Below are 56689 nucleotides of genomic sequence, written 5' to 3'. Positions count from 1 at the left end.
GGCGGGCAGAGCATTCGCGACTGGCTGGTCGCGCTGAAGGAAGCCGGACTGGACACGATTCCCGGTACGGCCGCGGAAATCCTCGACGACGAGGTGCGCTGGGTGCTCACCAAGGGCAAGCTGCCGACCTCCGCATGGGTCGAGGTGATCACTACCGCGCATCAGGTCGGCGTGCGTTCGAGTTCCACGATGATGTACGGCCACGTGGACAATCCGAAGCACTGGGTCGGACACCTGCGGGTGCTGCGCGGAATCCAGGACGAGACAGGCGGTTTCACCGAATTCGTCCTGCTGCCGTTCGTGCACCAGAGCGCGCCGCTGTACCTGGCCGGCGCGGCGCGACCGGGCCCGACCATTCGGGACAACCGCGCGGCGCATGCTCTCGCGCGGATCATGTTGCACGGCCGCATCGATAACATCCAGACCAGTTGGGTGAAACTCGGCACGGCGGGCACCCGCATAATGCTCAACGGCGGTGCCAACGACCTGGGCGGTACCTTGATGGAGGAGACCATCTCCCGCATGGCCGGATCGCAACACGGCTCCGCCAAGACCGTCGCGGAACTCGCCGAGATCGCCGAGGGCATCGGCCGTCCGGTGCGCGAACGCACTACCACTTATGGGGTTCCACCACGGAAGATCTCCGCGGCGCTGCCACTGACAGTGGGCTAGCGGCACCGGGCCGGTACCAGATTTCCGGTCGGTGCGCCCGGCGGATTCGCAAAGGCGCGGATGCCAGGGGTGTTTCGAATACAGCGAGTGGCACGCAAGACGAAGTTGGTTAGGGCAGGCTGACCCGGAGTAACCTGGGCTGCCGGGATAGTGTGACGCTGGGCGGACTATCCCCGTGAGGACAGACTAGGAGAGCGGCAGTGCCGTACATCATCGCTGAACCGTGCGTTGACGTGAAGGACAAGGCATGCATCGAGGAATGCCCCGTGGATTGCATCTACGAGGGTGGTCGCATGCTGTACATCCATCCCGACGAGTGCGTGGACTGTGGTGCATGTGAGCCGGTGTGCCCGGTGGAGGCGATCTTCTACGAAGACGACACCCCGGACCAGTGGAGCGGATACGTGAACGCCAATGTCGACTTCTTCGACGAGCTGGGCTCGCCCGGCGGTGCGACGAAGGTCGGCAAGGTGGATTACGACCCGCCGTTCATCAAAGAGCTTCCGCCGATGGCGACCGAATGAGCAGTTCGCCGTTGGCGACCGAATGAGTAATGGGTACTGAGTGAGTTCTGTGTCACCGCGTCGCCGGGTCAGCGCTCTGCTGCCGGATTTCCCCTGGGACACCATCGCGGCGGCGAAGGCGAAGGCCGCCGCGCATCCGGACGGGATCGTCGACCTCTCGGTCGGCACCCCGGTCGATCCGGTGGACCCGCTGATCCGCGCGGCACTGAGTTCGGTCGCGCAGGTGCCCGGCTATCCGACCACGCACGGCACGCCCGAACTGCGGGCCGCGGCGGTCGACGCACTGAAGCGGCGCTACGGGATCACCGGACTCGACCCGGCCGCGGTGCTGCCGGTGATCGGCACCAAGGAACTGATCGCCGGACTGCCGCGGCTGCTCGGCCTCGGCGCGGACGATCTGGTCGTCATCCCGGAAGTCGCGTATCCGACCTATGAGGTGGGTGCGCTTCTGGCCGGTACCGAGGTGGTGCGGGCGGATGGCCTGACCCAGTTGGGTCCGGCCTCGCCTGCCCTTATCTACGTGAACTCCCCGTCGAACCCGACCGGGAAGGTGCTCGGTGTCGAGCATCTGCGCAAGGTGGTGCAGTTCGCGCGTGAGCGCGGCGCGATCGTGGCGTCCGACGAGTGCTACCTGGGCTTGTCCTGGGACGGTCGCGCCGTTTCTATCCTCGACCCCGAGGTATGCGGCGGCGACCACACCGGGCTGCTCGCGGTGCACTCGCTGTCGAAGACCTCCAACCTGGCCAGCTACCGGGCCGGATTCGTGGCGGGGGATGCGGAGCTGGTCGCCGAATTGCTCGAGGTGCGCAAGCACTCCGGCATGATGGTGCCGTTCCCGATCCAGGCGGCCATGACGGCCGCACTCGGTGACGACGCCCACGAGGCAGGGCAGCGTGAGCGCTACCGTGCGCGGCGTGAGGTGCTGCGAAAGGCTTTGCAGGACGCCGGTTTCCGCATCGATCACTCCGAAGCGGGCCTGTACCTGTGGTCCACCAGGGGCGAACCGTGCCGCACGACCCTGGACTGGCTGGCCGAGCGCGGCATCCTCGCCGCACCCGGTGACTTCTACGGGCCGGGCGCGGGCGAGTATGTGCGCATCGCGCTGACCGCCTCCGACGAACGCATAGCGGCCGCAGCGCAACGCCTGACCTGAGCCGCGCCGACACGTCCCGCGGTCACGCCCGACGACCAGGCAACGGCGTTAGCCTGGGGTATGGACGCTGTCACGGTAGTCCCTGTCCCGAGCAACGAGCCGGTGCATTCCTACGCGCCGGGCAGCCCTGAGCGGGAATTGCTGATCACCAAGCTCACCGAGATCGCCGGTGAATCCATCGATGTTCCGCTGGTCATCGGGGGCAAACACCGGCCGGGCATCGGGGCGCGGCACCTTATCGTCGCCCCGCACCGACATCGGCATGTGCTCGGTACCTACACCGACACCACACATTCGGAAGCCCACGGCGCCATCGAGGCCGCGGCCGCGGCGGCGCCCGGCTGGCGCGCCACGGCCTTCGACGACCGGGCGGCCATCTTCCTCCGGGCGGCGGATCTGTTGGCCGGCCCGTGGCGGGAGACGGTCGCCGCCGCCACCATGCTCGGTCAATCCAAGACGGTGCAGCAGGCCGAAATAGATGCGCCGTGCGAATTGGTCGACTTCTGGCGCTTCAATGTGGCCTTCGCGCGCCAGATTCTGCAGCAGCAGCCGCAGTCGAGCGCCGGGGTGTGGAACCAGATGGACTACCGCCCGCTGGAGGGGTTCGTCTACGCGATCACGCCTTTCAACTTCACCGCCATCGCGGGCAATCTGCCGACCGCGCCCGCATTGATGGGCAATACCGTGGTGTGGAAGCCCTCGCCGACGCAGACGCTCGCCGCCTTCTACACGATGCGGCTGCTGGAGGCGGCCGGACTGCCGCCGGGGGTCATCAACATGGTGACCGGCGACGGTATCGAATTGTCGGAGGTCGCGCTCGTCGATCCGCGACTGGCCGGTATCCACTTCACCGGTTCCACCAAGACATTTCAGTTCCTGTGGTCCCAGGTCGGCGCGAATATCGGCCGCTACCGTTCATATCCACGGTTGGTGGGTGAGACCGGCGGCAAGGATTTCATTGTCGCGCACCCATCGGCCGATCCGGATGCCTTGCGTACCGCGCTGATTCGCGGTGCCTATGAATATCAGGGCCAGAAATGTTCGGCGGCGTCCCGTGCCTATATCGCACGCTCGGTATGGCGCACGATCGGTGACGATTTCCTCCAACTGACCCGCGAACTCAGCTATGGCGATGTCGCCGATCTGACGAATTTCGGTGGGGCACTGATCGATCGCCGCGCCTACGACAAGAATGTGGCCGCCATCCAACGCGCCAAGTCGGCGGGTGTCGCCATTCCGGCGGGCGGCGAATACGACGACAGCGAGGGCTGGTTCGTCCGGCCGACGGTGCTGGTGGCGGACGATCCGCACGACGATGCCTTCGCCACCGAATATTTCGGTCCCATTCTCGCCGTGCACGTCTACGACGATGCCGAACCCGGCTCCTACGCGGCGGTATTGGCCGAGGTGGAGTCGGCGGCACCCTACGCATTGACCGGCGCGATCTTCGCTCAGGACCGCAAGGCCATCGACCAGGCCTCGGCTGCATTGCGATTCGCCGCGGGCAACTTCTATATCAATGACAAGCCGACCGGCGCGGTCGTCGGTCAGCAGCCCTTCGGCGGCGCGCGCGCGTCGGGCACCGACGATAAGGCGGGTTCGCCGCTGAACCTGCTGCGCTGGGTCGCGCCACGCACGATCAAGGAGACCTTCGTGCCGCCGGGTGATCACCGGTATCCGCACATGGGGTCGAAATGAATCCATTGCGGCCGGTCATACTCGCGGCCTCCGCTTCGCCACGGATGAAGCGCATCCTGACCGCGACGCCGGTGACCGCGGAGATCGTCCGGCGCTTCGTGGCGGGCGAGGGCCGTGCCGAATTGCTTCCGGTAGTGCGGGAATTGCTGGCGAGCCGTCGGCTGATCAGCGTCGACTTCCTCGGGGAGAACACCACCGATCGTGCGCAGGCCGATGCCACGGTGGCCGAATACCATTCGCTGATCAACGATCTGGCGGCATGGAACGGCTTCGGAGAAGCCGCGGCCCGCACCGAGGTATCGGTGAAACTGTCCGCGCTCGGGCAGGCACTGCCCGCGGATGGCCCGGCCATTGCCACCGAGAACCTGCGCATGCTGTGCACCAAGGCGGCCCAGGCCGGGGTGTGGGTCACCGTCGACGCGGAGGACCACACCACCACGGAGTCCACGCTTGCCGCGGTTCGTCAGCTGCGCACCGAATTCCCTTGGCTCGGTGCGGTATTGCAGGCCTATCTGCATCGCACCGAGTCCGACTGCCGCGAACTGTCCGGTCCGGGATCCCGAATTCGCCTGTGCAAGGGCGCTTATCGGGAACCGCATACAATCGCGTATCAGCGCTCCACCGAGGTGACCGATTCCTACCTGCGCTGTCTGGAGATCCTGATGGGCGGTGATGGTTACCCGATGGTGGCCACTCACGATCCGTTGCTCGTCCTCGCCGCCGAACAGCTGGCCGCCGAAACCGGCCGTGGCCCGGACCGATTCGAATACCAGATGCTCTACGGCATTCGCGATCCCGAGCAGTTGCGTTTGGCCGCCACGGGCAATGCCGTGCGGGTATATGTGCCATATGGCAGCCAGTGGTACGGCTACCTGACCCGCCGCCTCGCCGAACGTCCGGCCAACCTGACATTCTTTCTGCGCGCGTTGGTCAGCAAGTCCTAGCGGATGGCAGCCGGCGGGGTGGGTGAACTCGGGGGGATGGTGGCCGGCGGAGCCGGCGGGGCGGGTGAACTCGGGGGATGGTGGCCGGTGGAGCCGGCGGGGTGGGTGAACTCGGGGGATGGTGGCCGGCGGAGCCGGCGGGTCGGGTGAACTCGGGGGGATGGTGGCCGGCGGAGCCGGCGGGGCGGGTGAACTCAGACGAGCGGCTTGCCGAGACGATGCCGCCTGCGCATATCCCACAGACAGAGGTTCATCGGATAGAGCCGGACGGGCTTCGGTAGTAGGCGGTGCACGGCACCGATCGCACGCAGCAGTTTGTTCGCGAAGCGCTCCTGGCGGTCGCTCCACTCCATGCGCATCTCGGCGCGCAGGTGTGGTGGCAGCAGACTGGTCACCAAGAACCGCTGCAGCCGGGCGAGTAAAACGCGCAGCGGCCAGGCGACCATTTTCAGATCGATGAGGTCGTTGAAGTATGCGCGGGTCCTGGCATCGACGGTCTTGGTCGCGAGATTGGCATTCCAGTACTCCTGGAAGGCTTTTCGGTCGCGCGGCCACATTTCCGGCCGCATCTGCAGGGTGGTGCCGAGCCGAGCGGCGTACTGGTAGAGCACATCCGCGGTGTCCTCATCCATCGGTCCGTGCAGCCGCTCCTCCAGATCGACCAAGCCCCAGTACAAACAGGCGGCCACCCACAGTTGCAGCTTCGGATCGAAGGCGTTGTATTTGATCGCGGCGCCGGGCTCGGAATGCACTGCGCGATGTGAACCGTTGACAGCCTCGCGGTAATTCGCACGGTCTTCCTCGGTGCCGAGCAGCGCCACCGCCAGGTAGGTCAGCGTGGTGCGCGTCCGCTTCCATGGGTGCACATCGATCCGGCCGGATTCGACCGAGCTCTCCATGACACCGTAGGCGACCGGCCGCAGGCTCAACTGCATGACGACATTCGCCGTTCCGCCGAGGAAGGCCGCGACGCCGCTCCAGAATTCGTCCATCGCGAAGTTGTCGACGGTGCCGTAGCGGCAGGTGGGTACCGGATCGGGTGGCTCCGCGGGTAGCGGCAAGGTCATCGTTGGCCTCGTCTTTCGGGGGGTTGAGCAGCGACAATCGAAAGGTGATGAGAAGAATTGTTATTAACCTTCTCATCACCTCGATGGGCTGTCAAACGATCCCGTTATACGAGCGGTTTACCCAATCGGATGCGGCGGCGAACGTCGAACATGTATGCGTTCAACGGAAACATCCGCAATCGCTTCGGCAGTCGGGTGTGCACCGCCGAAATCGCTCGGAGCAGCCGATCGAAGCGCCGCTGATCGCGCTGGGTCCAGGTCATCCGCATCTCGTTGCGCAAATGCGGTGGCAGCAGGCCGGTTACGACGAACCGCTGGAGCTTGGCGAAGACGAATCGAACCGGACGCGGCAACATCTCCAGATCGATGAGGTCGTCGAAGTAGTCGCGCAGGGCGGGTTCGATACCGCGCTTCGGCAGATTCTCGTCCCAATACCGTTGGAACTCGGCGCGATCGGCGGGCCACATCTCCGGTTGCATTTGCAAGGTGGTGCCGAGCCTGGCGCAGTACCGGTAAAACTCCTCGGCCACATCGGGATTCATCGGCCCGTGCATGCGGGTGTAGAGATCGTCGATGCCCCAGTAGAGGCAGGCGGCCACCCAGAGTTGCAATCCGGGATCGAAGGCGTTGTATTTCACCGGACTCGCCGAGGTCGAGCGGACCGGCCGATGCGATTCGTCGACCGCGTCCCGGTACAGCTCGCGCTCCGCATCGGAGCCCATCAGCGCGACCGCGAGATAGCTCAGCGTGGTGCGCAGCCGTTTGATCGGATGCAGCGTGACCTTGCCGCTGTCGACAGTGCTCTCCAGCACGCCGCGTCCGACGGGGCGCAGGCTCAACTGCATGATCACATTGGCTGCGCCGCCCAGGAAGGCCGCGACTCCGTCGATGTACTCCTCGACGGTCTCCGGGGTGACGGGCTCGGCCGCGGTGGGATCCACTCGGTCGGGAATCGGCAGGTAATCGGCACTGCGGAGGGGGTCGGTCATCATTGACCTCGCCTTTCTGTAGCCATCCGCAACGCGCGCGAATGGTGAGAAGGTTCTTCGATAACCTTCTCATTGCCTCGCGATAGTGTCAATCACGCTTTCGGGGCGTTCGTGGGTGGCGGCGGTTGATGGCATGCGATGCTAGCGGTGTCATCGTGTCATCGGAGCGGAATAGGGGTGGAAGTTATGGCGACGCTGACCAGGCTGCTGGCGTTGGTACGTAGCACCGGTCCGGAGGACCGCAATCAGACGCGGGTGCTGGATGCCGCATTGCTGGCGTTTCTGGACTTCGGTATCAAACGGACCAGCATGGTGGAGGTCGCGCGGCGGTGCGGACTTTCGCTGGCCACGCTCTATCGGCGGTTCGCGAGCAAATCCGATCTCATCCAGGCCGTCGGGATGCGGCAGGCGCGCCAATTCGTCGCGGAGGTGGATGCGGCACAGCAGCGGCAGGTCGATCGCGATGCGGGCGCCGAGGATCAGATCGTCGAGTTGTTCGTGGCCTTCCTGAACGGGCTGCGCGGCAATAAGCTGCTCGACCGGTTATTGAAGACCGAGCCGGAGATCGTGCTGCCGTATCTCACGGTCAAGGGCGCGCCGGTGCTCGAACTCGGTCGTGACTATCTGGCCGAATTCATCACCCGGCTGCAGGCCGAGCGCAAGTTGCCCGAATACGATCCGGAGCCACTCGCCGAGATGATCGCTCGGACGGCGCTGTCCTTGGCGCTGACTCCGCAAACGGTCCTTCCGCTCGATGACGATGCCGCGATCCGCAAGTTCGCGCGCGACCATGTGGTCGTCTCGTTCCGGCTGTAGCTCGCCACCCTGCCGACTGCCCGTGGTCACACCAGGCGCAGGCCGAGCCGCCGGCGAATGCGCATATCCCACAGGTAGGCATTGATCGGAAACATCCTGGCCTGCTTGGGTATTCGAGCGGTGATCGAGCCGAGGGTGCGCAGGATTCCGGCGAGCTTGCGATCATCGTCCGCGTTCCAGGTCATGCCCATCTGGTCGCGCAGATGTTCGGGCAGCAGTCCGGTGACCACGAAGCGGTGGAGCCGGGCGAACGGTATGCGGGCGGGGCGCGGGAACATCTTCAGGTCGATCAGCTCGTTGAAGTAGTCGCGGATCGGGGGATCGATGGTGGTCTTCGCGAGATGTTCGGTCCAGTACTCGTCGAAGGCGGTGCGGTCGGTGGGCCACAATTCCGGACGCATTTGCAGGGTGGTGCCCAGACGAGACGCGTAGCGGTAGAAGGCGTCCGCGTCGGCGTCGTGCATCGGGCCGTGCATCCGCTCGTAGAGATCGCAGGCTCCCCAGTAGAGGCAGGCGGCCACCCAGAGCTGCAGTGCGGGATCGAAGGCGTTGTACTGCACCGGACTTGCGGCTGTCGACTTGACCGAGCGATGCGACAGGTTCACCGCGTCGCGATAGGCGTCGCGTTCGTCATCGGTGCCGAGCATGGCGACCGAGAGATAGGTGAGGGTGGTGCGCAGCCGCTTGATCGGATGCAGCATGACCTTGCCGCTGTCGACGGTGCTCTCCAGCACGCCGTAGCCGACCGGCAGCGCGCTCAGCTGCATGATGACATTCGCCGTACCGCCGAAGAATGCGGCGGAACCGTCGAGGTACCGCTCGATATCGAAGGAGCCCTCGGCGGGTGTGGACGCGGGTTTGCGAAACGGGCTGGTCACTGGCGACCCCGTGCTCATCGTTGAGAAGGAATTGCTTAAACATTCTCACCGTCTCACGAGTGTGTCAACCGTCACGTTGTGGTCGAGGCGGCTCGGCGGGGGAGCGTGGTGACGCGGTGCGGTGCCGAAGTAGCGTGAGCGAATGTCATTCGGTCCGCCGCAGCTACTTCGTTCGCTCAATCCGCTCGCTGTCGCCGGGGGAGCGGATATTCCGGATGCCGTCACCATCGACGGGGTGACATTGTCGCGCAGTGATCTGCTCGGCGCGGCAACGTCGGTGGCCGAGCGCATCGCGCGCGCCGATAGGGTGGCGGTACTGGCGGGACCGACCGTGACGACGGTGCTCGCGGTGGTCGGCTGTCTCATCGCCGGGGTGACAGTGGTGCCGGTGCCACCTGATTCCGGAGCCGCCGAGCTGGCGCATATCCTCACCGATTCCGGCGCCCAGGCGTGGTTGGGTGACGCACCGGAGGGGACAAATCTGCCGGTTGTTCCGGTGCGCGTGCACGCGCGCTCCTGGCACACCTACCCAGAACCCGACGCTGCCACAGCGGCATTCGTGCTGTACACATCGGGGACCACCGGTCTGCCCAAGGGAGTCGTGCTGAATCGCGGTGCCATTGCCGCCGGGCTCGACGCGCTCGCCGACGCGTGGGCGTGGACGCCGAACGACGTGCTGGTGCACGGTCTTCCGCTGTTCCACGTGCACGGGCTGATCCTCGGTCTGCTCGGGCCGCTGCGGGTGGGCAGTCCGCTGATCCACAGCGGTAAGCCGACCCCACAGGCATATGCCAACGCGCGCGGCACCCTGTATTTCGGGGTGCCGACCGTGTGGTCGCGCATTGTCGAAGACCCTGATGCCGCACGGAAATTGGCGGATGCGCGGCTACTCGTCTCGGGTAGTGCGCCGCTGCCCGTGCCGGTGTTCGAACGGCTGCGCGAACTCACCGGGCACGCGCCGATCGAACGGTACGGCATGAGTGAAACAATGATCACGCTGTCCACTCGGTTCGACGGGGAACGCCGTCCCGGATGGGTCGGCACGCCCGTCGCGGGTGTCGAGACCCGGTTGCGGGACGAGGCCGGGGCGGATATCCCGCACGACGGTGCGAGCATCGGTGGCCTGCAGGTGCGCGGTCCGATGCTGTTCGACGGCTACTACAACCGGGCCGAGGCGACCGCCGAATGCCGGACCGCGGACGGCTGGTTCAAAACCGGTGATGTGGCGGCGATCGATGCCGATGGTTTCCACCGCATCGTCGGCCGGGAATCGGTCGATCTCATCAAGTCCGGTGGATATCGCATCGGTGCCGGTGAAGTCGAGACAGTGCTGCTCGGACATCCGGATGTGGCCGAGGTCGCGGTGGTGGGCGTTCCCGACGCCGATCTCGGGCAGCGGATCGTCGCGTACGTCGTACTGCGCGGTGGCGCAGCGGATTCCATCGAGAAGACCCTCATCGAGCATGTGGCCGAACAGCTTTCGGTGCACAAGCGCCCGCGCGAGGTCCGCGTGGTGGATGCGCTGCCGCGCAATGCGATGGGGAAGGTGCAGAAGAAGCTGCTCGGCTGAACGGCTTGACCTCTACTTCAGTTCAGGTTTTACGGTCGCTGGTATGAGCGCAGCACTGACACCCGAACAAATCGACTACCTGGCCACCCAACGGCTGGGCCGACTGGCGACCGTACGCCCCGACGGCTCACCCCAGAACAGCCCGGTCGGCTTCCGCTACAACGCCGACCTCGGCACCATCGATATCGCGGGCTGGAATATGGGCAAGTCCTGGAAATTCCGCAATATCGCAACCAACAACCGCATCGCCTTCGTCGTCGACGACGTCGCCTCGGTCCAGCCGTGGCGCGTCCGCTGCCTGGAAATCCGCGGCACCGCGGAACAATTGACCGATGTGGAGCCCTACATCTCCGGCGTCTCCCGAGAAATGATCCGCATCCACCCCACCCGAGTGATCGCCTTCGGTTTGGAAACCGGCGTCACCCACGCATAGCGGTCCGCCTCGCAGCATTCGCCCCCACCGCCGAGGTAGTAGATCCGCATTGCAGCGCACCGAGACAACTCATTTCGCATGTACATCGGTAACTCGTCGGGGACGGGCCAACTTGCCGGTCGCCCTACCGCCGCCCGCCGATGTCACAGTTGCCGCGCTCGCGTCTGGCGCTTGAAGACTCGGGGAGGCGGGGGAGCTCAATCATTGGCGTGCAGGTCGGCGTTGAGTTCGATGCCGGTGCCCTTGCGCGGGACGACCTCGACGGCACCGGTGGTGGAATTGCGGCGGAACAGGAGGTTGTTCTGTCCGCTGAGCTCTGCGGCCTTGACCACCGTGCCGTCGGGAGTGGTGACCTTGGTGCCCGCGGTCAGGTAGAGACCGGCCTCGAGGACGCAGTCGTCACCGAACGGGATGCCGAGGCCGGAGTTGGCGCCGAGCAGGGAACGCTCACCGATGGAGATGATGGTGGTGCCACCACCGGACAGCGTGCCCATGGTGGACGCGCCGCCGCCGATATCGGAGCCGTCGCCGACCACGACGCCCGCGGAAATGCGGCCCTCGACCATGGAGGCGCCGAGGGTGCCCGCGTTGAAGTTCACGAAGCCCTCGTGCATGACCGTGGTGCCGGAGGCCAGATGCGCACCGAGGCGGACCCGGTCGGCGTCACCGATGCGCACACCCGAGGGCACGACGTAGTCGACCATCCGCGGGAACTTGTCGATGCTGTACACGGTGACCGGGCCGCGCGCACGCAGCTTGGCGCGTGTCGCCTCGAACCCCTCCACCGCGGCCGGACCGTGGTTGGTCCACACCACATTGCTGAGCAGCCCGAACTGTCCGTCCAGGCTCACCTCATGCGGTTTGACCAGCCGATGCGAGAGCAGATGCAGCCGCAGGTACACATCGTGCGCATCCACCGGGGCGGCCGACAGATCGGCGATCGTGGTCCGCACCGCGATCACATCGACCCCGCGCGCCTCGTCGAATCCGAGCAGGGCCGCGTATTCCGTAGGTGCCTCATCCAGGCGCTTGGTCCCGGTGTCACCGAACGCGCCCAACTCCGGATTCGGGTACCACGTATCCAATACGGTCCCGTCCGCGGTCACATTGGCGATACCGACTGCTGCTGCTCCCTGAATGCTCACGTCATCAGAGGTTACCCACCTGCCGCGGCCCATCGTGAGCCACGTCGACCGCTACCCACCATCCGGCCCGTCACAATTCCGCGAGGCTGATCGTCGACCGCCCGAAAGCCTCGGTCAGCACCGCGCGTTGGTGCGTAGTGAGCTGGTTGACGACCACTACCGCATCTGCGGCGAGTTCGGCACAGGCCGCCGCGATCTCGCCGACCTTTCCGGCGCTGAATAGCGTCCGAGGCGAAAACGGCCGTGCCATCAGGCGGACGCCGCCAGCCGAGACGCCACGTCGCTGGGTGAAGGTCGCGACGACCCGACCGCCGAGGATGGCGACCGCGTTCGCGGCCTCGTCCATGCGTGCTGCGTAGTCCGGTTCCTTGGCGGAGAAGAAGCCGACTACGACGATGTCGGCCCCGGCGACCGAAACCGTTACCGCATCGTGTGGCCGTCGCCGATAGCGGCGCGGTAACCGATTGCGCCGATGGGCCGGGTGCATATCGGACACCGTATCGCCGCCGCGATGGCGACGGGTGCGATCCGAGAACCGTAGGCTGGGGCGCGTGACCATCGACTTGCGCGCCGACCCCATCACACTGACCGCGGCTCTCGTCGACATCCCCAGCGTCTCGCGGGACGAGGCAGCCATTGCCGACACTGTCGAGCGGGCGCTGCGTGAGCAGACCACGGGGTTCGAGGTGCTGCGGCACGGGAATGTGGTGCTCGCGCGCACCGACCTGGGGCGGCCGACTCGGGTCATCCTGGCCGGTCACTTGGATACCGTGCCGATCGCCGACAATGTGCCGAGCACCTTCGTGGACGAGGCGGGCGAGCGCCAGCTCTACGGCTGCGGCACCGTCGATATGAAATCCGGTGACGCGGTCTTCCTGCATCTGGCTGCGACCGTCGCCGAACCGGTGCACGATCTGACGCTGATCTTCTACGACTGCGAGGAGATCGCCGCCAAGCACAACGGCCTCAACCATATCGAACGTGACCTCCCGGATTGGCTCGCCGGCGACCTGGCCATTCTCGGCGAACCCTCCGGCGGTGTCATCGAGGCAGGCTGTCAGGGCACCCTTCGTGCCCGGCTCACGACCAAGGGCGTGCGGGCACACTCGGCGCGATCCTGGAAGGGCGACAATGCGATTCACCGCATGGCCCCAGTACTCGAGCGCCTTGCCGACTACAAAGCCCGCGAGGTCGATATCGACGGCTGCGTCTATCGCGAGGGCCTGTCCGCGGTTCGCATCGGAGGTGGTGTGGCGGGCAATGTGATTCCGGACGAGGCCGAGGTCGAGGTCAACTTCCGCTTCGCCCCCGACCGCACCGTCGCGCAGGCCACCGAGCATGTGCGCGAGGTATTCGACGGACTCGAGTTCGATTTCGAGCTCACCGACGCCGCCGCGGGCGCACTGCCCGGCCTGTCCGCCCCCGCCGCCAAGGATTTGGTCACCGTGGTGGGCGCCGACAGCGTGCGAGCCAAGTACGGGTGGACCGATGTCGCGCGCTTTGCCGCCCGCGGCATCCCGGCGGTGAACTTCGGACCCGGCGACCCCAACCTCGCCCACAAGCGCGACGAACACGTCCCGGTCGCCCAGATCAGCTCGGTCGCGGCCACCCTACGCAGCTACCTGACCGACTGAGTCGGCTCCTCCGCCGACCTGTCCCGCTGATTTCGTAAGTACGCCGACCTTGTCCAGCTGATTTCGTAAGTACGCCGACCTTGTCCAGCTGATTTCGTAAGTACATGGGTAACTCGTCGGGGACCGGCTAACTTGCCCCACAGCCCTACCGCCGCCCGCCGACGTCACGAGTGTCGCGGCTGAGTCTGGCGCCTAAAGGTTCGGGGAGGCGGGGGAGCCGGGGAGGCGGGGGAGCGGCGGACCAGCGCCCGGTAGCGTGGGCGCCATGTCCACCGAAGCCGCCGATAACGAGATCGCGAGCCCGCCGAAGGCGACCCCCAAATTCCGCGGACCGATCATGTTCCGTCGCGATCGCAAACCGGGCGGCACCGCTGACCAGAACCTATTGGACCAGCACGGACCCAGCGATTGGGTGCACACCGATCCGTGGCGCGTACTGCGCATCCAGGCCGAATTCGTCGAGGGCTTCGGTGCGCTGGCCGAACTGCCGCGCGCGGTCACCGTCTTCGGTTCGGCCCGTACACCGGCGGGTCATCCGGAGTATCACGCCGCCATGGCCATCGGCGGCGCGTTGGCGCGGGCCGGATTCGCGGTGATCACCGGCGGCGGCCCCGGCGTGATGGAGGCCGCGAACCGTGGCGCGTCGGAGGCGGGTGGGTACTCGATCGGACTCGGCATCGAATTGCCGTTCGAGCAGAGCCTCAACGAATGGGTCGACCTCGGCATAAACTTCCGCTACTTCTTCGCGCGCAAGACCATGTTCGTGAAGTACTCGCAGGCATTCATCTGCCTGCCGGGTGGATTCGGCACCCTGGACGAGCTGTTCGAGGCGCTCACCCTGGTACAGACCCACAAGATCACCCGCTTCCCGATCATCCTGTTCGGCAGCAAATACTGGGCCGGACTCGTCGACTGGATGCGTGATTCCCTCGGCGGCTCCGGCAAGATCTCCCCCGGCGACCTCGACCTGCTGCGTGTGACCGATAGCGTCGAGGAGGTCGTGCAGATCATCCTGGCCACCGCGGACGGTGCGACCGATACCGACGCGCTCGGAACGGAGGACCAGTGGTGAGCGAGCGCAGCGAGCGAATAATGGACACAGCCGGGTATGCGGTCTGTGTCTACTGTTCGGCCAGCACGGTCGATCCGGCAATGCTCGCCCTCGCCGCCCGGGTCGGCACCGAGATCGCAAGGCGCGGTTGGCAATTGGTCTCCGGCGGCGGTCATGTCTCGATGATGGGCGCCGTTGCCACCGGTGCCCGCGCGGGCGGTGCGCACACCGTCGGGGTGATCCCGAAACATTTGGTGCACCAGGAAGTAGCCGATGTCGATGCCGACGAGTTGATCGTCACCGACACCATGCGTCAGCGCAAACAGGTCATGGAGGACCGCGCCGACGCCTTCCTCGCCCTGCCCGGCGGCATCGGCACGCTGGAGGAATTCTTCGAAACCTGGACCGGCGGGTATCTGGGCCAACACGATAAGCCGGTGGTTGTGCTCGATCCCGACGGCTTCTATCGGGGTCTGTTCGATTGGGTGGACCAACTCTACGATCGGAAGTTCGTGTCCAAGTCGGCCATGGCTCGGATCACCGTGGTCGACAATCTGCCCGCGGCCTTCGCGGCGCTGAAACCGGTGCGGGCAGCCGAGGTGACACCGGAGCCCGGCACCACTCTCGACGAGGAGATCTGACGCTGTGAGCACCGCCGCCCGATCGAAGGTCAGCCTATTCGATATCGCGAGGCAGTTGCCGTCCATGGCATTCGACGCACCGTCCATGGTGCGCGGTGCGCTCGGCATGCTGGTGCGGCCGGATGACAAGGCCTCGGTCGGGCTGTACTTCCAACGCAACGCACACCGGCATCCAGACCGGCCGTTCCTGAAGTACGAGGGCGAAACCTTCAGCTACGGCGCGGCCAACGCACAGGTGAACCGGTACGCGCGGGTGCTGGCCGACCGTGGTGTGCGGCGCGGTGACGTGGTCGGCGTGCTGATGACCAACCGTCCGGAAACTCTGTTCGTGGTGCTGGCCACCGTGAAACTCGGTGCGACGGTCGGCCTGCTGAACCACCACCAGCGCGACCAGGTCCTCGCCCACAGCTTCGGACTGCTCGAGAGCGTGCTCAATGTGGTCGGCGAGGAATGCCAGGCGGCACTGGATTCACTCGCCGAACCGCTTGCCGATGTGCTTTTTTCGCAGGACCTGCACAAGACGGCAGAGGACGCCGATCCGTCCGATCCGCCGAGTTGCGCGCAGATCACCGCGAAGGAACGCGCTTTCCTGATTTTCACCTCCGGCACCACCGGGTTGCCCAAGGCCAGTGTCATGACACATCTGCGCTGGACCAAGAGCATGGCCGGACTCGGCGGACTCGGAATTCGCTTGCACGGCAACGACACGCTGTACTGCTGCCTGCCGCTCTATCACAACAACGCACTGACCGTCGCGTTGTCGTCGGTGCTCGCCGCGGGCGGCACCTTCGCGCTCGGTAGACAGTTCTCCGCCTCCCGGTTCTGGGACGAGATCATCCGGGAGCGGGCAACCGCCTTCATCTACATCGGTGAACTCTGTCGCTACTTGCTCAATCAGCCGGTCAAGCCGACCGATCGGCAGCACCGGGTCCGGCTCGCCGTCGGCAATGGTCTGCGGCCCGAGCTGTGGGACGAGTTCAAGAGCCGTTTCGGCATCGGCCGGATCGTCGAGTTCTACGGTGCCAGCGAGGTCAACATCGCCTTTGTCAACGCCTTCGGCGTGGATCGCACCGCGGGTTTCGGGCCATTGCCCTATGCCATTGTCGAATACGACGATGTGACCGGAAAGGCCAAGCGCGACAAGGACGGTCGGCTGCGCCGGGTGCCGGGCGGCGGGGTCGGCCTGCTGCTGGCCAAGGTCACCGACCGCTCGCCCGCCGATGGCTATACCGATAGGGCCGCCTCGGAGGCGAAGCTGGTCCGCGACGGCTTCACCGACGGCGACATCTGGTTCGACACCGGCGATCTGGTCCGCGATCAGGGCTGGAATCACATCGCCTTCGTCGATCGGCTCGGTGATACCTTCCGCTGGAAGGGGGAGAATGTCGCCACGACCGAGGTCGAGGGGGTACTCGCCGAATCCGAGGCGATCTCGCAGGCGGTCGTCTTCGGCGTGGATATCCCTGGCACCGATGGCAAAGCGGGTATGGCAGCGGTGACGTTGTACCCGGATGCCGAATTCGACGGTCGTGCGCTCGCCGAACTTGCCTACTCCCGGTTGCCCGGCTACGCGGTTCCACTGTTCATTCGGGTCGTTGCCGAGCTCGAGCAGACCTCCACCTTCAAGAGCCGCAAGGTCGAACTCCGCAAGCAGGGCTATGCGCCCGACGCCGAGAGTCGGTTGTACGTGCTCGCTGGTCGGACCGACGGCTACCTCCCGGCCTACGCCGAGTACGCCGCGGACGTCGCGGCGGCCCGCGCGCCCAAGAACTGACATCGAGATCGCTCGAGCACATCGGGTCCGCCCGGACCGGAACGCGCGCCGAGTGGCATTTATTTGTATGCCCTAAGTAACCGGGGCGACGGGGCAGCTACAGTCGGTTTCATGTTCAGCCCCGCCGCAGCACCGCTTCCCACCTTGTGCGGCAAGCCGGTGGCGACGGATCGGGCGCTGGTCATGGCCATCGTCAACCGCACCCCCGACTCCTTCTACGACCAGGGCGCTACCTTCACCGACGCGGCCGCCATGGATGCGGTCGCGCGCGCCGTCGACGAGGGCACCGATCTGGTCGATATCGGCGGAGTGAAGGCCGGTCCGGGCACCGTGGTCGACGCGGCGGAAGAGGCCTTCCGGGTGGTCCCGTTCGTCGCGGCGATCCGGGAGAAGTATCCGGAGCTATTGATCAGCATCGATACCTGGCGCGCCGAGGTCGCCGAGGCCGCCGTCACCGCGGGCGCGGACTTGATCAATGACACCTGGGCGGGTGCCGATCCAGATCTGGTGCATGTGGCCGCCGATCGCGGAGTCGGCATCGTGTGCAGCCACACCGGCGGGGCGATCCCGCGCACCCGTCCGCATCGGGTGCGCTATGCCGACGTGGTGGCAGAAGTAACGCAAACCGTGCGGCGCGCCGCAGAAGATGCGGCCGCGGCCGGGGTTCGGAAGGATTCGATTCTGATCGATCCGACCCATGATTTCGGCAAGAACACTTATCACGGGCTCGAGTTGTTGCGGGGAATCGACGTTCTTGTAAAAACCGGATGGCCAGTCTTGATGGCGCTGAGCAACAAGGATTTTATCGGGGAGACTTTAGGTGTCGGTCTATCCGAACGGTTGGAGGGCACATTGGCAGCAACAGCATGGTCGGCGGCCGCCGGCGCCCGAGTCTTCCGAGTACACGAGGTTGCCGAAACCCGGCGCGTCGTGGACATGATCGCCGCGATACAGGGCATCCGGCCCCCCGCACGAACCCTGCGAGGTCTGGTATGAATTTCCACCACTACGACAGCCCCGTCTGGTCGACGACGAATACCTGGGACACCCCGGACTGGGCGGTTGACGAATTGATCGCCGCCAAGCGCGGACGCACCGTTTCGGTGGTGCTGCCCGCACTGAATGAAGAGAACACCGTCGCCGATGTGGTGGCCAGCATTCGTCCGCTGCTCGGCACCCTGGTCGACGAACTGATCGTGCTCGATTCCGGTTCGACCGATGCCACCGCCGAACGCGCGCTGTCCGCGGGCGCCGAGGTGATCAGTCGGGAGCAAGCCGTTCCGGAACTCGATCCGCTGCCGGGCAAGGGCGAGGTGTTGTGGCGGTCGCTGGCGGTGACCAGCGGCGATGTCATCGCCTTCGTCGACTCCGATCTGATCGACCCGGATCCGGCCTTCGTGCCCAAGCTGCTCGGCCCGCTGCTGCTCGTCGACGATATGCATCTGGTGAAGGCCTACTACCGCAGGCCGCTGCGGCAGGCCGGTGCCGTGGACGCGCACGGTGGCGGCCGCGTCACCGAACTCGTGGCCCGTCCGCTGCTCGCCGCATTGCGTCCGGAACTGTCGCAGGTGCTGCAACCGCTCGGCGGCGAATACGCGGGCACCCGCGAACTGCTCACCTCGGTCCCCTTCGCCCCCGGCTACGGCGTGGAGATCGGCCTGCTCCTCGACACCTACGACCGCCTCGGCCTGTCCGCTATCGGTCAGGTGAACCTGGGCGTACGCACCCACCGCAATCGCCCCCTCGCCGATCTCGGCGTAATGAGCCGCCAAATCCTCGGCACCGTACTCGGCCGCAGCGGCATCCAAGATTCCGGCGCGGCCCTGACCCAGTTCCCCCTGATCGACGACGCCTTCACCGCCCACAACACCGAGGTCTCCCTGGCCGACCGCCCCCCGATGAACACCCTCCGCCCAGCCTGCGCCGCAGCCTGACCCTCACCACCACGAACCCAGGTGCTCCCAGCCCCCGGGTTTCGCCCATCCAAAACGACGGGTCATCCTATCCGCCGCACCCGAATCCGGGCACCCCGTCTCATTACCGGGCACCCTGTCTCGCCACTGGGCACCCCATATGCGGGGTGCCCGGTGTCGAGACGGGGTGCCCGGATTCGGGTGGGCCGTCGGGAGTTTCTCATCGGCGGCTCTGGTCAGCGACCGCGGATAACGCCTCGGGACCGATCAGTGCGCACGGGGTCGTGGTGGATCGGTCCGTCCGTTCGCATGAGCGGCCGGGCCGATCCACCGCCGCGTTCCGCGAGGATCTGGGCGGCGATCGAGATGGCGGTTTCGTCGGGTGTGTGGGCGTTGAGGTCCAGGCCCAGTGGACTTTTCAGGCGGGCCAACTGGCTGTCGGTGATACCGGCGGCGCGAAGGCGTTCGGTGCGTTCGGTGTGGGTGCGTCGTGAGCCCAACGCGCCGACGAAACCGATTGTCTCGATGCGCAACGCCGCCACCAGCATTGGCACATCGAATTTGGTGTCGTGGGTGAGGACACAGACCACCGTGCGCTCGTCGATGCGTCCGGCGGCGTGTTCGGCGGTCAGATAGCGGTGGGGCCAGTCGACGACCACCTCATGTGCCGAAGGGAATCGGGCTGGCGTGGCGAAGGTTTCGCGGGCGTCGACGACGGTGACACGGTAGCCGAGTTGGCGGCCGGTGCGGGCGAGGGCGCGCACGAAGTCGTTGGCACCCGCCAGGATCATGCGAGCCGGGGCTGCGAAGGTCTGGACGAAGACGCGAGGGCGCGGGGCCGGGACCGTCTCGCATCCATCCGAGCCGACCAGACCGCTGCGTCCGGCGGTGAGCAGTGCCCGCGCGTCACGGTCGACACCGCGCCACGGCTCGGAATCGCCGGGACACAAGAGTTTCCAGTCCGGGGCGGCGTTCAAGGTTGTGACCAGCGAAACCGGCTCACCCACCGCGATCGTCGCGCACAATGCCGACAGCACGGGCAGCCGCGCCGCATCGATGCGTTCGACGAAAACCTCGATCTCACCCCCGCAGGTCAGCCCGATCGCGAAACCATCGGCCTCGGCATATCCGAACCGATCCGATATCGCTGGCCCACCGGCTAGCACGTCCCGCGCCGACTCGACCACCGCGGCCTCGACACAGCCGCCCGATAACGAGCCGAGCACCGCACCGTCGGCGGTAACCACCATCGCCGCGCCCAATTCGCGCGGTCCGGGTCCGGTCGCATCCACGATGCGGGCCAATGCCACCGGCTCCCGAGCGGCCAGCCGCACCAACTGTTCGAGCATTGTGCGCACGGCCACCGATCCTTCCCGGGCGGAGCCTTTTCGTTGTCGGTGCCATCAACCCTAGCTACCGACCAGTTCTTATGCGCTGCGCCCGAGTTCGCGCGATGCGGCGCGCTCGACACCTACCGAACCGTCCGGATGCAATCGCTCGGCCTCCTCGGCCAAACGCGCCTGCAGATCCGCAACGGTCAGATGAGTGCTATCGGCGCGCCGCCGCCTGCGGGTGACCACTGCGGCGATCACGGCGACGACAAGCACGACGCTCACGATCACGATGACATTCATGCTCGTTCGCTCCAGACATCGGGTGTGCGCATCAATCGAGAACCTCACGAAGTTGGAATCCCGCCGGGATATCGCCGGTGTGGAAGTAGGTCGCGAATACCTCGGCCGCATGTTCGGCGTCGAAGATCTCGTCCGGATACACGCGCAGCAGCTCGGTGCCGTTCGGCACATCGACGCCCGGGTAGCCGATCCGATCGCCGGGCAGGCCGAGCAGGTACCGGCGCGGCGTCCCGTCGTCCTCGGTGCGCAACTCGATGGCCAGCACTTCGGCCGAGCCGATGCACTCCACGCAGTTCCCACCCGGTGCGGCGCTGAGCGTCGCGGTGATCTCGGACACGGGCATCGGATATGGCAGCCGGGTGAGATTCACCGAGTAGGAATCGAATCCGTCCAGCCTGCGCAACGGGCGCAGGAAGTTGATCACGGAGTCATCCGGACCGATGAAGACCTCGAGTCGATTGCTGTAGGTGAGCCGATGGGTCGTGGTCACCGGTTCTGTTGTCGGACTGCCCGCTTCGAGCTCCGACCCCGATCCGAGTTCGGGCGGCGCGCTCGGGGACGCGGTACGAGTCCGCATCGGATGTGGAACATTCATTTTGAAACCCACCTACCACCATAGTTATCGGCTAGCTAACTCAGCATTGCGGTTGTCGAGCCGAGATGGAAGGTTTAGGTGATGTGGGACACGTCACGGTTTCATTGCGAACTGCTGTGAATTGCCTGGGTTCTTCGGACGCGAGTGCATCTCGGCGACTCCGCCGAACCTCGGTGTCGCGCGATGGTCGCGATCGCTACTCGATTGCCAAAAGGTTTCCGGCAGTCGAACAACTCAGCGTCTGAGGCCGGAGATCGATCTGGGTTCGGCGTCGTGCCGGTACACCGGTGTGAGCAGATCGGCATCGACCGGTTCGCCGGTGGCGCGGTCGTAGCGGACGGCGACCAGCACCGAAAACAGATGTGTAGCAGCGCGTTCGTGCAGCGTGGCCAATCTGGTTGCGAGCAAACGGATTGCGCCGAGCGAGCCCGGCGGATGCAGACCGTCGATGATCAGGGCGGTGCCGCGGCCGTCGGGACGCGGGAGACGCGCGACATAGGCGATATCATGTGGTTCCGGACCTCCCGGTCGGTATACCCGCCGGGCCGCCCGATCCTCGATGCCGCGCCGGACATCTCCGGCGCGCGCCACCGCGCGCCGCAGTCGCGGATCGGCCGCGATGAGCTGACGAATGCTCGGAGAGAGTTCCGGCCCGCCGAGCACGATCAGTCCATCGCGGTTGAGGTCCACGGGTCGGCCCGGCAGGAAGTGTTCGACCGCTGCCGTGAAGCCGAGTTCGCGCAGTAGCTCCACCAGTCGTTGTGCCGCACTCGGATCCGGTGCGCCGAGCACTCGGCCACCGCGAACCTCCGGAGCGACTACCGTGAGCGATCCGTGCCCGAAGAACAGACCTTCCGGTGCGGGACCCTGGGTACTCACCTGATGGATCCGCGCGCGGGAAAGTCCTGCCGCCGCACCGATTCTGGCGAAGGTCCAGCCTTCGGCATGTAGTTCCCTGATCACCGCCCTGCGGATGCGGGTCAGTTCGTTGATGGTCTGTTGGGCCGCTGCCACCCCATCGGTGGCCGCCTTGAGTCGCTCGACTTTATCTTCGATCGCGAAAACGCGCGCCACGTCATCGGCCGACATGTGCGAAGTCTAGACATCTCGACAGCATGATGCGTCTAGTCTTCTTTACGCACAAGAACATTTCCTGTTTCGGTGACTACCCACGCGGCGAGTCTCGACGGCCCGAACGTGGGGCTCAGCCACCACCCAGGCCCCGAATGCGCGGCCGATATTTATGTCGCGTCGGTGTCGATCGGCGGACGTTCGTTGTGCTCCAACGGCTTTTCCGGCTTCGGCATCGGGTAGTCCGGCATGCCGCTCCCGGTGCCGAGCAGATCCTGCCGATCCGGGATCGCCTTCTCGAAATCGCGGAAAACCGAATCGTCGCCATTCAGAAGATGTTTGGTGACCATCTGGCGCGGCGACATCTGGCGCAGTTCGTTCAGATCGGCCAGCGGCTTACGCAGGTCCTCGAATTCGGGCCCGAGTTCCTGCTGCAGTTGCTGGGTCGCACCGCTGGCGTAGTCGCGCACCTTGCGCAGGCTTTGCGTGGTCCAGCGAATCGCCCCGGGCAGTCGCTCCGGGCCGAGGATCACGAGGGCGGCGACGAGGAGGATGACCATCTCGCCCCAGCTGATGTTGCTGAACACGAGTCCAGGCTACCTGGGCCGACGTTGCCGAGCCGCTCGGGATTCCATCCGCGGCTCAGTCCGATTCCAGCGTGACCGGAACGTCCACCTGCCTGCCATCGCGGATCAACTGCACGTTCACCGTCTCGCCGATCCGGCGCTGCTGCACGGCGACCACCAGCTCATCCGGGCCGGTGACTTCGCGATCGCCGATCTTCACGATGACATCGTTCTCGACGATGCCCGCCTTGGCCGCCGGTCCGCCGGCTTCCACGTCGGCGACGGCCGCACCGCTCATCACATCATTGGCGACCTGTTTGCTGCGGGCGCTGAGACCGATCTTCGGGTGGTGCACCTGGCCGTCGCGGATCAGGGTCTGCGCGATATTGGTCACCATATCCACCGGAATCGCGAAGCCGAGGCCGACCGAACCGCCGGTCTCACTGCGGATCGCGGTATTGATGCCGATGACCCGGCCCTCCATGTCGACCAGTGCGCCACCGGAGTTACCCGGATTGATCGAGGCGTCGGTCTGCACCGCGTCGATGACGGCCTTGGTATCGCTGCCCTCGCCGGAGAGCGCGACGGGACGGTGCAGCGCACTGACAATGCCGGAGGTGACGGTCTTGCTCAGACCGAGCGGCGAACCGATCGCCAGCACGTCGTCGCCGACCTGGACGTCCTTGGACTTGCCCAGATTGGCGACGGTGAGATTCTTCACATCGACCTTCAGCACCGCCAGATCGGTCTTCGGATCGCGTCCGACGATATTCGCGGGCACCCGGCTGCCGTCGGAGAAGGTCACCTGAATCGCGGCCCGATTCGACTTGTCCTGTGCCGCCATCGAAATCACGTGATTGTTGGTCGCGATGTAGCCCGCACCGTCGATCACGACACCGGAACCGGTGGCGCCATTGTCACCGACCGTGACGCGGATCGAGACCACCGAGGGCAGCACCGCATTGGCCACCTTGGCGATCAGGCCGTGCGGGCGCTCGATCTCACCGGACTGCTCGAGGCTCACCTTGCGCGAGGTCAACGGTGACGTCGCCTCCGCGGTCAACCGGCCGACCAGACCGCCGAGCACACCGACGGCCAGCGCGACGGCGGCGAGCAGGGCCAGTGCCTTGGGTGCCACCTGGGAGCCGAAGAGCACTTGCCGCGCCGAGAGCTTCCGCGCCTGCGGCAGCGGTGCGGGGCGCGGGGTGGCGACGGCGGGCGCGCCGAGGCGGGCAGCGGCGTCGGGATCTCGCCACGGATCGGCCGGACCGGCCACCGGCGCGCCGGTATCCGCGGCGTCGGGATCACGCTGCAGAAGTTCGGTGGAGCCTTCCGGGCGTCCGAATGCCTCGGCGAGTACGGCGTCGGGCGGGCTGTTGTGCAGTTCCGGTCCGACCTGCGGGCCACCCGAACCGGTCGACTTGGGCTGCTCGCCGAATGAACCGGCCTGGCCGGCGGGGCGGCGGAACGCGTGCGCCGTGTGACTGTCCACATGGGGGCGATAGACCGGGCGCGGTCCGAGGATCGGCGCGTCCGACGGCCTCAGGGTCCCCCGGGTCGCCGAATCGGTGGTGTCGCCTGCGGAGGGCCGCGATTCCGACGGCCCGGAATTCGTCGATTCGGTGGTCACTCGCCAAACTCTACTTGCGCCACCAGGTTGTCCACCGGGTCGCGGTGAACGAATCGGTCAGAAATCCGAAAACCGCCTCGTTGCGGGGGCTTCCGGCGGGCGACTGGTTGGCCGAGCTGGTCGCACCACCGGGGAGTTCGGCGAGCGGAATCCGGGTGAGGCTGTCGTGCAGACCGGTCGGAATCGACACCTGACCGGCCCGGCGCAGCGCGATCCGCGCCTGCTGCTGTGCGTCGACCTCAGCCGCACATTCGGGGCAGACGGAAAGATGTTGGGCGGCACGCAGATAGGCATTCATCCGCAGTTCGCCGTCCACATAGGCCGCGATCGCCTCGCTGGCCAGATGCTCGGTGGGACGGAAACGCGGACGACCTGACGTGCTGGCGTCGCCACTCATTCGGTGCTCACCCTTCCAACCGACATCATCCACTCCTGCGCTCGACCGAACGGATATCCGGCCGTCGGGTGCGGTTCGGCTCCCGCCGGATCACCCCAGGTTCGCATCAGCGGCGAACCGCTGCTCACTTCCATTATGCGCAAGGTAGTCGCGCAGTGCCTGACGGCCGCGGTGGATGCGGCTGCGCACGGTGCCGAGCTTGACACCGAGGGTCGCACCGATTTCTTCGTAGGACAGGCCCTCGATATCACAGAGCACGACCGCCGCGCGGAACTCCGGAGCCAGCGAATCCAGGGCGGACTGCAGGTCAGGATCCAGACGGGCGTCGTGATAGGCCTGCTCCGGGCTCGGGCCATCGGCGGGCACCCGGTCGTAATCCTCGGGCAGCGCCTCCATCCGGATCCGATTGCGCCTGCGCACCATGTCCAGGAATAGGTTCGTGGTGATGCGGTGCAGCCAGCCCTCGAAGGTGCCCGGCTGATAATTCGACAGCGAACGGAATACCCGGATGAAGGTTTCCTGGGTCAGATCGTCGGCGTCCTGAGCGTCGCCGGAAAGCCGGTAGGCCAGCCGGTACACCCGGTCGGCGTGTTCGCGGACCAACTCGTCCCAGGACGGCATGGCCGAGCGGTCGCCCGTCGCGTCGAAGGCCGCGGTGCCCGTCAGCTCGACTTCGGTGCCGTCGTCGTCGTGCATGTCGGCCTCCATCGGGAGAACTTGCGCCGCCTCCGTCGGGAGAATGCGCGCTGGCAGGGTGGCGAACTCGCGCGCCGCCCCTGCGGATGTGGCGGGCCCGGAGGCGGTATCTGCGGAGGGCACCGGGAGCGCCGAAAAAGACCCTCTGTCCATGTGGATGGTGATACCTCCTACTTGGGACCGTGGCTGCGGGCCTGATTGCGATCCGGGTCTCGGATCGTCACGTACGGTTACAACAGACGAGCGGTATGTCGTTGTTCCCGCATCCCCGTGGCGTGTGGTCGGCTGGTCTTGCTTGCCCATACTCTTTCTTGCCTCGATATGCCGGGGGTGAGGAGATCCTGAGGGACACCTGAGAATCCACCCCATGCCCCCGACAGACAATTAATCGCTCGACCACGGGATAACGCTTCACCGATGAGCCAAACTTGCGACTTAGTGGCCTAGATTCATAGGCGTGGCATCGAATCTGGAGCGAAATCTCTCCTACGTGGAGGAATCCGTCGTGGAAGACGAGGTCCTCGTCAGCGCGCGTGAGCGGGCCACTGAACTCGGCGCGTTACCCGTACCACCCTCGGTCGGCGCCCTGCTGAGCATGTATGCCCAGCTGCTCGGCGCGCGTGCGGTGGTCGAGGTCGGGACGGGCGCGGGGATCAGCGGGCTGTGGCTACTGGATGGCATGCGCGAGGACGGGACGCTGACCACCATCGATTCCGAACCCGAGCATCAGCGTGCGGCCAAGGAGGCATTCCGCACCGCGGAGATCCCGACCGCGCGTACCCGGTTGATCAACGGCCGAGCCCTCGATGTGCTGCCCCGACTCGCCGACGGTGCTTATGACCTGGTGTTCATCGATGCGGCCCCGCTCGAACATCCGCAATATGTCGCCCAGGCCGTGCGGTTGCTGCGGGCCGGTGGTGCGATCCTGCTGCACAACGCGCTGCTCGGCGGCCGGGTTCCCGACCAGACCCAGCGCGATCCGGCGACCCAGGCGGTGCGCGCAGCGACCAGGGCGATCGCCGAGGATCCCGAACTCACCAGTGTGCTGATTCCGGTCGGCGACGGTCTGCTCTGCGCATCGCGCGGCTAGTAAACGTCCCGCTATTCACAAACGTTGGGAGTGTGCGGATTTCGTCGGCCATGGGCTGATTTCACTGCCGCCGGACGGGTATTCGAGCTGATGCCAGGTTCGACGACGGCAAGGTGCGCCCATGGTGTGGGAACGCGGATCTCAGATCCTAGAAATCGGCCATATCGGCCACACGATCAAAGAGGGACGAGCGCGCGGCGGTTGTCTGGTGCCCGCACTCGGCTTTCTGACTTTCATCATGGTGCTGGCCGTGGTGGTGCTGCTGTGGGTCAGTAATACCGATTTCGGCACCGAGCGAACAAAAGCCCCGCCGACTCCCGGTCCCTGCGAACCGTTCTGCACAATCACCGCGCCATCGGAACCGGGCCCGCGATAACCGTCGAAGATATTTCGCGCGAAACGCCACCGACTGGGTATCAAGGAGTAGAGGATGTCCCGGGGTGACCATCGGGGAGAGGTTTGCGCGTGTTTCGCGACGATGATCGAGATCGCCCGATCAACTGGGGCCGGTCCGCGATTCTGCTCGTGCTGGTGCTCGGTGTCGCCGTAGTCCTGATGCTATTGGTCGTCACCGCCGATTTCGGCGATAAGTCGCCGACCACGACGGTGCCGAAAACACCCGGTGCCTGTGCGCCGTTCTGTCCGACGAATGCGCCGTAGCGATTTTCGGCTAGACCCATACGCCCTTGCCGACCGTCACCACGCCGCCGTTGCTGACCGCGAAGCGATCCCGATCCCGGTCCAGATCCACCCCGATGATCTCGCCCTCACCGACGACCACGTTCTTGTCCAGAATCGCGCGCCGCACCACCGCACCGCGGCCGATCCGGACGCCGGGCATGAGCACACTGCCCTCCACTGTCGCGCCGTCGTCGACCATGACATTGGAGCTGAGCACCGAATTGCGCACGGTCGCGGCCGAGAGGATGCAACCGGCTCCGACGACGCACTCCTGCGCGAGCCCGCCCTGCGCGAATTTGGCGGGCGGCAGATTCTCCGCCGCACCGCGAATGGGCCAGTGCTTGTTGTAGAGATTGAAGACCGGATGGACCGATACGAGATCCATGTGGGCCTCGTAGAAGGCGTCGATGGTGCCGACATCGCGCCAGTAGCCGCGGTCGCGTTCGGTGGCGCCGGGAACCTCGTTGTCGGCGAAGTCGTAGACCGAGGCCTCGCCCGCGGCGACCAGTACCGGGATGATGTCGCCGCCCATATCGTGATCGGAATCGGAGTTGTCGGAGTCGGCGCGGATCGAATCGACCAGCACCTTGGTGGTGAAGACATAGTTGCCCATCGATGCGAACGTGACGTTCGGATCGTCCGGTGTGCCCGGCGGATGCGCGGGCTTCTCCAGGAATTGGGTGATGCGGCCGGACTCGTCGGAATCGATGCACCCGAACGCGCTGGCCTGGCTGCGCGGCACTCGAATGCCCGCGACCGTGACGCCCGCGCCGGAATCGATGTGGTGTTGGACCATCTGCTCGGGATCCATCCGATACACGTGATCCGCACCGAAGACCACGATGTAGTCCGGATCCTCGTCGTAGATCAGGTTGAGCGACTGCATGATCGCATCGGCGCTGCCGGTGTACCAGCGCGGACCGAGGCGCTGCTGCGCGGGCACCGGCGTGATGTATTCACCGGCGAAACCGGAAAGCCGCCAGGTCTGCGAGATGTGCCGGTCCAGTGAATGCGATTTGTATTGGGTGAGCACACACAGACGCAGATAGCCCGCGTTGACGAGATTGCTGAGTACGAAGTCGATCAGGCGATACGCACCGCCGAAGGGGACAGCTGGTTTGGCCCGATCCGCGGTGAGGGGGAACAGGCGCTTACCCTCGCCACCGGCGAGCACGATTCCGAGTACGTGCGGCTGGCTCCTCACACCTGCCAAACTACCGCGCGACGCGGGTAGAGGTGGCCCATGCCAAAGTGAACGTCTAGTTTGAAGCCGTGAGTTTCGGCACTGGCGGTGGGGGTGCGGGGGCGGGAGCCGGCGAGCACGACCGGCTTCGTGTCGCGATGTTGACGCGCGAATATCCCCCCGAGGTGTACGGCGGGGCAGGTGTCCACGTCACCCAGTTGGCTGCGCAGTTGCGGCAGTTGTGCGAGGTGACGGTCCATTGCATGGGTGTCCAGCGCACGGATGCCATAGTGCACCAACCGGATCCGATGCTCTACGCCGCGAATGCCGCGATGCAGATGCTGTCGGCCCAGCTGCGGATGGCCGATGCCGCCGGTGAGGTGGATGTGGTGCATTCGCATACCTGGTACACCGGGCTCGCCGGACATCTCGCCGCAACCCTCTACGGGATACCGCATGTGTTGACCGCGCATTCGCTGGAGCCGCGGCGGCCGTGGAAGGCCGAACAGCTCGGCGGCGGCTACCGGCTGTCGTCCTGGTCGGAGCGCAATGCGGTCGAACACGCCGACGCGATCATCGCGGTGAGCGAGGGTATGCGCCACGATGTGCTCGATGCCTATCCGACGATCGATCCGGATCGTGTCCACGTGGTGCACAACGGCATCGACGCGGCGGTCTGGCATCCGGGTGCGCCGGTCGGGGGATCCGGCACGATCCTGGACGAATTGGGCGTGCGCACCGACCGTCCGATGGTGGCCTTCGTCGGTCGCATCACCCGGCAGAAGGGGGTCGGGCATCTGCTCGCTGCCGCCCGCGAATTCGATCCCGAGATCCAGTTGGTGCTGTGCGCGGGCGCACCGGACACCCGCGAGCTGGAAACCGAGGTGGCAGCGGCCGTCACCGAACTGACCAGGGCACGCGGCAACGTGTTCTGGGTGCGTGAAATGCTGCCGACCGAGCAGATCCGCCAGATTCTGGCCGCGGCCACGATGTTCGTCTGTCCCTCGGTTTACGAACCGCTCGGGATCGTGAATCTCGAGGCCATGGCGTGCGCGACCGCGGTGGTCGCCTCCGATGTCGGCGGTATTCCCGAGGTGGTCGTGGACGGACAGACCGGCCGCTTGGTGCACTACGACGCGCACGCACCGGGACAGTACGAACACGATCTGGCCGAGGCGGTCAACGAGGTCGCCGGTGATCCGGTGCTCGCCGCGGAATTCGGCGCCGCCGGACGCCACCGCGCCATCGCCGAATTCGACTGGCTCCAGATCGCCGCGCAAACCGTCGCGATCTACGACCAGGTCCGCAAATTCTGATCCGGCGGCCGATGGATCAGGGGTGTGGGCGGTAGGTCGAGATCTGGACGGAGGCGGTTACCTCCAGAGTGTCCGGTAGGGCGTCCAGCTGCGGGTTCGCATGGTGGGCGGACGGGCCCATTGCCACGACATTCCGGATATCGGTGCGCGTGAGTTTCATCGGGTACTCGACGACCGTGCGGTCCGCGGCGTCGAAGTGGCCGGACATCGCGTCGGTGAGTCGGCGGTCCTTGTCCGGATCGACCGTCACCATGCCCAGTGGGCCGACAAGTTCGGCCAAGTGGCGCGGGGTTGGGGCGGCGACGACGAAGCAGCCCTCGGCGGTGAGGACCCTGGCGACCTCGCTCGGATTACGTGGTGCGAATACCGAGAGCACTCGGTGCAGTGCACCGTCGCGGACCGGCAGTCCGCGCCAGGCGTCGGCGAGGACCGAGGCGACACGCGGATGGGCGCGGGCACAGCGACGGGCCGCGGGTTTGGCCACATCCAATGCGATCCCGATGGCCGGGATGGCGTCGAGTACGGCGGCCAGGTAATAGCCGGTTCCGGCACCGACCTCGAGTACGGTGGCACCGTCGAGCGCCGGATCGTCGGCCGCGACGGCCGCGACCACCGCATCGGCGATCGGCGCGAAATGCCCCCCGACCTGGAACGCGGCACGCGCGTCCAGCATCGCCGAGGTATCGCCGGTCATTTTCGTCGACGCACCGGTCAACAGACTGACGTAACCCTGTTTGGCGATGTCGAAACTGTGCCCGTGTCCGCAACGCAGCGCCCGGTCCCGTGACTGCATTCCGCGGCCACATTCCGGACAGGCCAGCAGATCGGCCACATCAGCGAGTGTGGGATTAGCTGGTGACACTCTTCAGTTCGTCACCGAGCGCTGCCGCTTCATCCGGCGTGAGCTCAACGACCAAACGCCCGCCACCCTCGAGTGGAACCCGCATCACGATTCCACGCCCTTCCTTGGTTGCCTCGAGGGGACCGTCCCCGGTGCGGGGCTTCATGGCCGCCATCCTCTGCTCCCTCCAGATCTGCGCGATATGCTGCGCACTTTCTTGGAACTCCAGTTGTCACCAACCAGTGAGCTCGCCGGCATTTGGCGAGCTACACCCGTCCCATTCTTCCCTATCGCCGGAGTGGACGGATACCTGAGTTCGAAATGTGACCGCTCGGCCTGTGTTGGACCGCCCTCGGCCGATCCATTCGAGCGACCCGCATGCAGTCGCTACGGTACCCAACAATCGGCCAGGTGATCGTCGACCATTCCGGTCGCCTGCATCAGCGCGTAGGCGGTCGTCGGACCGACGAAGCGGAACCCGCGACGCTTCAATTCCTTTGCCAGAGCTATGGATTCGGGAGTGGTCGCGGGCACCTCGGCAACCGTGCGCGGGCGTGGCCGGACGGGCGGCGCAAAGGACCAGATCAACTCGTCGAGTCCGATATCCAGGTCGGCGGCGACCCGGGCATTGGCGATCGACGCATCGATTTTGGCCCGGTTGCGGACGATGCCCGGATCGGCCAGCAGCCGCGCCACATCGTGAGCACCGAAGGCGGCCACCCGCTCGATAGCGAACCCGGCAAATGCGGTGCGGAAGGCCGGACGCTTGCGCAGAATGGTGATCCACGCCAGACCCGATTGGAACGCCTCGAGGCACATGCGTTCGAACATGGCGTCGTCGCCATGCAGCGGTCTGCCCCACTCGTTGTCGTGATAATCCCGATAAAGCTGCGAACCTTCCGACCACGGACAGCGGATCTTGTCGTCGGATTCGGTGGTATCCGGCGCGGACGCGGTGATTTCGGCGGTCATTTCCGGTCCAGTCCGAATGGTGCGTGCTGCTGCACGCTCGGCATCGGCTGCGCGGTCGGCGGTTGACTGTTCGTGTTCGGCGGGATTGGTGTGGCCTGCCGGGCAGCCGGTGTCTGCGGTTGTGCGACCGATGGCTGCGCGATCGGCGCCTGGGCTGCCATGCCGTTCTGCGGGGCGGTCGGTGGTTGCGACGGGGGTGTCGGTGGCTGGACCGGCGGCGTTTGCGGCGCGGTCGTGCTGTTCGGCGGCACGGTCGGTGGCTGGACGGTCGGGGTCTGCGGGGCGATCGTGTTCGGCGGGACCGGGGGCGCTGGTTGCTGGCCGGTCGGGGCCGGCGGTTGGGCGATCGTGCCGTTCGGTTGTCCCGTCGCTGCCTGGGCCTGTTGGTGTGGCGCGCTCGACTGGGGCTGCTGGTTCGGAAGCTGGACGCTCGGGGGCTGGGCGCTCACGGTATGGGTGCCGCGCGCCTCGGCCAATTGGAACTGCAGTTCGTCGATTCGGGCCGCGAGCCGGGTCAACGCCCAGTCCACTTCACCGGCTTTATAACCGCGCACCACCTGCTGGAAGCGTAGGGCGCGCACATCCGCCCCGCTGATCCCTTCGGCGGGCAGCACGGTCGCCGTCGTTCCCTCGGGCAGTGGTCCGAGTTCCTCGGCCCGCCCGAAGACCGCACTGGCCAGCAGGAACAGCACCGCGGCGACCAAGCCGACGATCAGCACGTACAACAGCAGCGTGAGCATGTCCCCGAGCTTATTGGCCCACACCGACACCTGACATCCGCCCGCCCGCGAAAATTGGACCTCGAATTGCGAGTGGCCACGTCATCGGCTTGTCCGCGTCCCGAATCTTCAGGCGCCGGACTCAGTCGCGACGTCGGCGGGCGGCGGCGAAGCTGCGGGCAAGTCGGCCTGTCCCCATGAGTTACCCATGTCCGTACGAAATCAGTCGTCGCCCCGAGCGCTTTTACAGGTGCCGTGTCGTATCGATTCCGAGCGACATACCCGCGAGTCCGCGGCGTCGCACCGCGAGTTTGTCGGCGACCTTGAGCAGTGCCTTGGCGGCCGGATTCTCCGGTTCGCGCAATACGATCGGGGTGCCCTCGTCGCCTGCCTCGCGCAACGCCTGCTCGATCGGAATCTGGCCCAGCAGTGGCACATTCGCACCAACGGCCCGGGTGAGACGCTCGGCCACGGACTGGCCGCCACCGGAACCGTAGAGGTCCATCCGGGTGCCGTCCGGCAGATCGAGCCAGGACATATTCTCGATGACGCCCGCGATCCGCTGCCGGGTCTGCAGCGCGATCGCGCCGGCGCGTTCGGCGACCTCGGCGGCGGCGGGTTGCGGGGTGGTGACGACCAGGATCTCCGCATTCGGGATCAGCTGGGCGATGGAGATCGCGACATCGCCGGTGCCGGGCGGTAGATCCAGCAGCAGCACATCGAGATCGCCCCAGAACACATCGGCGAGGAACTGCTGCAGTGCCCGGTGCAGCATCGGACCGCGCCACACCACCGGCGTATTGCCCTGGGTGAACTGCGCGATGGAAATCAGCTTCACATTGTGTGACTGCGGCGGCATGATCATCCGCTCGACCTGTGTCGGACGCGCGTCGGTACCGAGCATCCGTGGAATCGAGTGGCCGTAGATATCCGCGTCGAGCACACCGACGGACAGCCCACGCGCGGCCATCGCGGCGGCGAGATTGACCGTGACACTGGACTTTCCGACGCCACCCTTACCGGAGGCCACCGCGTACACGCGGGTGAGCGAACCGGGCTGGGCGAACGGGATGACCGGGTCCGCGGAGTCGCCGCGCAACTGCTTGCGCAGATTGGTGCGCTGCTCGTCGCTCATCACATCGAGGTCCACCGTGACCGCGCCGACCCCGGCGACATCGGCCACCGCCTTGGTAACCCGCTGGGTGATCTCGGTGCGCAGCGGGCAGCCCGCCGTCGTCAGATAGACCTCGATATGGACATTGCTATCGGCACCGATCGCGATGCTCTTCACCATGCCCAATTCGGTAATCGGTTTGCGGATCTCTGGGTCGTCGACCTTTGCGAGAGCTCCCCGCACATCCGCTTCCGTAACCACTGGCATGGCACGAATTTTACGTTGTCTCAGATTCGCGGCAGGTCACCGGGCTTAGGTGCGGTGCCGGAGGCATAGGACCCGGCCCACGCCATCACGTTGGCGACATAGGCCATGGAGTTGTTGTAGCGCAGGATCGCCTTGGTCTGCTGGGTGAGATCGCGCATATTCAACCCGCCGTCACACAGGTACCTGCCCGCGGTCAGCGCCGCGTCGAACAGATTCTGCGGATCGGCGATGCCGTCGCCGTTACCGTCGGCGGCGTAGCGCTTCCAGGTCTCCGGCAGGAACTGCATCGGGCCGATGGCGCGGTCGTATCCGCTGAGTCCGTCCAGTGCGCCGCCGTCGGTGTCGCGGATGACATGGTTACCCGCGAGGCTGCCGTCCAGCACCGGACCGTAGACCGGTGTCAGCGGATTGCCGTCCGCATCGGCCTTACCGCCGAAGGCGTGTGTCGATTCGACCCGGCCGATCCCGGCGAGCAGGTACCACGGAATGCCACAGACCGGATTCTCGGCCGCGAGTGTGCGTTCGGCGTTCTGATATGCCGCGACCGCGACACCGGGAATGCCGAGCGGGCCGGTCGGCAGTGCGGCGGGTTGCCTATTATCGGGCAGCGCAACGGTTTTCACGATCGGCGGCGCACTAGGTGCCGCCTTTGCCATTGCGTGTGCGACGAATTCGGTCGCCGGTTCCGCGGCGACCGCGGGGCTCGGTGCCTGGTCGTCTTGATCGTCCCCCGGAATGTGTTGCAGGACAGACGATGCGGTCGGATCGGTGGTGCCGGCGGATGCGGCGACGGCCACGAGTCCAGCGGGAACCAATCCGGTCAATGCGATAACGGAGCTGCGCTTGATCGTCGCAGGCGACTGCTTTCGGTGACGCCCCACTGTGTGGTGACCCTCCCATTGACTCGATAACGAGCCCTTCGTGATGGACGAAGTTGAGGGTACCGCATTCGAGACCTTTTTGTTACTGCTTCGTTATCGGGTCTCGGTGTGGCGTAATCCGTTCGATATCGGTCCTGGTCTCAGCCCTGCGGGGCCGGTGCGGGCGCGGGCAGCGGGATCACGATGCCGAACGGCAACGTGATGCCCTGTGCGGGCGGCGGAGTGGCCGCCTCGCTCTGTGTGGGCTCCGGTGCATCGGCCACGCCGGGCTCCGGTGTCTGCTCCGGGTCGCTCCGGGGCGCTTCGCCAGGAGGGATCTGCGCATTGGGCGCCGGCATGGGCTGTGCCGCACCGGGCTGGGCCGTATCCGGTTGGGCCGGGGTGCAATTGGCGGGTTGCTGCTGCGGCTGCCGCGGGTCCGGTTGCTGCTGATCTTGCTGCCGGGGATCCTTCGGCTCGCCGTTGTTCGCACCGTAGGTCTGTGCCGGTGCGATGGGCGACTGTGCCGGGTCGCCCGGTGCGGGTAGCTGTGCCGGGGCCACCTGCTGCGGATCGCACGGCGGCTTGGGTACCGGCCGCGGGCAGAAGATGCCGCACGGGATCGGCGGCAGACCGGGGATGGTGATCATCACCTCGGTCGGTTGCAGGATGGTCACCGTATTCGGCGGCGGTTCGGTGGTGGTTGTGGTCGTCGGTGCCGCCCCGGATGCCGCCAACATGTCCGGACCGGTAGTGATCGGCGCGGTACCCGGCGGAATGAGATCGGGGGAGATGCGCACCTGGCTCGGGGTACCGCCGGTGCGGTAGGCCGCCGACCAGCTCAGCACATTGGCGGCGTAGGAGAGTGAGTTGTTGTAGCGCAGCACCGCGCGCAGTTCCTGCTGCGGATCGCGCAGGTTCAGCCCGCCCGAGCACAGGTACTTGCCCGCGGCGAGCGCGGCGTCGAAGACGTTGTGCGGATCGGCGACACCGTCACCATTGCCGTCGGCGGCGTACAGACTCCAGGTGCCGGGCAGGAACTGCATCGGCCCGATCGCGCGCACCGCGGTGCCGTCGGCGGCCTTGATGACCTCGTTGCCCGGTAGCGAGCCATCCAGCGCGGGCCCGAAGATCGGGGTCACCGTGGTGCCCGCGGCGTCGGTGCGCCCGCCGCCCGCGTGTAGCGATTCGATCCGACCGATTCCGGCCAGCAGGCTCCACGACAAACCGCAGCCGGGCATCGAGGACTCCAGCGCGAGTTCGGCATTGCGATATGCCGCGAGCACGATTTCCGGAATGCCGAGCGCGCCGCCGGTGGCGGGTAACGCGATATCGTGCAACGGCACCGAACCCGCGAACGGCGGAGTGCCGTCGGCAAGCGGAGTCATTGCTCGAAGTTTGCGGGGAGCTTCCGGTGTTACCGGAAGGAGACCAACTGTCCGGGACAATGCGGCCCCGTCGGCGTTGCCGGATGTTCCGTCGGCGGCAGCCGGACCCGCTGACGCCGCGAGCAGCGCCTCGGGTGCGGTATCGGGAGTGCTGGACCGGGTGGTGTTGGTGCCGGAGCCGGTCGCCACAAGACCGGCGACTACCAGGGCCGAGACGGTTATCGGAGCAGAGATTCGCATTCGGCCACACCAATCCTCTACGTCGTGAGAGCACCTGTCCGGGACATCCCCTGCCCGTCCGCTCGGGACAACGTCGTCCAGGTTACCCGTGGGTCACAACGTTGTTGAGCATTTCCTGTCAATCGTCAGCAACTGGCGGTGAAACCTGAACTGTGCCCGGCTTTCTGCCGGAGCTTTTCTTGCGAAGAGCCTTGGCGGGCTTATCGGAGCTCGACCCGGGATCCGATGTCCGCGCGGCTTCGATCCGGTCCAGCACCTCCCGCATTTCCTCCAATTCCCTACGCAGGTAATCGCGCGTGGCAACCTCGCCGATCGCGATCCGCAGCGAAGCGAGTTCGCGGGCAAGGAATTCGGTATCGGCCTTGGTCTGGGCGGCTCTGGTGCGATCTTCCTCCAACGACACGCGGTCGCGGTTGTCTTGTCGGTTCTGCGCCAACAGGATCAGCGGCGCGGCGTATGCGGCCTGGGTGGAGAACGCGAGGTTGAGCAGGATGAACGGATACGGGTCCCAGCGCAGCGCGATCACGAAGACGTTCAGCAGGATCCAGACGATCACCACAATGGTCTGGATCGCCAAATAGCGTCCGGTGCCGAGGAATCGGGCGACCCGCTCGCTGGAGCGGGCCAGCGCCTCGGCGTCGTAGTCGAAGCGGAACCGGGATTCCACCGGTGTTTCCAGGCGCTGGCGCGCCGGAGTCTTCTCACTCGGCATCGACTACCCCCTCGTGGCCGACAATCGCATCGTGGGCCGTATCTTCTTGCTCGCGCCAATCTTCCGGTAGTAGATGATCGAGCACGTCGTCCACACTGACCGCGCCGAGCAGATGGTTCTCCTCATCCACCACCGGACCGCAGACCAGGTTGTAGGTGGCGAAATAGCGGGTCACCGCACCGAGCGGGGCATCGGGACGCAGCGGGGCCAGATCGGTGTCGAGGATGCCGCCGACCAGGTGTGCTGGGGGTTCGCGCAGCAGTCGCTGCAAATGCACCGAGCCGAGGAATCGGCCGGTCGGGGTTGCGGTCGGCGGCCGCACCACGAACACCATGCTGGCCAGTGCTGGGGTCAGATCCGGATTGCGTACTCGGGCAAGCGCTTCGGCGACGGTGGTGGCCGGGGTCAGGATCACCGGTTTCGGTGTCATCAGACCACCCGCGGTATCGGGGGAGTGCTGCAGCAGCCTGCGGACCGGTTCGGACTCCTCCGGATCCATCAGTGCCAGCAACGATTCGCGCTCACCGGTCGACAGTTCGCCGAGCAGGTCGGCGGCATCGTCGGGATCCATCGCCTCGAGCAGGTCGGCGGCCCGGCGCACCTCGAGATGGCCGAGCAGATCCACCTGGTCGTCGTCGGGAAGTTCCTGCACCACATCGGCGAGTCGCTCATCGTCGAGCGCGATCGCCACCTCGATGCGCCGCTTCTCCGGGAGTTCGCGCAGCAGATGGGCGACATCGGCCGGACGCAGGCCCTCGAATTGTTCGAGCAGTTGGGTGACGTCCTGCCCCGGCCTGCCGATCTCGTACGGCGTCAGCCCGCTGACCTGGGTCCAGTCCACGACGTGCACGGTCCGGCGGCGCCCGAGCCTGCGATGTCCGCGTACCGCGACCCTGGTGACCCGCCAGTCCCTGGTCCGGGTCTGTTCGATGCCGAGATCCACCACGTGCACATCGACATCCGCGAGATCCGGCCGATCCGGATCGGCAACGCGCACCGAAGAATCGACGATCTGCGCGAGTGCGAGCATCTCACCCGGACGCTGGGTGAACCGCCGCAGACTCACCGTGCCGGTATTGAGCGCGACGACACCGGGTTCGATCGTGGTCACCCGCAGCATCGGCACGAAAATCCTTCGTCGGGTGGGCAATTCGACGACCAAGCCGTGCACCCTCGGCTGCTGTCGGTCGTAGCGGATGGCCACGACGACGTCGCGGATGCGGCCGATAGACTCGCCGTCCGGGCCGAGTACCACCAGTCCGGCGAGCCTGGCGACGTACACCCTGGTTGCTGCCATGGCTGTCAGGTTAGAGGGTGCGCGGACCGGTACTCGCACCATGTCACGATCGACGGGAGTGATCATGAAGCCGCGCCGCTCGGTGCTCGCCTGCCCAGGTAGCAGCAAGAAGATGATCGATAAGGCCAAGGGGTTGCCGGTCGACGAGGTATTCCTCGATCTGGAGGATGCGGTCGCACCGGCCGCCAAGGCCGAGGCCCGCGCGAATATCGTGGCGGCGCTGAACGACACCGGCTGGGGCGATCAACTGCGGGTGGTGCGGGTCAACGATTGGACCACCCGGTGGACCTACACCGATGTGATCACCGTGGTCGAGGGCGCGGGCGCGGCGCTGGACGCGATTCTGCTGCCGAAGGTGACCGATGCCGGTCAGGTGCGCGCCCTGGATCTGCTGCTCACCCAGTTGGAGAAGACCAGCGGACTCGAGGTAGGGCGGATCGGTATCGAACCGCAGATCGAGAATGCCATGGGTTTGCGCAATATCGATGAGATCGCCACCGCGAGCCCACGGGTGCAGACCCCGGTCTTCGGCCCCGCCGACTTCATGGCCAGTATCAATATGCGCACGCTGGTGGTCGGTGAACAGCCCGAAGGTTATGACACCGGTGACGCATATCACCACATTCTGATGACCATCCTGCTCGCCGCCCGCGCGCACGGCCTGCAGGCCATCGACGGCCCCTACCTGCAAATTCGGGATATCGATGGATTTCGCAGGGCGGCCGGCCGCACCGCGGCGCTCGGTTTCGACGGTAAATGGGTGCTGCATCCCGGACAGATCGAGGCCGCGAACGAGATCTTCAGTCCGCGCCAGGCCGACTACGATCGCGCTGAGCTGATTCTGGATGCCTACGCCTTCCATACCTCCGAAAAAGGCGGTGCGCGCGGTGCGGTCATGCTGGGTGACGAAATGATCGATGAGGCCAGCGCGAAGATGGCGCAGGTTATCGCCGATAAGGGCCGAGCCGCCGGGATGGTGCGATCGCCAGAGATGGGGACCACGCGTTTCACACCCCCGAACTCCGGTTCGGAATAGCAGAATAGAGATATGACGAATCCCTTGGGGAACTCGAATCGCGCGCGCCAGGGCCTGCCGACGCCGCCATCGGGCTGGCCGGTCGGCTCGTATCCGACCTATGCCGAGGCCCAGAAGGCAGTTGACTTCCTGGCCGACAATCAGTTCCCCGTGCAAGACGTGACCATCGTCGGCGTGGACCTGATGCAGGTCGAACGCGTGTTGTACCGACTGACCTGGGGCAAGGTAATCGGCGGGGGAGTGGTTTCGGGCGCATGGCTCGGCCTGTTCCTCGGTCTGCTGCTGAGCCTGTTCACCACCAGCGGCGGCTTCGCGCCGGTGCTGGTCGGCCTGGTCGGTGGCATCATCTTCGGCGTCATCTCCACCTCGATCCCGTACGCGGCGACCAGGGGGCAGCGCGATTTCGCCTCCACCATGCAGTTGGTGGCGGGCCGCTATGACGTGCTGTGCGACCCGAAGTCGGCCGAGCAGGCGCGGGACATGCTGGCGCGGTTGGCGATCTGAGCGCATGGAAGTTGTGGACAAGGTCCGCGCCGAGGTGCTGGATCACTTCGGTGCGGCGTCGACGGGTGTCGACTCCGCGTCGGTGACCTTCCTCGGGCTAGAGCCCATCGAGATTCTCCGCATTCCGGGCGACGATTTGGTGCACTACGTGACGCTCGGCGGATCACGTCATCCCATGGGCGATCCCAGTGACCTGCACGCCGATCCGGTGCGCGGGCCGCGCGCCGAATTGGTGCTGACGCTGCGTGCCGGGGTCGGCCCCAGTTCCGGACTCGCCCGCACCCTCGGCGTACTGGTCGCGGCGCCTGCCGTGGAAGGTGTTGTACTGCAGGCCGATGCGCTGCTGGACCTGGGCGAGCCGATGTGGCGCGATGCGCCGTTCACCGCGGTGTTGTTGGGCGACAGTGATATTCCCGAGGTGGCGCTGCCCGAGCCCGCCGAACCAGTGCGGTATTTCGCGGTGGTTCCGGTGACCGCGACCGAGGCGGCCTGGGTGCGGGTGCGCGGTGCGCAGGCATTGCGCGATGCGTGGGCGGAGGCCGGAATCGATGTGCGGGATCCGGCGAGAGGCGCTGCGGCGCTTTAGGTTCAGAGCCAGTTGTTGCGGTGGAAGTTGACGTAGAGCCCGGTGCAGATCGCCGTGATGAGCAGCAGCACGGCCGGATAGCCCCAGACCTGTTTCAGCTCCGGCATATGCTCGAAGTTCATGCCGTAGATCCCGGCGATCATCGTCGGCACCGCGGCGATCGCGACCCATGCCGAGATCTTGCGCATATCGGTGTTCTGCTGGACACCGACCTTGGCCAGCGCCGCGGTGATCAGCGCGCTCAGTGCCTCGTCGAAATCGTTGATTCGCTCGGCCACCGCCACGTGGTGATCGGCGACATCGCGCATATAACGCCGAACCTCCTTGGGCAATGGCATTCCGGTATTGCGGCCGAGTGCTTCGAGCGCGGTGCCCAGCGGATTCACCGCGCGCCGTAGCTCCACGACCTCACGCTTGAGCTGATAGATCGATTCGACGGCCACCCTGCTGCGCGGGGTGAAGATCTCTTCTTCCATCTCGTCGATATCGTTCTCGACCGACTGGGCGACTTCGACGTAGGAATCCACTACGTGGTCGGCGACCGCGTGCAGCACGGCGCCGGGGCCGTACACGAGCTGCTCGGGTTGGCACTCCAATTCCTTTCGAACCCCGGCCAATCCGGTGTGCTCGCCGTGCCGGACGGTGACGGCGAAATTGGGCCCGGTGAAGACCATGATGTCGCCGGTCTCGACGATCTCGCTGATCGAATGGATTTCATGCGGGACGTAGCTGACGGTGCGCAGCACGAGGAACAGGGTGTCGTCGTAGCGTTCCAGCTTCGGTCGCTGATGGGCGTGGACGACGTCTTCGACGGCCAGCGGATGCAGGTCGAAGGTCTTGGCGATATCGGCCATCTGGTACTCGTCCGGGTCGTGCAGTCCGACCCACACGAATCCGGTTCCGCGGTTGCTGACCTCGGTCATCGCGTCCGCATGGCTGAAGTGGCCGGGCAGCCGCCTGCCGTCGACGTAGACAGCGCAATCGACCACCGCACGCGCGGTGGGGACCGGGATACGGGGCAGCGGCGAGTGCGCTCGGCCCTGGCCGCGGAACGACGGTAGCGGCGGAATAGATGGCACCGCTAGATGCTACGTCGACTGCGTGTGCGGCTCACTACGAGCGCACGGTATGAAAGAAGGCGTGCGCATCGACCTGCATACCCATTCGACCGCGTCCGACGGCACCGATACCCCGGCCGAACTCGTCCGCGACGCGGCAGCGGCCGGCCTGGACGTCGTCGCGATCACCGACCACGACACCACCGCCGGGTGGGCCGAGGCGGCCGACGCGCTACCGAAGGGGTTGACGCTGGTGCGCGGTATGGAGATGTCGTGCATCGGACTCGGTGAGGACGGGTGGCCGGTTCCGGTGCATTTGCTCGCCTACCTCTTCGATCCGACCGATCGCTGTTTCGCCGACGAGCGGGAACGCTTGCGCGCCGAACGGGTCGAGCGGTTGCGCGCGATGGCCGAGCGCATGCGCGACGACGGACTGCCCATCGATCCGGACGCGGTACTGGCTTCGGCTGGGCCTTCGGCGGGCCGCCCGCATCTGGCACGCGCACTGGTCGCGGCCGGTGTGGTGCCGACCGTGGATGCGGCCTTCACCGAATTGCTGGCACCGCACGGCCGTTACTACGCGGAGAAGGCGGATACGCCGCTGCGCCGGGCCGTCGAAATGATCGCGGCGGCGGGCGGGGTGAGCGTGCTCGCACATACCAGGGCGCGTAAGCGTGGGCGGCTGCTGGCGATCGACGATATTCGGGAATTGGCCACGCTCGGACTCGGCGGGCTCGAGATCGATCACCCGGACCATTCCGCGGCCGATCGCACCCTGCTGACCGAGCTGTCCGCCGAACTCGGTCTCATCGCCACCGGATCGTCGGACTATCACGGCTCCAACAAAACCATCCGACTCGGTGAATTCACTACCGATCCCGCGCAATTCGAGGAACTCGCGGGCAAAGCGACGGGTGTGCCGGTGATCGCCTCGTGAGAGTGCTGCGCGGACTCAGCGGAATTGTCGCCGGTGGGATGTTCGTGCTGACTCTCGTCGTTGTCGGTACCGCGGTCATCGCTGCTCGGCGTGGTTTTCCCGGACCCGGTGGCGAATCGGTGACGTGGCATGTCGCCACGTCCGCGATCGGCCTCGGCGCACAGATTTTTTCGGATCGGCATCGGGGTTTGGCCGCCTTCTCCGGGTCTGTGGTCGTTTTTATCGTGGCCGGAATATTGCTCTGGTCACAGTGGTGGAGCTGATTTATCCGTAATGGTTGCGGCCCAGTGAACTGTGGCCGAACATTTCTCTTTGTGACGGAATTCGAGACGGATGTGCTCGTCCTCGGCGGCGGTCCCGCCGGGGTTTGGGCCGCCCTCTCCGCCGCCACCGCGGGTGCTCGGGTGGCGCTCGTCGACAAGAGCCGCTGCGGTGCGAGCGGGCCGACCGCCGCCGGGACGACCTCGCTGTGGAATATCCCGCCGGGGTCCGCACGGGATGAGGCCGTCCGGCGTGCGTACGCGCATGGCGGCGGGCTCGCCGAACCGGAGTGGATGCTGCGCGTACTCGAGGAAACGCATCGGCGGGTCGAACAACTGGTGGCATGGGGCTATCGGTTTCCGGGTGCGGGCAACGGCGCAACGCCATTGCGCGTGTACCTGGACGGGGCCAGCTATCTGCGCCGGATGCGTCGCAGCCTGCTCGAAGCCGGGGTGCGCATTCTCGATCATCATCCCGCCCTGCAACTGCTCGTCGATCGCGACGGCGTGGTCGCCGGTGCGGTCGGTGTGCGACCGCACAACAGCTTTCGAAGCTGGACCATCCAAGCGGGCGCCGTCGTGGTGGCCACCGGCGGTTGTGCGTTCCTCTCCGGCGGCGCGGGCACGGATGTGGATACCGGCGACGGATTGCTGCTGGCCGCCGAGGCGGGCGCGCAACTGTCGGGCATGGAATTCTCCAGCGCCTACGGTCTCGTGCCGGTCGTGCCCGCGCCCCGCGACACCCTGTTCGGCCCTGGGCTGGCACTGCACTTCGCGACACTCTATGACGAATTCGGTACGGAGATCACCGGTCATCGCTCCGCGGCATTCACCGCGATCGCCGATGGCCGCCGGATCTACGCGGCCTTGGACGATGTGCCGTACCCGGTCCGGCGCTGGCTCTCCAGACAGGGACTGATCGACCGCACCCGCCGAGTGCCGCTGCGTGCGGTGCTGGAGGGCACGGTCCGTGGGACCGGTGGATTGTGCATAGCCGGGACGGACTGCGCGACCACGGTGGCGGGACTCTACGGCGCGGGCGATGTGATGACCCGCGAGCCGATTACCGGCGCGGTCAGCGGCTTCGGCGGTCAGGGCGGAGCATGGGCCATGGCCTCGGGGGTATGGGCCGGTCAGGGGGCCGCGCGGTTCGCGCGCGGGCGCGGTGTGATCGGTCCGGCGCGCGAGGTGGCCGGTGCCGGGCTGAATCCGGTGGCCCGCATCGATCCGCGCGCGGTGGTCGGGTTGGTGCAAGAGCACACACTGCCATTGCGGCGCAGCTACTGGCGCAGCGCCGGGAGTTTGCGCGACAGCATCGGCGAGCTCGATGCCATGTGGCCGGGCGCCGAATTCGATCTCGGCGGATTCGGGGTGGACCGGTTGCGGGCCAGGCAGGCGGCGGCGCTGCTCGCGGTGGCGCGCTGGACCAAATACAGCGCGCTCGCGCGCACGGAGAGCCGCGGTATGCACCGGCGCACCGATCATCCCGGCGCCGCGGCGGATTGGCGGGTGCGGCTGACCTCCGGGGGACTAGAGGCGGTGTGGGTACGCTCGGACTCGCACCAGGCGGTTGCCGACACGATGCCCGCGCCCGCGGCACGGCCGGAACTCACCGCGGCCGATCCACTTCCGTTGTGACAGCTCACCGGATACCGCTGCCGAACTGCGAGTTTCTGCTTACCCCCTGGTAATTCCCGCGACCTACCCTCGAAAGATGACGCTCGGCCGGGACACGACACGCCGGTTTGGCAATGCGTCCTCCCGGCTGGCAGAATGTTGCGGATTCCCGCCTACGCCACCGCCGGGTTCGGGAACAACGGCGATCTTCCACTCGCGACGCACCGTCGTGAGCCGAGGTTGTCCCCGCACGTTCTGTACGGACACACCCGTCCGGCTCTCGCTCTGCGGATCAGTGCCGCGCCACGTTTCGGTATCCGGCCGTCGGTTTTTCGACCCCCTCGGCCCGACTCGAAACGTCCCGGTCAGCGCACTCGATGAGCGTATGAATCAGCTAACACCCAAATACCCGGCGGTAACCCGTTCCCCGGTTTGTCCGACCCGAGCAGGAGTGAAATCGTGTCACCTGTGACTGACGCACCGAATGCCACTGCAAGCCTTTCTGAAATCACGCACGACGAGATTTTCGCGGGACATCTCGGTGGCAAACTATCGGTCGAACTCACCGCGCCGCTGGAGACTCAGCGCGACCTTTCCATCGCGTACACCCCCGGTGTCGCGAAGGTCAGCTTGGCGATCGCTGAGGACGCGGCGCTGTGCAAGCGCTACACCTGGACCGACCGCCTGGTGGTCGTGGTGAGCGACGGCACCGCGGTGCTCGGCCTCGGTGACATCGGCCCGCGCGGCTCGCTGCCCGTGATGGAGGGCAAGGCGGCGCTGTTCAAGAAGTTCGCGGGGCTCAACTCGATCCCGATCGTCCTGGACACCAAGGACGTCGACGAGATCGTGGAGACCATCGTCCGGTTGCGCCCGAGCTTCGGCGCGGTGAACCTGGAGGACATCTCGGCGCCGCGCTGCTTCGAGATCGAGCAGCGGCTCGTCGAGGCCCTCGACTGCCCGGTCATGCACGATGACCAGCACGGCACCGCCATCGTGGTGCTCGCCGCCCTCAATGGTGCGGCCAAGGTGCAGGGTCGTGCCATCGATGGTCTGAGGGTCGTGGTGTCCGGCGCCGGTGCCGCCGGTGTCGCATGCACGAACATCCTGCTCGCCGCGGGCGTCAAGGACGTGACCGTGCTCGATTCGAGGGGCATCGTCGACCGCGAGCGTGGCGACCTCAACGAAGTGAAGGCCGAACTGGCGCAGCGCACCAACCCGCGCGGGCTCACCGGAGGTGCGGCCGAGGCGCTGGACGGTGCCGATGTGTTCCTCGGACTTTCCGCGGGCACCATCGCCGAGGAACTGATCGCCTCGATGGCGCCGGAGTCGATCGTGTTCGCCATGTCGAACCCGAATCCGGAGATCCACCCCGATGTCGCGCACAAGTACGCCGCGATCGTGGCCACCGGACGCAGCGACTTCCCGAACCAGATCAACAACGTCCTGGCATTCCCGGGCGTCTTCAAGGGCGCGCTGGACGCGGGCGCGCGCCGCATCACCGAGGGCATGAAGATCGCCGCCGCCGATGCCATCCTCAGCGTCGTCGCCGATGAGCTCAGCCCGGACAAGATCGTGCCGAGCCCGCTCGACCCGCGCGTCGCACCGGCTGTCGCCGAGGCCGTGGCAGCTGCCGCCCGTGCGGAGGGTGTCGCGTAATTCGACCCGGAAATACGGGGCTGCTCACTCGGGTGAGCAGCCCCGTGTTGCGTTGTGCGGGCTGATCAGTGGGGAGTGAAGACGGCCGAAACGAACTCGGCGATTTCGGCATCGCTGAGGTTCTTGGCGATATCGGATTCGCAGATCATGCCGACGAGTCGCTTCTTGTTGTCGATCACCGGCAGTCGTTTGATCCGATCCCGCTCCATCAGGTCGAGAACCTCCCGCACCTCGGCATCGGCGGCTACCCAGCGTGGGGTGCCCTCGGCCAGATCCCCGGCCCGCACCTTGCTCGGGTCATGGCCCATCGCAATGCATTTCACGACGATGTCGCGGTCGGTCAGCATGCCGACGAGCCGGTCGTCGTTGCCGATCGGCAGTGCGCCGACATCCAGCCTGCGCATCATCTGCGCAGCCCGGTCCAGCGTTTCATCGGCGGGGATCCATTCCGCGTTTTCGTGCATGATGTCGCGCGCTTTCATAGAGCGGCTGTTCACGGTACGCCTCCTGGTCTCGGATGAGTGATTCCGCAGGTTCGCACTCCGCGATCGTAGGTCGAGCATCCGCGAAGCAAACTCCTGCGGCCACGTCACATCGTGACCCATGTCACATCAATGGTCAATGCGTCCGCAGTCTCAGCTGGCGGTCTGCAGGATTCCGGCGGGGGTAACGGGCAGTCGCGGGGTGCGGCGCAGGCGGCCCGTGCCGGGTGCGCTGGCCCAGACCGCGAACGCCAGCAGGCCGTCCATGACCATGGCGAGGACCGCGACCAGCAGGGCGCCGACCAGGACGCGGTCGTAGCGGTAGACGGCGATGCCGTCGAAGATATAGCGACCGAGGCCGCCCAGGTTGACGAAGGCGGCGATGGTGGCGGTGGCGATGACCTGCAAGGTGGCCCCGCGCAGGCCGATGAGCAGGATCGGCAGCGCGTTGGGTACCTCGACACGGAACAGGATCTGGCGCTCGGTCATGCCCATGGCGCGCGAGGCGTCCACGACATCGGCCCCGACATTGGCGATACCGGCATAGGCGCCGGCCAGCAGGGGTGGAATCCCGACCGTGACGAGCGCAAGCAGCGGTGGAATGAGGCCGAGCCCGAGGCCGAGCACCAGAAAGGTGAGCAGGCCGAGGGTCGGCAGGGCGCGCATGGCATTGGCGAATCCGACAAGCACCGCGGAACCGCGACGGGTGTGCCCGATCACCAGCCCGAGCGGGATCGCGACGGCGGCGGAGACGACAACGGTCAGAAAGCTGTACCAGAGGTGCTCGGCAATGCGGTGTTGGATACCCGCCGGGCCGCTCCAGTTCGCGCCATCGGTGAAATAGTGCCAGGCGTCGATGAAAAGGTTCATGCCGCAGCGCCTTTCGCGGTCCTGGCATCCGCGCGCGTCCACGGGGTCGCCCAGCGTCCGATGATGTACACCAGGCGATCGAAGATCAGGGCCAGCGCGAGCGTGACGATGATGCCCGCGATGATCTCCTCCGGATAGTCGCGCTGATAGCCCTGGGTGAAGAGTTTGCCGAGTCCGCCGACACCAATGAGCGCGCCGACCGAAACCATGGCGATATTGGTGACCACCACAACGCGCAGGCTGGAGACGAAAACCGGGATGGCCAAGGGCATATCGACGGTCACGGTGCGCCGTAGCGCACCGAAGCCGACGGCGTCGGCCGCGTCGATGACGGTGGGCGACACCGAATCCAGCGCCGTCGGCACCGCGATCACCAGCAGCGCCGTCGAATACACGGTGAGCGCGATGATCACATTCAGCGGATCGATGGTCGAGATTCCGGCCAGCGGCGGAATGATCACGAACAGGGCCAGCGACGGAATGGTGTACGACAGGCTGGCCACCGTCACCGTGATGCGCCGCAGCCAGGAGATCCGGCGCACCAGCGCGCCCACCGGAATCGCGATGATCAGCCCGAGCACCAGCGGCACCAACGCGAGATACAGATGGGTCCTGGTGAAACCCATGATCTCGGAGAAGTTGTCGATCAGATACTTCATGCGTTTTCGGTTTCGAAGAAATGCCGATTGCGCTCGTCGTCCTCCACCGTGCGCTGCCCGGCGAGCTGCTCGAGTACCTCGGGCGCCCGGATACCGCCGCGCGCGGCACCGGAATCGTCAACGGCGACACCGATTCCCGATGGGGAGGAGATCGCCGCATCCAGCGCCTGCCGGAGATCGCCGTCCGGTGGGAAGAGCGATCCACCGGCGGCGATGCTGTCACGCAATGCCCGCCCGGCCCGAATGCCCTCTACGCCGGTGACATCGATCCATCCGCGCGGCACACCGGAATCGGTGACCACCAATACCCATTCGCCCCGGTCCAGCCGCAATTCGGCGAGTTCGGGTTCGGTCGCGGTGTGAATCTCGTGCAGCGTCAGACCAACCGCGCTGCGGAACGACAGTGCGCGATAGCCGCGATCGCGGCCGACGAAACCGGCCACGAAATCGGTTGCGGGAGCCGCGAGTACGCGCTGCGGTTCGTCGTACTGCTGGAGTACGCCGCCAGGTCCGAAGACCGCGATCCGGTCGCCGAGCTTTACCGCCTCATCGATATCGTGGGTGACGAAGACGATGGTCTTGTGCAATTCGGCTTGCAGCCGCAGCATTTCGGCCTGCAACTCCTCGCGCACCACCGGATCGACCGCACTGAACGGTTCGTCCATCAGCAGCACCGGCGGATCGGCGGCCAGTGCCCTGGCCACCCCGACCCGCTGTTGCTGTCCGCCGGAGAGCTGGGCCGGATACCGGCTGGCCAGCGATTGGTCCAGCCCGACCCGGTCCAGTACCTCGAGTGCGGCCGCGCGGGCCGCACGGCGCCGAACCCCTTGCAGTACAGGCACGGTCGCGACATTGTCGACAACCGTGCGATGCGGCAGGAGTCCGGCGCTCTGGATCACATATCCGATACCGAGCCGCAGCGCGACCGGATTCACCGTCGAAATGTCCGCGCCGGCCACGGTGATGGTGCCCGAACTGGGCGTGATCATCCGGTTGATCATGCGCATCGAGGTGGTTTTGCCACAGCCCGACGGTCCGACGAAGACGGTGAACGAACCGGATTCGATGCGCAGATCGAGTTCGGAGACGGCGTGGGTGCCGTCCGGATAGGTCTTGCTGATACGGCTGAATTCGATATCGGACACGCTGGTTCCTACCCGGTCGGCTTGTTCAGCCCTTGGGCGGCGACCCATTGCTGTGCTGCGGCCTTGGGTTCGGTCTTGGTGCTACCGGAGACCGCCTCGTTGAGCTTCAGCAGTTCGTCGGTGGTCAGTTTCGCGGAGACCGCGTTGAGCGCGGCGAGTGCCTTATCGGTCTTCTTGGCGGAGTTGAACAGCGGAACCACATTCTGGGCGGGGAAGTTGTGCTTCGGGTCCGCCAGCACCACCAGATTGTTCTGCGCGATCGCGGGGGAGGTGGTGAAGATATTGGCCGCGGTTACCGTGCCCTCGACCAGTGCGCGGACCGTCGCGGGGCCGCCGCCGTCGGCGATCGGCACGAAATTGTTCGCGGCGATATCCAGGTTGTAGTTCTTCTTCAGGCCGGGCAGACCGCCCGCACGCTCCTGGAATTCGGCGGGCGCACCGAACTTCACCTCGGCCGAATGGGCGGCCAGATCGGCGATGCTGTGCAGGTTCCAGCGCTCCGCGGTGGCCTTGGTGACCACGACCGCGTCCGAGTCCTGGCCCGGGGCCGGGGTGCCGGTGGCGAGATCGGAGCCGATTGCCTTGGTGAGCGCGGCGTCGATATCCGTGGAGCTGGTCGCGGTGGCGTTCTTGTCCAGGTACTGCAGCAGGTTGCCGTTGTACTCCGGGATCACCGAGATCGCGCACTGGCGCAATGCCGGGATGTAGGCCTCACGGCTGCCGATATTGAGCTTGGTATCGACATTGAATCCGTTGACACGCAACACTTCCGCGTAGATATTCGCGACCGTTTCGGACTCCGGGAAGTTCGCCGAGCCGACGGTCAGCCCGTCACCCTCGCAATTGCCCTTGGCCGCAAGCGGATCGGAGTTACCACAGGCGGACAGGATCATGGCGGCGGCCAGCGCCGCGGCGGCGACGAGAATGCGGGCGGCGCGCAGCGTCAGCCGCAGCGCGAACCGCCCGTGCCGCGCGGCATCGGGGTTGATCGTGGTTTTCACTGGAGTCCTTCCGGCATGACGAGCGATGCGAGAAGCCGTGCACGCACGGCCACCCGGTACATTCTGGTTGTCCATACTGCCCGCTGCATGCAGTTCCCGTTCACTACCGAAGGTTGGTGTCGCCCGGATGGGGTTGGCCGCGTCGAGGCGGATGCTGGCACGGATCGTGGTCGTCACGGCCATCGGGCTGGCTGTTTCCTGTGGAAGCGACGATCCGGGCCCGACGATAGCGGTTGGTGCGGGCGATTCGATGGAATCAAATCTGCTTGCGCAAATTTATGCGGGTGCGTTGGCCCGGACCGGTGCGCGCACCGCGGTCACGGCCGATCTCGGTAACCGCGCGGACTACCTGGCCGCGTTGGATGCGGGCACCGTGACGGTGGTCGGTGAACACAGCGGCGCACTGCTCACCTTTCTGAACGCCGATGCGCAGGCGCGTAAGCCCGAGGTGACGACCGACGCGGATAAGTCCGCACCGGTTCGGCTGTCGGTGACCGAGGAGCTGAACCGGTCACTGCCCGAGGGGCTCGCGGTCTCCGATCCGGCCGACGGCACGGATATGCGAGCCAGGGTGCTGCTGACCGAAGCCGCGGGCAAGGACGTGCGGTCGATCGGCGCGCTGGCACCGCGGTGTGGCGAACTCCATGCCGGGGTGGCGCCGGTGCCCGCCGTGCTGCAAACGGTGGCGCCCGTGCGTATTGCCGGATGTGACTTTGCCGGTACCACGCCCTACCCCGATGCGGCGGCGCTGCGAAAGGCATTGCTGGATGGCGAAATCCAGGCCGGAATCCTGACCGGGCCACCCGAGCTGGTTCCCGGTGCGACCGACGGGCTGACGGTTCTCGCCGATAAGGACTACGCGGTGCGGACCGAGAATGTGCTCGCGGTGTACCGCAAGGGTCTGCTCGACGATCGGCAGATCCGGAAGCTGAACTACGTCGCGGGTGAGCTCACGACCGATGAGTTGGCGCAGATGATCCGCAAGGTCCGCGACGGTGCCGCCGCCGCGGAGGTGGCGCGCGCTTGGTTGGACACACACGCGCTCTAGAAATCCCTGGTCACGACGGCCCGAGCGGTTGGCGCTCGGGCCGTTTGCCATGTCGCCGATCACAATTCTGCTCGATTCCGCGGTCTTGTGGGTGGATTGTTCCGCACCGTATATTCCATGTGGAGTATTTGATGCGGAGTATGTCGGTGGTCGCCGCTACCGTGCGTGCTTCGGGGACTCGATCTCGCATTCGCGAGCGTTGTGCAGGAGGTGGCCGAATATGGGGCAGCAGGCGCGCTCATCGGTGACGCCATTGGCGATCGCCGTGCTCGCGCTGCTCGAAGAGCGGCCTATGCATCCCTACGAGGCGTATCAACTGCTGATCGCTCGCCGGGAGGACATGCTGGTGAAGGTCCGGCCGGGCTCGCTCTATCACACCGTGACGCGGTTGGCCGACCAGGGATTGGTGCGGGCCGAGGGGGTCGACCGGGACGGGAACCGGCCGGAGCGCACCACCTACCGGATCACCGAAAGTGGCCGGGAGACTTTGCGTTCCCGAATCGCCGAGATTCTGCGGAATCCCGGGCGGGAGTACCCGATGTTCCCGGTCGCGCTTGCCGAGGCACACAACTTGCCCGCGCCCGAAGTGCTCGCGCTACTGCGGGAGCGGGTCGATCGGTTGGCGCAGGACCTCGCCGATGTCGACATGATGAGCCAGTGGGCGGGTGTGCACGCCGTGCCGCGTCGCTACTGGATCGTGCTCCCGTATCTGCGTGCCACCATCGCCGCCGAGATCGCGTGGGTCGACAACCTGATCTCCGAACTGGAGAGCGGCGAGATGGAATGGGACGAATTCGACTCCGCCACCGGCATCCGCGTTACCGAACATCAGCATCCGTGGTCCGACCAACAACATTCCGAACCGCCCCCGGTGCCGCGCCGCTGGACCGAGTCCAGCGCGTCACCGCCGTGATGGGTCGCGGCGCGCAGCACCCGATTCGCTTCTCCCGCCGTCCTGTGTCATCCGGGACAGAAATCCGAGATAGGAACCAAATCCATGACCACTCAACGCAATCCGTGGCTAGCGCTGTTCGCGCTGGTCGTCGGATTCTTCATGATCCTGCTGGATATGACCATCGTCGCGGTCGCCAATCCGGCGATCATGAAGGATCTGCAAGCCGACATCTCCCAGGTCATCTGGGTGACCAGCGCCTACCTGCTGACCTATGCGGTGCCGCTGTTGGTCACCGGTCGGCTCGGTGATCGTTACGGACCCAAGAACCTCTATCTGATCGGTCTGGCAGTCTTCACCGCCGCCTCGCTGTGGTGCGGTCTATCCGGATCCATCGCCATGCTGATCGCCGCGCGGGCTGTACAGGGTCTGGGTGCCGCGCTGATGACGCCGCAGACCATGGCGGTGATCACCAGGACCTTCCCGCCGGACAAGCGCGGTGCGGCCATGGGGCTGTGGGGCGGTGTCGCCGGTCTCGCAACGCTGGTAGGTCCGATCCTCGGTGGTGTGCTGGTCGACGGGCTCGGCTGGGAGTGGATCTTCATCGTCAATGTCCCGGTCGGCGTGATCGCCTTCGCGCTCGCGGTGTGGTTGGTTCCGGCACTGCCCACGAATGAGCACAAGTTCGACATCCCGGGTGTGGTGCTCAGCGGTATCGGTCTGTTCCTGCTGGTCTTCGGCATCCAGGAGGGCAATACCTACGATTGGTCGCTGCGCATCTGGCTGATGATCGGCACGGGTGTGGTGGTGCTCGCGGTGTTCCTGGTGAACCAGTCGCGCAATACCGGTGAGCCGCTGCTGCCGTTGGGGCTGTTCCGCGATCGCAACTTCGCGCTGTCGAATGTGGCCATAGCCGCCATGGGTGCCGGGGTCACCTCGATGATGGTGCCGTTGTACTTCTATCTGCAGGCCGTGCGGGAGATGTCACCGACCAAGTCCGCCTTGGTATTCGCTCCGATGGCGATCGTCACCGGCGTCTTCGCACCGATCATCGGCAAGGTCTCCGACCGGCTGCAACCGCGTATCGTGCCGACCCTCGGATTCATCGGCTTCTCGGCCTCGATCTTCTGGTTCGCGGCCGTGATGACGCCGCATTCCTCGCTGGTGTGGTTCCTGCTCTCGGCCGCGCTGGCCGGTATCGCCAATGCCTGCATCTGGGCGCCATTGGCTTCCACCGCCACACACAACCTGCCGATCCAGCTGGCCGGTGCGGGCGCGGGCGTCTACAACACCACCCGCCAGGTGGGCTCGGTACTCGGTAGCGCCGCCATCAGCGCCTTGATCGCGGGCCGTATGAGCGCCAACGGCCTCGGCGGCGGCAAGATCACCGAAGGCGGTGCGGGCCAAGGCCCCATCCCCGAATTCGTCAAGGACGCCTTCAGTACCGCCCTCAGCCAGGCCGTCCTGCTCCCCGCGGGCATCCTCCTGATCGGCGTAATCGCCTCGGCCCTGTTCATCCGGCACGGCCGATCCGCCGCCTCCGGCCCGAAGACCGACCTGACCAAGGCCGACACCGTCGGCGTCTGAGTTCCCCGTGCGCAATTCGCGCACGGGGCACACTTGTCAGCGGGCTAGCCCGGCCAGCTGGGTCCAATCGATGGTTATTCGAATCGGTAGATCGACGGTGGTCTGCGGCTCATGCGGCGTTAACTTCGCATGAGGTCGGTACTGGCCGAGGACATGGTCGAGAACAAAGATCTCGACCATCGAGACGCGGTTATCGACGACCCAGACGATCCAATACCACGGGATACCCGCAATGGCGTACTCCGCCTTCTTCTCGACCAGGTCGACCTTCGTAGTGCCCGGTGACACGATTTCGATGGCCAGTTTTACCAGGTGAGCGGGCAGCGGCCGAAGATCCGCAGGTGCACATTCGTAAATGCCGAGATCAGGTCGTCTGATTGTTGTTCGCGGCGTCTCCCATAGCAGAACATCGAAGTCAATGCTTGTGTCCAGGCATTCGTCCTGGTGGCGGTCGACGTATTCGGCGATCGCCTGGTCGACCATGTGCGCAAGTCTGAACGTCGCTGTCTGATGCGGTCGACTCGGTGATTCCGCCCGGACCGCCTCGCCATTGACCACTTCGACAAGGCGACAGAAATCCTCGGGAAGCTCCTTCCAGATCTCCACCGTGATCAGCTCCGGCTGCAGGTTCTCTTCCCGCGCCCAATCGAATACGGCGGACATGCTGCGCTCCTCGGGACCGGCAACGAATACCGGGCTCGATCCTATCGTGGTTAACCCGATCGGCCAGTTAGCGCTGCGGAGCCCATGAGCGTCGTTGCAACCGTCAGCCGACCTGGATTGTGGTGGAGGGGTAACCAGTGGCGCCGTCGGGGACGACGGGGGCGCGGGCTTCGGTTTGGGTTTCGCCGGTGCCGTCGGTGGCGCGGGCACGGATGGTGTGCGGGCCGGGGGTGGCATTCCAGTCGTAGACCCATTGGCGCCAGGTATCGATGGATTGTTCGGTGGACAGTCGGGCGGGTTGCCATGGGCCGTCGTCGATTTGGACTTCGACGGCTCGGATGCCGCGGTGCTGGGCCCAGGCCACACCGGCGATGGCGATACTGCCCGGTCGCAGTTTGGCGCGGGCGCGCGGGGTGTCGATGCGGGTACCGGTCTTGATGGGGCCGTAGGCGGACCAGCCGCGGCGGGTCCAGTAGGCGGTGGCGCGGTCGAAGCGGTTGATCTCCAGTTCGGTCACCCATTTGGTGGCGGAGACGTATCCGTAGAGGCCGGGGACGACCAGTCGAGCCGGATAGCCGTGTGCGACCGGAAGTGGTTCGCCGTTCATGCCGACGGCGAGCAGCGCATCGCGGCCGTCGGTGAGTACGGCCAGCGGGCTGCCGGCGGTGAAACCGTCGATGCTGTGCGACAGGACCATATCGGCATCCGAATGCGGTCCGGCCTCGGCGAGCAGTTCGTCCAGGCGATAGCCGCGCCAGCTGGCATTGCCGATCAGATCGCCGCCGACCGGATTCGATACACACGCCAGCGTCACCAAGGTTTCGACCGGTGTGCGCTTGGCGAGATCGGCCCAGCTGAGCTGGATTTCGCGATCCACCATCCCGTGGATCCGCAATGACCAATCGTCGACGGACAGCTGCGGCACGATCAGCGCGGTATCGATCCGATAGAAGTCGCTATTGGACGTCAGATACGGTGTCAGCCCCGGCAACTTCAAATCCGCGTCGGGCGCAAGCGAAACCGCCGGTCCGCTCGGCTCCGGCAACTGAATCGCCGCCCGCTCGCCGGAGACATCGCGCCGCTGCGCCCCGATCAGCCGCCCGCCCACCCCGCTGAGCAACGCCAGTCCACCGGTAATCGCAATGCCGCGCAACACCTGTCGCCGCTGCGGCCGGGCCGCGGACCCTGCCGCATCGACCACAGGCTCCTTCTCGGTGGCGGCGATCGGACGGGCTGCGGGGACCTCTGGCGCGGAGCGTGCCGGGGTAGGCGCGGCTGCCGCTGCGTCGTCGATACGGTCGGTCAGGACGCGGAGGGCGTAAATGCCTGCGGCGACGCCGATTATGGTGGGCCAGGCGGCGGAGAATCCGGTGCGGCCGATGGCTATGGCCGCGGTGAGCACGCCGAGGGCAGCCAGGAGCCAGGATCCGCGGGGGTGGTCTGTTCGTTCGATGGCACCGATGAATCCGGCGACCAGCACGGCCACGAATGCCATGCAGGCGAACAGCAGGGTTTTGTCGTTGGTGCCGAAGGTTTGGATGACCCATTCGCGCAGGCCGTCCGGCGTGTGGTCGATGACGGTCGAGCCGAGGGCGTTCGGGGGTGCGCTGTCGGGGCCGGTGACGGCGGCGACGAGTTCGGCCACGCCGAGTGCAAGACCGGCGGCGACAATGCCCGCCACCACCCGAAAGCGCAGTTCAGCCATGGTCCGAGCGTACTGCCGGGTGTGGTCGGGGAGTATGACCATTCGGTGACGTGAGCATCAGTCCGCGAGCTTGTGCCGCTGGTAATAGCGGGCGACGCGGACGCGGTTGCCGCAGCGTTCGGGCGAGCACCAGCGACGGCGCGGGTGTGCGGGCAGGAACAGCAGGACACAGTCGTCGGCCTCGCAACGCTTCAGCTTGCCGATCGATGGATCGGTGAGTAGATCCGTGGCGGCTTCGGCCAGCACGGCGGCCAGCCTCTCGGCCGCCGTGCCATCGCGGCGCATGGTGGCGATCACGGCGGCACCGCCCCATTCCAGCTGTCGGATCGCGGGCGCGGCGGCCTGGGCGGCATTGAGTTCGCGCAATGCATCGGTGGGCGGACGGCGATCGCGGATCAGTGCGTCGAGGATGGCGCCGATGTGGTCGCGTACCGCGTGCACGGCGGCGAGGTCGGCGGAAGTGGGGCGGGCAACCGCCAGCTCCGGAAACCGTTCGGCCTGGAGCGCAAGCCAATTCGCGAGGTCGTCCCGGGTGGACAGCAGATCGGCACCGCTCGGTCGGGTGTTGACCAGGTCCAGTGCGAGCGGCTCACCGACCAGCGGGGCTTCGGCCATGACTCTAATGCTACATCATGCGGTTGACACATTAGCAGTCGGTCGGCTAAAACTAATGCAACATCACGGAAAGGAAGCGTGTGAGGCCATGATCGATCTGCCAGTTGTCCACTACCGCAACATCGATGTCGACGGCGTCGAGGTCCACTACCGCGAATCGGTCCCCGATCGCGCGGACGCACCGGTGCTATTGCTGC

At 66.0% G+C, this 56689-nt stretch carries 60 protein-coding genes and 1 pseudogene (2 of these 61 cut by a window edge); 29 read left to right on the top strand and 32 right to left on the bottom strand.

The window, feature by feature from the left end:
• The 5 genes from AB0L58_RS09480 to AB0L58_RS09460 form a co-directional block, all read left to right on the top strand.
• Positions 1-672 carry the final stretch of a bifunctional FO biosynthesis protein CofGH gene (locus AB0L58_RS09480; protein WP_364383770.1) on the top strand. The gene continues 1932 nt to the left of window position 1, outside the view, so only the last 672 of its 2604 coding nucleotides appear in the window; its start codon lies off the left edge, out of view; it ends in the stop codon at positions 670-672.
• 200 nt (positions 673-872) lie between these two features.
• Positions 873-1196, top strand: a complete 324-nt coding sequence (gene fdxA, locus AB0L58_RS09475; protein ID WP_040695137.1) for a ferredoxin — start codon at positions 873-875, stop codon at positions 1194-1196.
• 49 nt (positions 1197-1245) lie between these two features.
• A complete protein-coding gene (gene dapC, locus AB0L58_RS09470; RefSeq protein WP_364384542.1) occupies positions 1246-2349 on the top strand; it encodes a succinyldiaminopimelate transaminase in 1104 nt (367 codons plus the stop codon).
• Between the two features lie 60 nt (positions 2350-2409).
• Positions 2410-4047 (top strand): L-glutamate gamma-semialdehyde dehydrogenase, encoded by a 1638-nt coding sequence (pruA, locus tag AB0L58_RS09465; RefSeq protein ID WP_364383767.1) that lies wholly within the window; start codon positions 2410-2412, stop codon positions 4045-4047.
• A complete protein-coding gene (locus AB0L58_RS09460) occupies positions 4044-4991 on the top strand; it encodes a proline dehydrogenase family protein (RefSeq protein ID WP_364383764.1) in 948 nt (315 codons plus the stop codon). The genes pruA and AB0L58_RS09460 overlap by 4 nt, the downstream gene beginning before the upstream one ends.
• 194 nt (positions 4992-5185) lie before the next feature.
• Here the strand turns inward: AB0L58_RS09460 and AB0L58_RS09455 are convergent, their stop codons facing one another.
• Together AB0L58_RS09455 and AB0L58_RS09450 are read right to left on the bottom strand one after the other, a co-directional pair.
• Positions 5186-6058 carry an oxygenase MpaB family protein gene (locus AB0L58_RS09455; protein WP_364383761.1) on the bottom strand — a complete coding sequence of 291 codons (873 nt, stop codon included), beginning with the start codon at positions 6056-6058 and terminating at the stop codon, positions 5186-5188.
• Positions 6059-6162: 104 nt separating this feature from the next.
• Positions 6163-7047, bottom strand: coding sequence for an oxygenase MpaB family protein (locus AB0L58_RS09450; RefSeq protein WP_364384539.1), 885 nt, complete (start codon positions 7045-7047; stop codon positions 6163-6165).
• A 186-nt stretch (positions 7048-7233) separates the two neighbouring features.
• Between AB0L58_RS09450 and AB0L58_RS09445 the strand changes: the two genes are divergently transcribed.
• Complete coding sequence (locus AB0L58_RS09445; RefSeq protein ID WP_364383758.1) at positions 7234-7863, top strand: TetR/AcrR family transcriptional regulator; 630 nt, start codon at positions 7234-7236, stop codon at positions 7861-7863.
• 26 nt (positions 7864-7889) lie between these two features.
• On the opposite strand, the gene AB0L58_RS09440 is transcribed toward AB0L58_RS09445, so the two are convergent.
• Complete coding sequence (locus AB0L58_RS09440; protein WP_364383755.1) at positions 7890-8741, bottom strand: oxygenase MpaB family protein; 852 nt, start codon at positions 8739-8741, stop codon at positions 7890-7892.
• A gap of 142 nt (positions 8742-8883) precedes the next feature.
• Here AB0L58_RS09440 and AB0L58_RS09435 point away from each other — a divergent pair, with 142 nt between their 5' ends.
• Together AB0L58_RS09435 and AB0L58_RS09430 are read left to right on the top strand one after the other, a co-directional pair.
• Positions 8884-10311 (top strand): acyl-CoA synthetase, encoded by a 1428-nt coding sequence (locus tag AB0L58_RS09435; RefSeq protein ID WP_364383752.1) that lies wholly within the window; start codon positions 8884-8886, stop codon positions 10309-10311.
• Between the two features lie 43 nt (positions 10312-10354).
• On the top strand, positions 10355-10744 hold the full coding sequence (locus tag AB0L58_RS09430) for a PPOX class F420-dependent oxidoreductase (RefSeq protein ID WP_364383749.1): 390 nt from the start codon (positions 10355-10357) through the stop codon (positions 10742-10744).
• Between the two features lie 197 nt (positions 10745-10941).
• On the opposite strand, the gene dapD is transcribed toward AB0L58_RS09430, so the two are convergent.
• Both dapD and AB0L58_RS09420 read right to left on the bottom strand, forming a co-directional pair.
• Entirely contained in the window at positions 10942-11889 is a 948-nt protein-coding gene (dapD, locus tag AB0L58_RS09425) for a 2,3,4,5-tetrahydropyridine-2,6-dicarboxylate N-succinyltransferase (protein ID WP_364383746.1), read from the bottom strand.
• Between the two features lie 70 nt (positions 11890-11959).
• Positions 11960-12376 (bottom strand): hypothetical protein, encoded by a 417-nt coding sequence (locus AB0L58_RS09420; RefSeq protein ID WP_364383742.1) that lies wholly within the window; start codon positions 12374-12376, stop codon positions 11960-11962.
• Positions 12377-12440: 64 nt separating this feature from the next.
• Here AB0L58_RS09420 and dapE point away from each other — a divergent pair, with 64 nt between their 5' ends.
• The 6 genes from dapE (at position 12441) to AB0L58_RS09390 (ending at position 18923) form a co-directional block, all read left to right on the top strand.
• Positions 12441-13523, top strand: coding sequence for a succinyl-diaminopimelate desuccinylase (dapE, locus tag AB0L58_RS09415; RefSeq protein ID WP_364383739.1), 1083 nt, complete (start codon positions 12441-12443; stop codon positions 13521-13523).
• 337 nt (positions 13524-13860) lie between these two features.
• On the top strand, positions 13861-14595 hold the full coding sequence (locus tag AB0L58_RS09410) for a TIGR00730 family Rossman fold protein (protein WP_364384536.1): 735 nt from the start codon (positions 13861-13863) through the stop codon (positions 14593-14595).
• Positions 14596-14615: 20 nt separating this feature from the next.
• The gene (locus tag AB0L58_RS09405) at positions 14616-15215 is read left to right on the top strand and encodes a TIGR00730 family Rossman fold protein (protein WP_364384534.1); all 600 of its coding nucleotides are present in this window, start codon (positions 14616-14618) and stop codon (positions 15213-15215) included.
• 4 nt (positions 15216-15219) lie between these two features.
• On the top strand, positions 15220-16989 hold the full coding sequence (locus AB0L58_RS09400) for a long-chain-acyl-CoA synthetase (RefSeq protein ID WP_364383736.1): 1770 nt from the start codon (positions 15220-15222) through the stop codon (positions 16987-16989).
• 111 nt (positions 16990-17100) lie between these two features.
• Entirely contained in the window at positions 17101-17985 is an 885-nt protein-coding gene (gene folP, locus AB0L58_RS09395) for a dihydropteroate synthase (protein ID WP_364383733.1), read from the top strand.
• Positions 17982-18923, top strand: a complete 942-nt coding sequence (locus AB0L58_RS09390) for a glucosyl-3-phosphoglycerate synthase (protein WP_364383730.1) — start codon at positions 17982-17984, stop codon at positions 18921-18923. The genes folP and AB0L58_RS09390 overlap by 4 nt, the downstream gene beginning before the upstream one ends.
• A 215-nt stretch (positions 18924-19138) precedes the next feature.
• Here the strand turns inward: AB0L58_RS09390 and AB0L58_RS09385 are convergent, their stop codons facing one another.
• The 8 genes from AB0L58_RS09385 to sigE form a co-directional block, all read right to left on the bottom strand.
• Positions 19139-20251: an XdhC family protein gene (locus AB0L58_RS09385; RefSeq protein ID WP_364384531.1), complete on the bottom strand. Its 1113-nt coding sequence runs from the start codon at positions 20249-20251 to the stop codon at positions 19139-19141.
• Positions 20252-20329: 78 nt separating this feature from the next.
• Complete coding sequence (locus AB0L58_RS09380; protein ID WP_364383727.1) at positions 20330-20536, bottom strand: hypothetical protein; 207 nt, start codon at positions 20534-20536, stop codon at positions 20330-20332.
• Between the two features lie 31 nt (positions 20537-20567).
• Positions 20568-21026, bottom strand: a complete 459-nt coding sequence (locus tag AB0L58_RS09375; RefSeq protein WP_364383724.1) for a hypothetical protein — start codon at positions 21024-21026, stop codon at positions 20568-20570.
• Positions 21027-21365: 339 nt separating this feature from the next.
• On the bottom strand, positions 21366-22220 hold the full coding sequence (locus tag AB0L58_RS09370) for a hypothetical protein (RefSeq protein WP_364383721.1): 855 nt from the start codon (positions 22218-22220) through the stop codon (positions 21366-21368).
• 152 nt (positions 22221-22372) lie between these two features.
• On the bottom strand, positions 22373-22789 hold the full coding sequence (gene tatB, locus AB0L58_RS09365; RefSeq protein ID WP_364383718.1) for a Sec-independent protein translocase protein TatB: 417 nt from the start codon (positions 22787-22789) through the stop codon (positions 22373-22375).
• A gap of 55 nt (positions 22790-22844) precedes the next feature.
• Positions 22845-24398 carry a trypsin-like peptidase domain-containing protein gene (locus AB0L58_RS09360; protein ID WP_364383715.1) on the bottom strand — a complete coding sequence of 518 codons (1554 nt, stop codon included), beginning with the start codon at positions 24396-24398 and terminating at the stop codon, positions 22845-22847.
• Positions 24399-24408: 10 nt separating this feature from the next.
• Complete coding sequence (locus AB0L58_RS09355; RefSeq protein ID WP_364383712.1) at positions 24409-24795, bottom strand: hypothetical protein; 387 nt, start codon at positions 24793-24795, stop codon at positions 24409-24411.
• Positions 24796-24885: 90 nt separating this feature from the next.
• A complete protein-coding gene (gene sigE, locus AB0L58_RS09350; protein ID WP_364383709.1) occupies positions 24886-25614 on the bottom strand; it encodes an RNA polymerase sigma factor SigE in 729 nt (242 codons plus the stop codon).
• A 328-nt stretch (positions 25615-25942) separates the two neighbouring features.
• Between sigE and AB0L58_RS09345 the strand changes: the two genes are divergently transcribed.
• From AB0L58_RS09345 to AB0L58_RS09335, 3 genes are all read left to right on the top strand, one after another.
• Complete coding sequence (locus tag AB0L58_RS09345) at positions 25943-26581, top strand: O-methyltransferase (protein WP_364384528.1); 639 nt, start codon at positions 25943-25945, stop codon at positions 26579-26581.
• A gap of 121 nt (positions 26582-26702) precedes the next feature.
• Positions 26703-26957 (top strand): hypothetical protein, encoded by a 255-nt coding sequence (locus AB0L58_RS09340; RefSeq protein ID WP_364383707.1) that lies wholly within the window; start codon positions 26703-26705, stop codon positions 26955-26957.
• 89 nt (positions 26958-27046) lie between these two features.
• A complete protein-coding gene (locus AB0L58_RS09335) occupies positions 27047-27241 on the top strand; it encodes a hypothetical protein (RefSeq protein WP_364383704.1) in 195 nt (64 codons plus the stop codon).
• A 10-nt stretch (positions 27242-27251) separates the two neighbouring features.
• Here the strand turns inward: AB0L58_RS09335 and glgC are convergent, their stop codons facing one another.
• Positions 27252-28466, bottom strand: a complete 1215-nt coding sequence (gene glgC / locus AB0L58_RS09330) for a glucose-1-phosphate adenylyltransferase (protein ID WP_364383701.1) — start codon at positions 28464-28466, stop codon at positions 27252-27254.
• A 137-nt stretch (positions 28467-28603) separates the two neighbouring features.
• On the opposite strand from glgC, the gene glgA reads away from it, so the two are divergent.
• Complete coding sequence (gene glgA, locus AB0L58_RS09325; RefSeq protein WP_364384524.1) at positions 28604-29761, top strand: glycogen synthase; 1158 nt, start codon at positions 28604-28606, stop codon at positions 29759-29761.
• 16 nt (positions 29762-29777) lie between these two features.
• On the opposite strand, the gene AB0L58_RS09320 is transcribed toward glgA, so the two are convergent.
• The 9 genes and pseudogenes from AB0L58_RS09320 to AB0L58_RS09280 form a co-directional block, all read right to left on the bottom strand.
• On the bottom strand, positions 29778-30593 hold the full coding sequence (locus AB0L58_RS09320; protein WP_364383698.1) for a putative RNA methyltransferase: 816 nt from the start codon (positions 30591-30593) through the stop codon (positions 29778-29780).
• A 16-nt stretch (positions 30594-30609) separates the two neighbouring features.
• Positions 30610-30777: a DUF3117 domain-containing protein gene (locus tag AB0L58_RS09315; RefSeq protein WP_011211259.1), complete on the bottom strand. Its 168-nt coding sequence runs from the start codon at positions 30775-30777 to the stop codon at positions 30610-30612.
• A 212-nt stretch (positions 30778-30989) separates the two neighbouring features.
• Complete coding sequence (locus tag AB0L58_RS09310) at positions 30990-31574, bottom strand: DNA-3-methyladenine glycosylase I (protein ID WP_364383696.1); 585 nt, start codon at positions 31572-31574, stop codon at positions 30990-30992.
• Positions 31575-32044: 470 nt separating this feature from the next.
• Positions 32045-32314: pseudogene (locus tag AB0L58_RS09305) on the bottom strand (DivIVA domain-containing protein); the annotation flags it as partial.
• A gap of 223 nt (positions 32315-32537) precedes the next feature.
• Complete coding sequence (locus tag AB0L58_RS09300; RefSeq protein WP_364383693.1) at positions 32538-33674, bottom strand: Mrp/NBP35 family ATP-binding protein; 1137 nt, start codon at positions 33672-33674, stop codon at positions 32538-32540.
• A 20-nt stretch (positions 33675-33694) separates the two neighbouring features.
• Positions 33695-34555 (bottom strand): lytic murein transglycosylase, encoded by an 861-nt coding sequence (locus tag AB0L58_RS09295; RefSeq protein WP_364383690.1) that lies wholly within the window; start codon positions 34553-34555, stop codon positions 33695-33697.
• 140 nt (positions 34556-34695) lie between these two features.
• Complete coding sequence (locus AB0L58_RS09290) at positions 34696-36162, bottom strand: lytic murein transglycosylase (RefSeq protein ID WP_364383687.1); 1467 nt, start codon at positions 36160-36162, stop codon at positions 34696-34698.
• A gap of 118 nt (positions 36163-36280) precedes the next feature.
• Entirely contained in the window at positions 36281-36874 is a 594-nt protein-coding gene (locus tag AB0L58_RS09285; protein ID WP_364383684.1) for a DUF1003 domain-containing protein, read from the bottom strand.
• The gene (locus AB0L58_RS09280) at positions 36864-38171 is read right to left on the bottom strand and encodes a CBS domain-containing protein (RefSeq protein ID WP_364383681.1); all 1308 of its coding nucleotides are present in this window, start codon (positions 38169-38171) and stop codon (positions 36864-36866) included. Before AB0L58_RS09280 ends, AB0L58_RS09285 begins: the two co-directional genes overlap by 11 nt.
• Before the next feature lie 64 nt (positions 38172-38235).
• Here AB0L58_RS09280 and AB0L58_RS09275 point away from each other — a divergent pair, with 64 nt between their 5' ends.
• From AB0L58_RS09275 to AB0L58_RS09265, 3 genes are read left to right on the top strand one after another with little or no spacing between them, the layout of a single operon-like run.
• Positions 38236-39207 (top strand): CoA ester lyase, encoded by a 972-nt coding sequence (locus AB0L58_RS09275; RefSeq protein ID WP_364383678.1) that lies wholly within the window; start codon positions 38236-38238, stop codon positions 39205-39207.
• 12 nt (positions 39208-39219) lie between these two features.
• Positions 39220-39711 (top strand): general stress protein, encoded by a 492-nt coding sequence (locus AB0L58_RS09270; protein WP_062993263.1) that lies wholly within the window; start codon positions 39220-39222, stop codon positions 39709-39711.
• Between the two features lie 4 nt (positions 39712-39715).
• Positions 39716-40297 (top strand): suppressor of fused domain protein, encoded by a 582-nt coding sequence (locus tag AB0L58_RS09265; RefSeq protein ID WP_364383676.1) that lies wholly within the window; start codon positions 39716-39718, stop codon positions 40295-40297.
• Between the two features lie 2 nt (positions 40298-40299).
• On the opposite strand, the gene AB0L58_RS09260 is transcribed toward AB0L58_RS09265, so the two are convergent.
• Positions 40300-41376: a magnesium and cobalt transport protein CorA gene (locus tag AB0L58_RS09260; protein WP_364383673.1), complete on the bottom strand. Its 1077-nt coding sequence runs from the start codon at positions 41374-41376 to the stop codon at positions 40300-40302.
• Positions 41377-41437: 61 nt separating this feature from the next.
• On the opposite strand from AB0L58_RS09260, the gene AB0L58_RS09255 reads away from it, so the two are divergent.
• From AB0L58_RS09255 to AB0L58_RS09240, 4 genes are all read left to right on the top strand, one after another.
• The gene (locus tag AB0L58_RS09255) at positions 41438-42292 is read left to right on the top strand and encodes a PHP domain-containing protein (protein WP_364384521.1); all 855 of its coding nucleotides are present in this window, start codon (positions 41438-41440) and stop codon (positions 42290-42292) included.
• Entirely contained in the window at positions 42289-42555 is a 267-nt protein-coding gene (locus AB0L58_RS09250; RefSeq protein ID WP_364383670.1) for a hypothetical protein, read from the top strand. Before AB0L58_RS09255 ends, AB0L58_RS09250 begins: the two co-directional genes overlap by 4 nt.
• 51 nt (positions 42556-42606) lie before the next feature.
• Complete coding sequence (locus AB0L58_RS09245; RefSeq protein ID WP_364383667.1) at positions 42607-44190, top strand: FAD-binding protein; 1584 nt, start codon at positions 42607-42609, stop codon at positions 44188-44190.
• A 447-nt stretch (positions 44191-44637) separates the two neighbouring features.
• Positions 44638-45825, top strand: coding sequence for an NADP-dependent malic enzyme (locus AB0L58_RS09240; protein ID WP_364384518.1), 1188 nt, complete (start codon positions 44638-44640; stop codon positions 45823-45825).
• A gap of 65 nt (positions 45826-45890) precedes the next feature.
• Here AB0L58_RS09240 and AB0L58_RS09235 read toward each other — a convergent pair whose 3' ends face one another.
• From AB0L58_RS09235 to AB0L58_RS09215, 5 genes are all read right to left on the bottom strand, one after another.
• Positions 45891-46307, bottom strand: a complete 417-nt coding sequence (locus AB0L58_RS09235) for a CBS domain-containing protein (protein ID WP_364384515.1) — start codon at positions 46305-46307, stop codon at positions 45891-45893.
• Positions 46308-46460: 153 nt separating this feature from the next.
• Positions 46461-47177 (bottom strand): ABC transporter permease, encoded by a 717-nt coding sequence (locus tag AB0L58_RS09230; RefSeq protein WP_364383664.1) that lies wholly within the window; start codon positions 47175-47177, stop codon positions 46461-46463.
• Positions 47174-47836 (bottom strand): ABC transporter permease, encoded by a 663-nt coding sequence (locus AB0L58_RS09225; RefSeq protein WP_364383661.1) that lies wholly within the window; start codon positions 47834-47836, stop codon positions 47174-47176. Before AB0L58_RS09225 ends, AB0L58_RS09230 begins: the two co-directional genes overlap by 4 nt.
• Positions 47833-49029 carry an ATP-binding cassette domain-containing protein gene (locus tag AB0L58_RS09220; RefSeq protein ID WP_364383658.1) on the bottom strand — a complete coding sequence of 399 codons (1197 nt, stop codon included), beginning with the start codon at positions 49027-49029 and terminating at the stop codon, positions 47833-47835. The genes AB0L58_RS09225 and AB0L58_RS09220 overlap by 4 nt, the downstream gene beginning before the upstream one ends.
• A complete protein-coding gene (locus AB0L58_RS09215; RefSeq protein WP_364384512.1) occupies positions 48990-49874 on the bottom strand; it encodes an ABC transporter substrate-binding protein in 885 nt (294 codons plus the stop codon). The genes AB0L58_RS09220 and AB0L58_RS09215 overlap by 40 nt, the downstream gene beginning before the upstream one ends.
• Before the next feature lie 235 nt (positions 49875-50109).
• On the opposite strand from AB0L58_RS09215, the gene AB0L58_RS09210 reads away from it, so the two are divergent.
• The 3 genes from AB0L58_RS09210 to AB0L58_RS09200 all read left to right on the top strand — a co-directional run bounded on the left by AB0L58_RS09210 (position 50110) and on the right by AB0L58_RS09200 (position 53509).
• Complete coding sequence (locus AB0L58_RS09210; protein WP_364383655.1) at positions 50110-51030, top strand: glycine betaine ABC transporter substrate-binding protein; 921 nt, start codon at positions 50110-50112, stop codon at positions 51028-51030.
• Between the two features lie 220 nt (positions 51031-51250).
• Positions 51251-51943, top strand: a complete 693-nt coding sequence (locus tag AB0L58_RS09205) for a helix-turn-helix transcriptional regulator (RefSeq protein ID WP_364383652.1) — start codon at positions 51251-51253, stop codon at positions 51941-51943.
• A gap of 84 nt (positions 51944-52027) precedes the next feature.
• Entirely contained in the window at positions 52028-53509 is a 1482-nt protein-coding gene (locus AB0L58_RS09200; RefSeq protein WP_364383649.1) for a DHA2 family efflux MFS transporter permease subunit, read from the top strand.
• 36 nt (positions 53510-53545) lie between these two features.
• On the opposite strand, the gene AB0L58_RS09195 is transcribed toward AB0L58_RS09200, so the two are convergent.
• The 3 genes from AB0L58_RS09195 to AB0L58_RS09185 all read right to left on the bottom strand — a co-directional run bounded on the left by AB0L58_RS09195 (position 53546) and on the right by AB0L58_RS09185 (position 56492).
• Positions 53546-54172, bottom strand: coding sequence for a Uma2 family endonuclease (locus AB0L58_RS09195; RefSeq protein ID WP_364383646.1), 627 nt, complete (start codon positions 54170-54172; stop codon positions 53546-53548).
• A gap of 103 nt (positions 54173-54275) precedes the next feature.
• On the bottom strand, positions 54276-55877 hold the full coding sequence (locus tag AB0L58_RS09190; protein ID WP_364383643.1) for a molybdopterin-dependent oxidoreductase: 1602 nt from the start codon (positions 55875-55877) through the stop codon (positions 54276-54278).
• A gap of 57 nt (positions 55878-55934) precedes the next feature.
• Positions 55935-56492, bottom strand: a complete 558-nt coding sequence (locus tag AB0L58_RS09185) for an ABATE domain-containing protein (protein WP_364383640.1) — start codon at positions 56490-56492, stop codon at positions 55935-55937.
• An 88-nt stretch (positions 56493-56580) separates the two neighbouring features.
• On the opposite strand from AB0L58_RS09185, the gene AB0L58_RS09180 reads away from it, so the two are divergent.
• Positions 56581-56689, top strand: partial view of an alpha/beta hydrolase gene (locus AB0L58_RS09180; protein ID WP_364383637.1) — the 5' end (the start) only. Its footprint extends 767 nt past the window's final position; the window shows 109 of its 876 coding nt (coding positions 1-109); the start codon lies at positions 56581-56583; its stop codon lies off the right edge, out of view.

The organism is Nocardia sp. NPDC052112, assembly GCF_040680135.1.
Classification (GTDB): domain Bacteria; phylum Actinomycetota; class Actinomycetes; order Mycobacteriales; family Mycobacteriaceae; genus Nocardia.
This window is presented reverse-complemented; position numbering and strand designations above follow the sequence as displayed.

Coding starts and splice junctions, on each gene's coding strand:
- pruA (WP_364383767.1), top strand. CDS start 2,410: ATGGACGCTGTCACGGTAGTCCCTGTCCCGAGCAACGAGCCGGTGCAT.
- AB0L58_RS09460 (WP_364383764.1), top strand. CDS start 4,044: ATGAATCCATTGCGGCCGGTCATACTCGCGGCCTCCGCTTCGCCACGG.
- AB0L58_RS09455 (WP_364383761.1), bottom strand. CDS start 6,058: ATGACCTTGCCGCTACCCGCGGAGCCACCCGATCCGGTACCCACCTGC.
- AB0L58_RS09450 (WP_364384539.1), bottom strand. CDS start 7,047: ATGACCGACCCCCTCCGCAGTGCCGATTACCTGCCGATTCCCGACCGA.
- AB0L58_RS09445 (WP_364383758.1), top strand. CDS start 7,234: ATGGCGACGCTGACCAGGCTGCTGGCGTTGGTACGTAGCACCGGTCCG.
- AB0L58_RS09435 (WP_364383752.1), top strand. CDS start 8,884: ATGTCATTCGGTCCGCCGCAGCTACTTCGTTCGCTCAATCCGCTCGCT.
- AB0L58_RS09430 (WP_364383749.1), top strand. CDS start 10,355: ATGAGCGCAGCACTGACACCCGAACAAATCGACTACCTGGCCACCCAA.
- AB0L58_RS09420 (WP_364383742.1), bottom strand. CDS start 12,376: ATGCACCCGGCCCATCGGCGCAATCGGTTACCGCGCCGCTATCGGCGA.
- AB0L58_RS09410 (WP_364384536.1), top strand. CDS start 13,861: ATGTTCCGTCGCGATCGCAAACCGGGCGGCACCGCTGACCAGAACCTA.
- AB0L58_RS09405 (WP_364384534.1), top strand. CDS start 14,616: ATGGACACAGCCGGGTATGCGGTCTGTGTCTACTGTTCGGCCAGCACG.
- folP (WP_364383733.1), top strand. CDS start 17,101: ATGTTCAGCCCCGCCGCAGCACCGCTTCCCACCTTGTGCGGCAAGCCG.
- AB0L58_RS09390 (WP_364383730.1), top strand. CDS start 17,982: ATGAATTTCCACCACTACGACAGCCCCGTCTGGTCGACGACGAATACC.
- AB0L58_RS09385 (WP_364384531.1), bottom strand. CDS start 20,251: ATGCTCGAACAGTTGGTGCGGCTGGCCGCTCGGGAGCCGGTGGCATTG.
- AB0L58_RS09380 (WP_364383727.1), bottom strand. CDS start 20,536: ATGAATGTCATCGTGATCGTGAGCGTCGTGCTTGTCGTCGCCGTGATC.
- AB0L58_RS09370 (WP_364383721.1), bottom strand. CDS start 22,220: ATGTCGGCCGATGACGTGGCGCGCGTTTTCGCGATCGAAGATAAAGTC.
- AB0L58_RS09355 (WP_364383712.1), bottom strand. CDS start 24,795: ATGAGTGGCGACGCCAGCACGTCAGGTCGTCCGCGTTTCCGTCCCACC.
- AB0L58_RS09340 (WP_364383707.1), top strand. CDS start 26,703: ATGGTGTGGGAACGCGGATCTCAGATCCTAGAAATCGGCCATATCGGC.
- glgA (WP_364384524.1), top strand. CDS start 28,604: ATGTTGACGCGCGAATATCCCCCCGAGGTGTACGGCGGGGCAGGTGTC.
- AB0L58_RS09315 (WP_011211259.1), bottom strand. CDS start 30,777: ATGGCGGCCATGAAGCCCCGCACCGGGGACGGTCCCCTCGAGGCAACC.
- AB0L58_RS09310 (WP_364383696.1), bottom strand. CDS start 31,574: ATGACCGCCGAAATCACCGCGTCCGCGCCGGATACCACCGAATCCGAC.
- AB0L58_RS09300 (WP_364383693.1), bottom strand. CDS start 33,674: ATGCCAGTGGTTACGGAAGCGGATGTGCGGGGAGCTCTCGCAAAGGTC.
- AB0L58_RS09290 (WP_364383687.1), bottom strand. CDS start 36,162: ATGCGAATCTCTGCTCCGATAACCGTCTCGGCCCTGGTAGTCGCCGGT.
- AB0L58_RS09285 (WP_364383684.1), bottom strand. CDS start 36,874: ATGCCGAGTGAGAAGACTCCGGCGCGCCAGCGCCTGGAAACACCGGTG.
- AB0L58_RS09280 (WP_364383681.1), bottom strand. CDS start 38,171: ATGGCAGCAACCAGGGTGTACGTCGCCAGGCTCGCCGGACTGGTGGTA.
- AB0L58_RS09275 (WP_364383678.1), top strand. CDS start 38,236: ATGAAGCCGCGCCGCTCGGTGCTCGCCTGCCCAGGTAGCAGCAAGAAG.
- AB0L58_RS09270 (WP_062993263.1), top strand. CDS start 39,220: ATGACGAATCCCTTGGGGAACTCGAATCGCGCGCGCCAGGGCCTGCCG.
- AB0L58_RS09265 (WP_364383676.1), top strand. CDS start 39,716: ATGGAAGTTGTGGACAAGGTCCGCGCCGAGGTGCTGGATCACTTCGGT.
- AB0L58_RS09235 (WP_364384515.1), bottom strand. CDS start 46,307: ATGAAAGCGCGCGACATCATGCACGAAAACGCGGAATGGATCCCCGCC.
- AB0L58_RS09230 (WP_364383664.1), bottom strand. CDS start 47,177: ATGAACCTTTTCATCGACGCCTGGCACTATTTCACCGATGGCGCGAAC.
- AB0L58_RS09225 (WP_364383661.1), bottom strand. CDS start 47,836: ATGAAGTATCTGATCGACAACTTCTCCGAGATCATGGGTTTCACCAGG.
- AB0L58_RS09220 (WP_364383658.1), bottom strand. CDS start 49,029: ATGGGTCGCCGCCCAAGGGCTGAACAAGCCGACCGGGTAGGAACCAGC.
- AB0L58_RS09215 (WP_364384512.1), bottom strand. CDS start 49,874: ATGATCCTGTCCGCCTGTGGTAACTCCGATCCGCTTGCGGCCAAGGGC.
- AB0L58_RS09210 (WP_364383655.1), top strand. CDS start 50,110: ATGGGGTTGGCCGCGTCGAGGCGGATGCTGGCACGGATCGTGGTCGTC.
- AB0L58_RS09205 (WP_364383652.1), top strand. CDS start 51,251: ATGGGGCAGCAGGCGCGCTCATCGGTGACGCCATTGGCGATCGCCGTG.
- AB0L58_RS09200 (WP_364383649.1), top strand. CDS start 52,028: ATGACCACTCAACGCAATCCGTGGCTAGCGCTGTTCGCGCTGGTCGTC.
- AB0L58_RS09195 (WP_364383646.1), bottom strand. CDS start 54,172: ATGTCCGCCGTATTCGATTGGGCGCGGGAAGAGAACCTGCAGCCGGAG.
- AB0L58_RS09190 (WP_364383643.1), bottom strand. CDS start 55,877: ATGGCTGAACTGCGCTTTCGGGTGGTGGCGGGCATTGTCGCCGCCGGT.
- AB0L58_RS09185 (WP_364383640.1), bottom strand. CDS start 56,492: ATGGCCGAAGCCCCGCTGGTCGGTGAGCCGCTCGCACTGGACCTGGTC.